The organism is Streptomyces sp. NPDC014870 (assembly GCF_043081505.1).
Classification (GTDB): domain Bacteria; phylum Actinomycetota; class Actinomycetes; order Streptomycetales; family Streptomycetaceae; genus Streptomyces.
This window is the reverse complement of the sequence record NZ_JBIBWQ010000010.1, coordinates 279,663-335,428: the sequence shown is the minus strand read 5'-3', so window position 1 is coordinate 335,428 and position 55,766 is coordinate 279,663. Positions and strand designations below refer to the sequence as shown.

51 protein-coding genes (2 of these 51 cut by a window edge) are annotated in these 55,766 nt (G+C 73.5%); 28 read left to right on the top strand and 23 right to left on the bottom strand.

The genetic code is table 11. From position 1 onward, the window contains the following. Together ACF09C_RS28335 and ACF09C_RS28330 are read left to right on the top strand one after the other, a co-directional pair. Positions 1–227, top strand: partial view of a 4'-phosphopantetheinyl transferase family protein gene (locus ACF09C_RS28335; RefSeq protein WP_392095487.1) — the 3' end only. It extends 523 nt beyond the left edge of the window; 227 of the gene's 750 nt are visible here — the last part of the coding sequence; its start codon lies beyond the left edge, outside the window; the stop codon is at positions 225–227. Between the two features lie 4 nt (positions 228–231). Further along, a complete protein-coding gene (locus ACF09C_RS28330) occupies positions 232–1,407 on the top strand; it encodes an ROK family protein (protein WP_392095485.1) in 1,176 nt (391 codons plus the stop codon). Between the two features lie 11 nt (positions 1,408–1,418). Here ACF09C_RS28330 and ACF09C_RS28325 read toward each other — a convergent pair whose 3' ends face one another. Together ACF09C_RS28325 and ACF09C_RS28320 are read right to left on the bottom strand one after the other, a co-directional pair. Next, the gene (locus ACF09C_RS28325) at positions 1,419–1,817 is read right to left on the bottom strand and encodes a VOC family protein (protein WP_392095483.1); all 399 of its coding nucleotides are present in this window, start codon (positions 1,815–1,817) and stop codon (positions 1,419–1,421) included. Continuing rightward, a complete protein-coding gene (locus ACF09C_RS28320; RefSeq protein WP_392095481.1) occupies positions 1,814–2,335 on the bottom strand; it encodes a cupin domain-containing protein in 522 nt (173 codons plus the stop codon). Before ACF09C_RS28320 ends, ACF09C_RS28325 begins: the two co-directional genes overlap by 4 nt. Before the next feature lie 322 nt (positions 2,336–2,657). Here ACF09C_RS28320 and ACF09C_RS28315 point away from each other — a divergent pair, with 322 nt between their 5' ends. The 6 genes from ACF09C_RS28315 (at position 2,658) to ACF09C_RS28290 (ending at position 7,847) form a co-directional block, all read left to right on the top strand. After that, entirely contained in the window at positions 2,658–3,830 is a 1,173-nt protein-coding gene (locus ACF09C_RS28315; protein WP_392095479.1) for an ATP-binding protein, read from the top strand. Further along, complete coding sequence (locus ACF09C_RS28310; protein WP_392095478.1) at positions 3,827–4,228, top strand: roadblock/LC7 domain-containing protein; 402 nt, start codon at positions 3,827–3,829, stop codon at positions 4,226–4,228. Before ACF09C_RS28315 ends, ACF09C_RS28310 begins: the two co-directional genes overlap by 4 nt. Beyond that, positions 4,225–4,602, top strand: coding sequence for a DUF742 domain-containing protein (locus ACF09C_RS28305; protein ID WP_392095476.1), 378 nt, complete (start codon positions 4,225–4,227; stop codon positions 4,600–4,602). Before ACF09C_RS28310 ends, ACF09C_RS28305 begins: the two co-directional genes overlap by 4 nt. Beyond that, positions 4,577–5,170, top strand: a complete 594-nt coding sequence (locus ACF09C_RS28300; RefSeq protein ID WP_392095474.1) for an ATP/GTP-binding protein — start codon at positions 4,577–4,579, stop codon at positions 5,168–5,170. The genes ACF09C_RS28305 and ACF09C_RS28300 overlap by 26 nt, the downstream gene beginning before the upstream one ends. Positions 5,171–5,185: 15 nt before the next feature. Further along, a complete protein-coding gene (locus ACF09C_RS28295) occupies positions 5,186–6,520 on the top strand; it encodes a cytochrome P450 (RefSeq protein ID WP_392095472.1) in 1,335 nt (444 codons plus the stop codon). 115 nt (positions 6,521–6,635) lie between these two features. Beyond that, positions 6,636–7,847 carry a tryptophan dimethylallyltransferase family protein gene (locus ACF09C_RS28290; RefSeq protein ID WP_392095574.1) on the top strand — a complete coding sequence of 404 codons (1,212 nt, stop codon included), beginning with the start codon at positions 6,636–6,638 and terminating at the stop codon, positions 7,845–7,847. Between the two features lie 34 nt (positions 7,848–7,881). Here the strand turns inward: ACF09C_RS28290 and ACF09C_RS28285 are convergent, their stop codons facing one another. Beyond that, on the bottom strand, positions 7,882–9,222 hold the full coding sequence (locus ACF09C_RS28285; RefSeq protein ID WP_392095470.1) for a flavin-containing monooxygenase: 1,341 nt from the start codon (positions 9,220–9,222) through the stop codon (positions 7,882–7,884). A 306-nt stretch (positions 9,223–9,528) separates the two neighbouring features. On the opposite strand from ACF09C_RS28285, the gene ACF09C_RS28280 reads away from it, so the two are divergent. From ACF09C_RS28280 to ACF09C_RS28260, 5 genes are all read left to right on the top strand, one after another. After that, positions 9,529–10,332: an endonuclease I family protein gene (locus tag ACF09C_RS28280; RefSeq protein WP_392095469.1), complete on the top strand. Its 804-nt coding sequence runs from the start codon at positions 9,529–9,531 to the stop codon at positions 10,330–10,332. A 196-nt stretch (positions 10,333–10,528) separates the two neighbouring features. After that, on the top strand, positions 10,529–11,791 hold the full coding sequence (locus tag ACF09C_RS28275; RefSeq protein WP_392095468.1) for a serine hydrolase domain-containing protein: 1,263 nt from the start codon (positions 10,529–10,531) through the stop codon (positions 11,789–11,791). A gap of 55 nt (positions 11,792–11,846) precedes the next feature. Then, entirely contained in the window at positions 11,847–12,188 is a 342-nt protein-coding gene (locus tag ACF09C_RS28270; RefSeq protein WP_392095466.1) for a PadR family transcriptional regulator, read from the top strand. Beyond that, positions 12,185–13,474, top strand: coding sequence for a hypothetical protein (locus tag ACF09C_RS28265; RefSeq protein WP_392095464.1), 1,290 nt, complete (start codon positions 12,185–12,187; stop codon positions 13,472–13,474). The genes ACF09C_RS28270 and ACF09C_RS28265 overlap by 4 nt, the downstream gene beginning before the upstream one ends. 90 nt (positions 13,475–13,564) lie before the next feature. Continuing rightward, a complete protein-coding gene (locus tag ACF09C_RS28260) occupies positions 13,565–14,335 on the top strand; it encodes a hypothetical protein (RefSeq protein WP_392095463.1) in 771 nt (256 codons plus the stop codon). Here ACF09C_RS28260 and ACF09C_RS28255 read toward each other — a convergent pair. From ACF09C_RS28255 to ACF09C_RS28235, 5 genes are all read right to left on the bottom strand, one after another. Then, the gene (locus ACF09C_RS28255; RefSeq protein WP_392095462.1) at positions 14,320–15,615 is read right to left on the bottom strand and encodes an MFS transporter; all 1,296 of its coding nucleotides are present in this window, start codon (positions 15,613–15,615) and stop codon (positions 14,320–14,322) included. The genes ACF09C_RS28260 and ACF09C_RS28255 overlap by 16 nt on opposite strands. A gap of 105 nt (positions 15,616–15,720) precedes the next feature. Continuing rightward, positions 15,721–16,335 carry a DUF998 domain-containing protein gene (locus ACF09C_RS28250; RefSeq protein ID WP_392095460.1) on the bottom strand — a complete coding sequence of 205 codons (615 nt, stop codon included), beginning with the start codon at positions 16,333–16,335 and terminating at the stop codon, positions 15,721–15,723. A gap of 100 nt (positions 16,336–16,435) precedes the next feature. Further along, positions 16,436–17,245 carry a pyridoxamine 5'-phosphate oxidase family protein gene (locus tag ACF09C_RS28245; RefSeq protein ID WP_392095458.1) on the bottom strand — a complete coding sequence of 270 codons (810 nt, stop codon included), beginning with the start codon at positions 17,243–17,245 and terminating at the stop codon, positions 16,436–16,438. Further along, the gene (locus ACF09C_RS28240; RefSeq protein WP_392095456.1) at positions 17,242–18,444 is read right to left on the bottom strand and encodes a globin domain-containing protein; all 1,203 of its coding nucleotides are present in this window, start codon (positions 18,442–18,444) and stop codon (positions 17,242–17,244) included. Before ACF09C_RS28240 ends, ACF09C_RS28245 begins: the two co-directional genes overlap by 4 nt. A gap of 380 nt (positions 18,445–18,824) precedes the next feature. Continuing rightward, the gene (locus ACF09C_RS28235; RefSeq protein ID WP_392095454.1) at positions 18,825–20,888 is read right to left on the bottom strand and encodes a prolyl oligopeptidase family protein; all 2,064 of its coding nucleotides are present in this window, start codon (positions 20,886–20,888) and stop codon (positions 18,825–18,827) included. A 355-nt stretch (positions 20,889–21,243) separates the two neighbouring features. Between ACF09C_RS28235 and ACF09C_RS28230 the strand changes: the two genes are divergently transcribed. From ACF09C_RS28230 to ACF09C_RS28215, 4 genes are all read left to right on the top strand, one after another. Further along, entirely contained in the window at positions 21,244–21,495 is a 252-nt protein-coding gene (locus ACF09C_RS28230; RefSeq protein WP_392095452.1) for a hypothetical protein, read from the top strand. A gap of 96 nt (positions 21,496–21,591) precedes the next feature. Next, on the top strand, positions 21,592–22,398 hold the full coding sequence (locus tag ACF09C_RS28225) for an HlyD family efflux transporter periplasmic adaptor subunit (RefSeq protein ID WP_392095450.1): 807 nt from the start codon (positions 21,592–21,594) through the stop codon (positions 22,396–22,398). Next, positions 22,395–24,662, top strand: coding sequence for an NHLP family bacteriocin export ABC transporter peptidase/permease/ATPase subunit (locus tag ACF09C_RS28220; protein ID WP_392095448.1), 2,268 nt, complete (start codon positions 22,395–22,397; stop codon positions 24,660–24,662). Before ACF09C_RS28225 ends, ACF09C_RS28220 begins: the two co-directional genes overlap by 4 nt. A 1-nt stretch (position 24,663) precedes the next feature. Next, positions 24,664–27,585, top strand: a complete 2,922-nt coding sequence (locus ACF09C_RS28215) for an NHLP bacteriocin export ABC transporter permease/ATPase subunit (protein ID WP_392095447.1) — start codon at positions 24,664–24,666, stop codon at positions 27,583–27,585. Here ACF09C_RS28215 and ACF09C_RS28210 read toward each other — a convergent pair. Together ACF09C_RS28210 and ACF09C_RS28205 are read right to left on the bottom strand one after the other, a co-directional pair. Next, positions 27,573–28,802, bottom strand: coding sequence for an MFS transporter (locus ACF09C_RS28210; protein WP_392095445.1), 1,230 nt, complete (start codon positions 28,800–28,802; stop codon positions 27,573–27,575). The two genes, ACF09C_RS28215 and ACF09C_RS28210, sit on opposite strands and share 13 nt — an antisense overlap. Further along, on the bottom strand, positions 28,799–29,650 hold the full coding sequence (locus ACF09C_RS28205; RefSeq protein WP_392095443.1) for a DMT family transporter: 852 nt from the start codon (positions 29,648–29,650) through the stop codon (positions 28,799–28,801). The genes ACF09C_RS28210 and ACF09C_RS28205 overlap by 4 nt, the downstream gene beginning before the upstream one ends. A gap of 151 nt (positions 29,651–29,801) precedes the next feature. Between ACF09C_RS28205 and ACF09C_RS28200 the strand changes: the two genes are divergently transcribed. After that, complete coding sequence (locus ACF09C_RS28200) at positions 29,802–30,950, top strand: AI-2E family transporter (protein ID WP_392095441.1); 1,149 nt, start codon at positions 29,802–29,804, stop codon at positions 30,948–30,950. A gap of 70 nt (positions 30,951–31,020) precedes the next feature. On the opposite strand, the gene ACF09C_RS28195 is transcribed toward ACF09C_RS28200, so the two are convergent. Beyond that, a complete protein-coding gene (locus ACF09C_RS28195) occupies positions 31,021–31,947 on the bottom strand; it encodes a phytoene/squalene synthase family protein (RefSeq protein ID WP_392095440.1) in 927 nt (308 codons plus the stop codon). Positions 31,948–32,104: 157 nt separating this feature from the next. Between ACF09C_RS28195 and ACF09C_RS28190 the strand changes: the two genes are divergently transcribed. Together ACF09C_RS28190 and ACF09C_RS28185 are read left to right on the top strand one after the other, a co-directional pair. Next, positions 32,105–32,884, top strand: a complete 780-nt coding sequence (locus ACF09C_RS28190) for a hypothetical protein (protein ID WP_392095438.1) — start codon at positions 32,105–32,107, stop codon at positions 32,882–32,884. Between the two features lie 111 nt (positions 32,885–32,995). Continuing rightward, entirely contained in the window at positions 32,996–33,472 is a 477-nt protein-coding gene (locus tag ACF09C_RS28185) for a hypothetical protein (protein WP_392095436.1), read from the top strand. On the opposite strand, the gene ACF09C_RS28180 is transcribed toward ACF09C_RS28185, so the two are convergent. Further along, on the bottom strand, positions 33,467–34,441 hold the full coding sequence (locus ACF09C_RS28180; protein ID WP_392095434.1) for a hypothetical protein: 975 nt from the start codon (positions 34,439–34,441) through the stop codon (positions 33,467–33,469). The genes ACF09C_RS28185 and ACF09C_RS28180 overlap by 6 nt on opposite strands. Before the next feature lie 138 nt (positions 34,442–34,579). Between ACF09C_RS28180 and ACF09C_RS28175 the strand changes: the two genes are divergently transcribed. Both ACF09C_RS28175 and ACF09C_RS28170 read left to right on the top strand, forming a co-directional pair. After that, the gene (locus ACF09C_RS28175; protein WP_392095432.1) at positions 34,580–35,272 is read left to right on the top strand and encodes an RNA polymerase sigma factor; all 693 of its coding nucleotides are present in this window, start codon (positions 34,580–34,582) and stop codon (positions 35,270–35,272) included. Further along, on the top strand, positions 35,269–36,285 hold the full coding sequence (locus ACF09C_RS28170; protein WP_392095431.1) for a CU044_5270 family protein: 1,017 nt from the start codon (positions 35,269–35,271) through the stop codon (positions 36,283–36,285). Before ACF09C_RS28175 ends, ACF09C_RS28170 begins: the two co-directional genes overlap by 4 nt. 79 nt (positions 36,286–36,364) lie before the next feature. On the opposite strand, the gene ACF09C_RS28165 is transcribed toward ACF09C_RS28170, so the two are convergent. The 4 genes from ACF09C_RS28165 to ACF09C_RS28150 form a co-directional block, all read right to left on the bottom strand. Continuing rightward, positions 36,365–37,810, bottom strand: coding sequence for a glyceraldehyde-3-phosphate dehydrogenase (locus tag ACF09C_RS28165; protein WP_362010665.1), 1,446 nt, complete (start codon positions 37,808–37,810; stop codon positions 36,365–36,367). A 90-nt stretch (positions 37,811–37,900) separates the two neighbouring features. Further along, on the bottom strand, positions 37,901–39,493 hold the full coding sequence (locus ACF09C_RS28160) for a molybdopterin-dependent oxidoreductase (RefSeq protein WP_392095429.1): 1,593 nt from the start codon (positions 39,491–39,493) through the stop codon (positions 37,901–37,903). Positions 39,494–39,534: 41 nt separating this feature from the next. After that, the gene (locus ACF09C_RS28155) at positions 39,535–40,332 is read right to left on the bottom strand and encodes an N-formylglutamate amidohydrolase (RefSeq protein WP_392095427.1); all 798 of its coding nucleotides are present in this window, start codon (positions 40,330–40,332) and stop codon (positions 39,535–39,537) included. Positions 40,333–40,533: 201 nt separating this feature from the next. Then, on the bottom strand, positions 40,534–43,371 hold the full coding sequence (locus ACF09C_RS28150) for a hypothetical protein (protein ID WP_392095425.1): 2,838 nt from the start codon (positions 43,369–43,371) through the stop codon (positions 40,534–40,536). A gap of 285 nt (positions 43,372–43,656) precedes the next feature. On the opposite strand from ACF09C_RS28150, the gene ACF09C_RS28145 reads away from it, so the two are divergent. Both ACF09C_RS28145 and ACF09C_RS28140 read left to right on the top strand, forming a co-directional pair. Then, positions 43,657–44,571 carry a diiron oxygenase gene (locus tag ACF09C_RS28145; protein WP_392095424.1) on the top strand — a complete coding sequence of 305 codons (915 nt, stop codon included), beginning with the start codon at positions 43,657–43,659 and terminating at the stop codon, positions 44,569–44,571. 59 nt (positions 44,572–44,630) lie between these two features. Continuing rightward, positions 44,631–46,292 (top strand): FAD-dependent oxidoreductase, encoded by a 1,662-nt coding sequence (locus tag ACF09C_RS28140; RefSeq protein WP_392095422.1) that lies wholly within the window; start codon positions 44,631–44,633, stop codon positions 46,290–46,292. 45 nt (positions 46,293–46,337) lie between these two features. Here the strand turns inward: ACF09C_RS28140 and ACF09C_RS28135 are convergent, their stop codons facing one another. The 3 genes from ACF09C_RS28135 to ACF09C_RS28125 form a co-directional block, all read right to left on the bottom strand. Continuing rightward, positions 46,338–46,967, bottom strand: coding sequence for a DUF4232 domain-containing protein (locus ACF09C_RS28135; RefSeq protein WP_392095421.1), 630 nt, complete (start codon positions 46,965–46,967; stop codon positions 46,338–46,340). Between the two features lie 29 nt (positions 46,968–46,996). Next, positions 46,997–47,617 carry an L-threonylcarbamoyladenylate synthase gene (locus tag ACF09C_RS28130; protein WP_362420824.1) on the bottom strand — a complete coding sequence of 207 codons (621 nt, stop codon included), beginning with the start codon at positions 47,615–47,617 and terminating at the stop codon, positions 46,997–46,999. An 89-nt stretch (positions 47,618–47,706) separates the two neighbouring features. After that, positions 47,707–48,285, bottom strand: a complete 579-nt coding sequence (locus tag ACF09C_RS28125; protein WP_392095420.1) for a Type-2Aa cytolytic delta-endotoxin — start codon at positions 48,283–48,285, stop codon at positions 47,707–47,709. Between the two features lie 100 nt (positions 48,286–48,385). On the opposite strand from ACF09C_RS28125, the gene ACF09C_RS28120 reads away from it, so the two are divergent. Further along, a complete protein-coding gene (locus ACF09C_RS28120) occupies positions 48,386–49,627 on the top strand; it encodes a Tm-1-like ATP-binding domain-containing protein (RefSeq protein WP_392095419.1) in 1,242 nt (413 codons plus the stop codon). On the opposite strand, the gene ACF09C_RS28115 is transcribed toward ACF09C_RS28120, so the two are convergent. Continuing rightward, on the bottom strand, positions 49,621–52,290 hold the full coding sequence (locus ACF09C_RS28115) for an FAD/NAD(P)-binding protein (RefSeq protein WP_392095573.1): 2,670 nt from the start codon (positions 52,288–52,290) through the stop codon (positions 49,621–49,623). The two genes, ACF09C_RS28120 and ACF09C_RS28115, sit on opposite strands and share 7 nt — an antisense overlap. Positions 52,291–52,470: 180 nt before the next feature. Here ACF09C_RS28115 and ACF09C_RS28110 point away from each other — a divergent pair, with 180 nt between their 5' ends. Beyond that, a complete protein-coding gene (locus tag ACF09C_RS28110; protein WP_362420815.1) occupies positions 52,471–52,932 on the top strand; it encodes an Rrf2 family transcriptional regulator in 462 nt (153 codons plus the stop codon). Positions 52,933–52,964: 32 nt separating this feature from the next. Here ACF09C_RS28110 and ACF09C_RS28105 read toward each other — a convergent pair whose 3' ends face one another. Together ACF09C_RS28105 and ACF09C_RS28100 are read right to left on the bottom strand one after the other, a co-directional pair. Beyond that, positions 52,965–53,261: an antibiotic biosynthesis monooxygenase gene (locus ACF09C_RS28105; protein ID WP_362010628.1), complete on the bottom strand. Its 297-nt coding sequence runs from the start codon at positions 53,259–53,261 to the stop codon at positions 52,965–52,967. Positions 53,262–53,348: 87 nt separating this feature from the next. Further along, a complete protein-coding gene (locus ACF09C_RS28100; RefSeq protein WP_392095417.1) occupies positions 53,349–54,392 on the bottom strand; it encodes a M28 family peptidase in 1,044 nt (347 codons plus the stop codon). Between the two features lie 107 nt (positions 54,393–54,499). Here ACF09C_RS28100 and ACF09C_RS28095 point away from each other — a divergent pair, with 107 nt between their 5' ends. Together ACF09C_RS28095 and ACF09C_RS28090 are read left to right on the top strand one after the other, a co-directional pair. Continuing rightward, positions 54,500–55,045 (top strand): EF-hand domain-containing protein, encoded by a 546-nt coding sequence (locus tag ACF09C_RS28095; RefSeq protein ID WP_392095415.1) that lies wholly within the window; start codon positions 54,500–54,502, stop codon positions 55,043–55,045. A 94-nt stretch (positions 55,046–55,139) separates the two neighbouring features. Continuing rightward, on the top strand, positions 55,140–55,361 hold the full coding sequence (locus ACF09C_RS28090) for a hypothetical protein (protein WP_392095414.1): 222 nt from the start codon (positions 55,140–55,142) through the stop codon (positions 55,359–55,361). 5 nt (positions 55,362–55,366) lie between these two features. Here the strand turns inward: ACF09C_RS28090 and ACF09C_RS28085 are convergent, their stop codons facing one another. Beyond that, a protein-coding gene (locus tag ACF09C_RS28085) for a S8 family serine peptidase (protein WP_392095572.1) crosses the window boundary here: on the bottom strand, positions 55,367–55,766 show its 3' portion. The gene runs 1,427 nt beyond the window's last position; only the last 400 of its 1,827 coding nucleotides appear in the window; its start codon lies off the right edge, out of view; it ends in the stop codon at positions 55,367–55,369.

Sequence of the window (55,766 nt, the reverse complement as noted above, 5' to 3'; positions counted from 1 at the left end):
TCGCGCGGACCTGGGCGCGCAAGGAGGCGTATCTGAAGGGTCTCGGCACCGGTCTGGCCCGCGGGCTCGCGCTCGACCTCATCGGCGCGGCCGAACCCTGCGAGGCCCGGCTGCCGGGCTGGCGGATCGGCGACGTCATGGTCGACCCCACGCACGCGGGTGCCGTGGCCGTCCGGATCCGAGCGCACGACACCGCGCCCAAGGGCTCGTGCGATACGCCAGAATGACGGGATGACCAGCAACGACGTGGGTGGCGAGCAGATCTGGAACCCGCAGCGCCTGCGCAGCGGGAACGAGCGGTTGCTGCTCGGTCTGCTGCGCTCCGCGGGACCCGCCTCCCGGGCCCAGCTCGCCCGGACCACGGGCCTGTCCAAGCCCACGGTCTCCAGCGCCCTGGCCTCGCTCGAACAGGCCGGACTCGTCAGACAGGCGGGGGTCCACACGCCCGAACGCGGCCGGACCGCCGTGCTCTACGCACCGGATCCCACCGCGGGCTACGCGCTCGGCATCGACATCGGCCGCGCCTGGCTGCGCGTCGCCCTCGCCGACCTCGACGGCACGGTCGTGGCCCGCACGGAGGTGCGCAACCAGGCCCGCAGCTCCGGCCCGATGGCGGACCTGGCCGTCGCCACCGCACGGCAGCTCGTGGCGAGTTCCGGAGTCGCGGCGGCCACGATCGTGCAGGCGGTCGTGGGCACTCCCGGCGTCTACGACGAGGAGCTGCGACGGGTCCGGTTCGCGGGGAACCTGCCCGGCTGGGGGCGCCCGGGGCTCTTCGACCGGATGCGCGAGGGGCTCGGCCTGCCCCTGGCCGTCCACAACGACGCCAATCTCGCCGCGCTCGGCGAGTACACGGTCGGGGTCGGCGCGGGCAGCAGGCTCTTCGTGTACCTGATGATCGGCACCGGCCTGGGCATGGGCGTGGTGAGCGAAGGCCGGCTCTTCACGGGCGCCCACGGCGGCGCGGGCGAGATCGGCTTCCTACCGTGGCCGGGGCGCCAGGGACCGGGCACTCTGGAGGGCCTGGTCTCCGGTGACGCTGTGGTCGCCGCCGCCCGGGAGCGGGGGATGACCGGGGACCTCAGCGCGAAGGACGTCTTCGACGCGGCCCGGTCGGGCGACCGGGCCGCCGTCGAGGCGGTCGAGTTGGAGGGCGAGCGCCTCGCGCACACGGTGGCCGCCGTGTCCGCGGTGCTCGACCCCGATCTCGTGGTCCTCGGCGGCGGCGTCGGCCACAGCGCGGATCTGCTGCTGCGTACGGTGCGGACCACGCTGCGGGCGATCACGCCGATCCGCCCCAGGGTGGCCGCGAGCACCCTCGGCGAGGACGCGGTGCTGCACGGCGCCCTCGCCATCGCCCTGGACACGGCGCGCGACGTCGTCTTCGAACGCCGCCCGCACCCCTAGGGAGTTCGGTCTCAGCCCCAGGTGCGGGAGCAGAGCACCAGCTGGTAGCCGTCCGGGTCGGTGATCGTGACGCCGTACTCGTCCCAGTAGGGGTTGTGCGCCGCGACCCGCGTACCGCCGGCCGCCAGCAGGCGGTCGATCAGCGACTGCTCCGCAGGTTCGCCGAGGTAGAGCACGAAGAGGTCCTCCACGGTGGGCGTCGGCTCCACCGGGTGCTCCGGGTCGCGGGTCAGCTCGAAGTGCCAGGAGCCGTTCTTCGGGCCGACCATCAGCAGGTCGTGCTTGCCCGGGACGCGTTCGGTCGTCCGCCACTGGACGTCGAGGCCGAGGCCGTCCACGTAGAACCTCTCGGCGGCGGCGAGGTCCCGCGAGGGCCTGGCCACGCGGACGTGCACGGTGCCGTCGATCACGCCGAGGCCTCAAGGGCCGCGCGCCAGACCGGGCTGTCGACATAGTGGTTGTCGTAGCGCTCGGCGGACGCGGCGATCTCCTTGGGGTCCGCCTCGCCGCGCATCACGCGGCCGAGCAGCCGAAGGTAGTCGAAGCGGCCCATGCCCGGCGTGAAGACGAACAGGACGTCCGCCTCACAGCCGGGGGCGGCGGCGAACGCGTGCGGGGTGTGCGGCGGCACGGCGAGGAAGTCGCCCGCCTCCAGGACGGTGACCTCCTCCCCCACCAGCACCTGGAGGGAGCCGCTGATCACGAAGAACAGCTCGGTCGCCTTGGTGTGGAAGTGCGCGGGTGCGCCCACGGCGCCCTTGGCGAAGGTGGAGCGGTAGCTGGTGAATCCGTCGGCCGTGCCGTCCGAGTCGGCGAACAGCCGCATCACGCTGCTGGGGTCGGCGCAGGTCTCGGCCTCGGCGTGCCGGGTCAGGACCGGAGGAAAGGGGGCGGTGGACGGAGTTCCGTGGGATGCGTTCTGAGTCATGATCCGGACTTTACGATCATGAACACGCTTCTGGCCAGGGCTTTCGCGCCCGAGCCGGGCCCAGGAGCACCGCGGCGAGAGTTGAACGCACGGTGAACTCAGGTCGAACCGAGAAGCCCTGCTGGAGCGCCTCTTTGACGCTCGGTCACCTGTTCGTGCCCGGTGCTAAGATCGCCACGCTTGCGGAGCGGTGGATGGGTGCACGACGACATCTCCGACCACGGCGACCCTCCGGATCGGTACCCCCGGACACCGGAAGGCCGGCCGGGCCACCCGCATTGACGGAAATCAGCTGCACCGTCAGTCGCCTGAAGAGAGCCTTATGACGTATTACGTACAGAACCCGGTCCTCTGGGTCCTCCTGGCCGCCACCCTTGGCGCCGCCGCCGTCATCGTTCGCCAGCGCAAGGCGATTCGGACCTTACGGCAGGGGACCGAGGAGCTCAAGGCACATTACTCCGAATTGGAGAACAGCTACACGAAATCCGTCGAGGAAGAGAAGGAGCGCGCACAGGAATCGACCAAGTCGGTCCTCAAGTCCGCGATGCGGACGCTCCAAGGCCTCGCCGCCGAACAGCAGTTGGTCATCTCCGGACTGCAGAACAAGTACGGGGACTCCGTCATTCTCCGGGACCTCCTGGAGATCGACCACACCAACTCGCAGTTCGGCCGGCGCGCCCAGTCGATCGCCGTCCTGTGCGACGGCTGGCTCGGCCGGCACCGCGAGATCGCGTCGGTCTACGACGTGGTCCGCAGCGCCCAGGGCCGCATCCGCCACTTCCGGCGGGTGGAGATCCTCTCCCAGGTCGACTTCGGCATCACCAGCCGCGCCGTCGAGCCGGTGGCCCTCGCGCTCGCCGAACTCCTCGACAACGCGACCAGCTATTCCAGCCCGGACACCGTGGTCGAGATCAATATCCGTACCGTGCCCAAGGGCATTTGCATCGTCGTCGACGACGCCGGTGTCGGTATGAACGACGAGGAACGGGTCAGGGCCGAGAAACTCCTTTCCACCGAGCGGGTGTCCGGTGTCTCCGGGCTCGGCAGCCCGCCGCAGTTCGGTTTCGCCGTGATCGGAGTGCTCAGTGAGCGCTTCGGATTCGAGGTGTCCGTGGATTCCACTTCGCCGTACGGAGGCGTCCGCAGCGTCCTCCTGATTCCGCACGACCTGCTCACCGGAATGCCGGAGAAGAGGGCCCCGCAGCCGGCCGCGCCCGCGACCGCCATGCCGGAGCCGAGCGGCCCCACGCCCGTCGTGGCGGCGACCGCCACCACGGACGACGGTCTGCCGAAGCGCCGCCGCAAGCGGCCGATGGCCATCGTCCCCGGCGGCGAGCAGTCCGCACCCGCTCCGGCGCGCTCCGGCGCGGAGACCGCCGCGATCATGGGGGCCTTCCAGCGGGGCACGCAGTCCGGACGGGCCGCCCGCTCGGACGCGGCGGATCATTCGAGCAGCACACGTGATGCGAGCAGCGAAGGGCATGAGGTCTCGTGAACGACGATCTGTCATGGATGCTTGACAGTGCCTTGGAGATACCCGGGGCGCTGCACGCGGTCCTGGTCTCTGCGGACGGCCTGCTGATGGCCCGTACCAAGGCGTTCGGCAAGGACAACGCGGACACGGTGGCCGCGGCGATGAGCGGTATGCAGTCGCTCAGCCGCTCGCTCGGCTTCTTCGTCGAGCCCGGTCGCCTGCAGTGGCGCCAGACGCTGGTCGAGTTCGACGGCGGCTGGGTCTTCCTGATCTCCGCTGGCGACGGCGCCTACCTCGGCGTCTCGGCCTCGCCCGACGTCGACATGCAGGACATCACCTTCCGTATGCAGCAGCTCGTCGGCCAGCTCGGCAAGGCGCTGACCACGCCGCCGCGCGAGAACCTCGGCGCCCGCTCATGAGCCGCTTCGACGAACGGGAGCCGGAGGCCGCTGAGTTAGTCCGTCCCTATGTCATCACCAAGGGGCGCGGCCTGCCCGACGAGGAGCAGCTGTCGCTGGTGACCCTGGTCACCGCGTCCGCCGACCACCAGCAGCGCCCGACCCGGCTTTCGCCGGAGGAGCAGAGCCTGTTGGACCTGTGCACCGCCGGCTATCTCTCGGTCGCCGAGGTCGCGGGGCACACCCGGCTGCCCATCGGTGTGGTCAGGATCCTCCTCTCCGCCCTCGCCGAGGGCGGATACCTCATCACCCGCCCGCCCGTGCAGCGTGCCGCGCTCGCGGACCGAGACATCCTCGAGGAGGTACTGAATGGTCTCCGCGCCAAGTTTGGGTGAGCAGGCGTACGTGCGCGACGGCGCCACGCAGACCGCCGTCAAGATCCTCGTCGTCGGCCACTTCGCCGTCGGCAAGACCACGTTCATCGGTGCGATCTCGGAGATCCCTCCGCTGAAGACCGAGGAGACGATGACCCGCGCGGGCGAGTCGTTCGACGACCTCAAGGGCGTCCGCTCCAAGACCACCACCACGGTGGCGATGGACTTCGGCCGGCTGACGATCAGCGAGCGGGTCGTGCTGTACCTGTTCGGCACGCCCGGTCAGCAGCGCTTCGTCCAGATGTGGGAGGACATGGCGCGCGGCGCCCTCGGCGCGCTGGTGCTCGTCGACCCGGAGCGGCTCGCGGACTCCTTCGCCGTGATCGACCTCATCGAGCAGTACGGGCTCGACTACGCGATCGCCGTCAACCACTTCGACGGGAACCCGGACCGCGAGGAGCGGGCGCTCCGCGAGGCGCTTGACCTGCTCGACGACACCCCGATCGTCACCTGCGACGCGCGTGACGAGAAGTCGTCCGCCGACGCGCTGATCACCCTCGTCCGGTACCTGCTGGACCGCGCTCACTAGAAGCAGAGAGAAATCATGGACGCTCGATCCACCGCACCCGTACCCCCGCCGGGGTGCCCCGCGCACGCCGACGGCGGCCGGATCCCGCTGCACGGCCCGGAGTTCCAGGCCGATCCGGACGCGTACTACGCCTATATGCGCCACTTCGGGCCGACCGCGCCCGTCGAGCTGGCTCCCGGGGTGGAGGCCACCCTCGTCACGGACTACCAGGCGGCCCTGCAGCTCCTCCAGGACTCGGGCAACTTCCGCAAGGACGCGCGCCGCTGGCGGCACCTCAACGAGGGGCTGATCAGCCCGGACAACCCGGTCGTCCCGGTCCTCGCGTACCGGCCCAACGCCATGTTCAGCGATGGCGCGGAGCACCTGCGGCTGCGGCAGGCGATCACGGACAGCATGGCCCGGGTCGACGCACGCAAGCTGAGCCGGACCACGGAACAGGTGTCCGACTACCTCATCTCGCGGTTCGGCGGGCGTGGTTCCGCCGACCTCCTGGGGGACTACGCGCGGCAGCTGCCGCTCTTCGTCTTCAACGAGGTCTTCGGCTGCCCGGCCGACATCGGCGACCGCGTGCTGTTCGGCATCACCGGCATGTTCGACGGCGTGAACGCCGAGCGGGCGGTCGAGGTGCTGTTCGGAGCCGTCGGCGAGCTGGTGGCGCTCAAGCGCGCCAAGCCCGGTGAGGACGTCACCTCCTGGCTGCTGCAGCACCCGGCGAAGCTGACCGACGAGGAGATGGTCCACCAGGTCGCCCTGCTCCTGGGGGCGGGGACCGACCCGCTGGGCAACCTGATCGGCAACACGCTGCACCGGCTGCTCACGGACGACCGGTACGCCGACGGCGGTGGCCTGATCGACGAGGCCATCGACGACACGCTGTGGGACAACCCGCCCATGCCGAACTACGCGCCCCACTACCCGGCCACCGACCTGGAGTTCGCCGGTACGAAGCTGGCGGCGGGCGATCTCGTCCTGGTCAGCTTCGCGGCGGCCAACACCGGGCCGAAGCTGTCGGCCGCGCGTGAGGCCGGCAGCAACCGGTCCCACCTGGCGTGGAGCGCGGGCCCGCACGCCTGCCCTTCGAAGGAGCCCGCGCGGCAGATCACCGTCACCGCCATCGAGAACCTGCTCAACCAGCTCCCCGATGTCGATCTGGCCGTGCCGGAGGAGAGCCTGGTCTGGCGTCCCGGTCCGTTCAACCGGGGCCTCACCACGCTGCCGGCCCGCTTCACCCCGGTCGAGCCGGCGCGCCGAAGCACTCCGCAGGCGCAGCCGGAGCCGGCCGCGTCGGCCGAGCAGGGTCGCAAGCGCGGGGGGATGTGGAGCCAGTTCCTCAACTGGCTCGCCAAGTGATCGAGGCAACATCGAACGGAGTTGCCGCATCCGCATGAACGTTCAACCTCGGGGGTAGTGAGCTTCGCGTTGTTCTGGCGTGCTCATGAGGTTAGGGAGGTGTCGGGTGGAGCAGATGTCCGCCGATCCCGGTGTCATGCGTCAACTCGCGGCGATCCGCCCCTTCGATACCCGCCCCTCGGGGCGGGTATCTTCTTGGCCTCCGCTCCCCGGGGAGACGCTCGGCGGTCACGCGGCGAGACAGATCCTGCGGCTCTGCGAGGCCGCGGGACTGAGCGGGAACGACTCGGTGGAGTACGCGCGGACGCTGCTGTCGGTGCTCGGCCCGGTCGCCGAGCGGCCGCTCGACATGCCCCCGCCCTACGACTCCTTCCTCTCCGACGACCACACACCGGTCGAGTACTCGCTCGCCTTCACCCCGGACGCGCCACCGACCCTGCGGGTGCTGCTCGAGCCGGGGTGCGGAGCCGGCAGCCTGGCGGAGAACGGACGCGTCGGGCTGCGGGCCGTGCGCGCGCTGGCGCGGCGCTGGGGGTTCTCCACACAGCGGCTCGACGAGCTGGAGGACCTGTTCTTCCCCGCGGCCCCGGAGGGCCCGTTGGCGCTCTGGCTGGCGCTGGAACTGCTCCCCGGCGGAGTGCCCAAGGTCAAGGTGTACCTGAATCCCGCGGCGTCCGGGGAGGAACGTTCCGTCGCGACGGTGCGCGAGGCCCTCGGCAGGCTCGGCCACGACCGGGCGTTCGGTTCGCTCCCCCCGAGCGAGCGTCCGCTGTTCTTCGCGCTGGACCTCGGCGACTGGGAGGAGCCCCGGGTCAAGGTCTACCTGGTGCACCGCGACCTCTCGGCCCGGGAGGCGCCCGGCCTGGTCCGTACCCCGGGGGGCCCGGCCCGCTCGCAGATCACGCGGTTCTTCCGCACGGCCGCCGGGCAGGCCGCCTTCGGGCCCGGCTCCCGGCTCGGCCTCGACGTACCGCTCGACCGCCGGCCGGGCCTCAGCTGCCACGCGTTCACCTCGACGAGGTCCGCCCGGCCCAGCGGCTTCACCCTGCACGTCCCCGTCCGCGACTACGCGCGCCACGACGGGGAGGCCCTCGACCGGGCGGTGACGCTCCTCCGTCGCCACGGCATGGACCCGGCGCCCCTCGTGGAGGCGCTGAGCGCCGTGACCCCGCGGAGGCTGGAGGACGGTGCCGGCCTGATCGCCTACCTGGCCCTGGCCCACCAGGCGGGCAAGCCCCTGCGGGTGACCGCGTACATCTCATCGGAGGCGTACGCGGTCCGGCCGCCGGCCGCCGCACCGCTCGCGCGGGTCGGAGCCGGCCACTGACGGACCGGGGCGGACCGTGGCTCCGACCGCCCCGCTACGCCTCCTGCAACTCCCTCAGTTCGCGCAGGTAGGGGCCGACGTCCACCTGGATGGAGGAGCCACCCGTGGTCCGCCCGTAGCGTTCCTCGATGCCCTCCAGATAGGTGCCGATCTCCTCGCGCATGACGTCCGCGGGCGGCAGGGCGGCCTTGCCCTCGACGATCCCCGCGACCCACCGCGACTGGGCCTCCACGAGACGCGTGATCGAGCCCACCGGGCGGATCAGACCGACGAAGTGGAGGCCGGGCAGGTCGGGGGCGACCACGCGCTTGTAGAGCTCGACCGTGCCCCGCCCGTCACCCGTCGGGCAACCGGCGGGAAGGAAGGGGAAGTCCATCCCGAATCCGGTGCAGTAGACGATCGCGTCGGCCTCTTCGACGGTCCCGTCGGCGAAGGTGACGCGGGCGCCGTCCAGCGAGTCGATCGCGGGCCTGGGGACCACCGCCCCGTGCCGTATCCGGCTGAGTATCTCGTCGGAGATGGTCACGGCGGAGGAGAAGATGGCGTGGTCGGGCTCCGGGAGGCCGTAGTCCGAGAGCTTCCCCCGCGCCACGAACAACGCCTTCTCGACGAAGCGCCGTTGGTCGTCGAAGGCCATGTCCTGCCACCAGGGCGCGTCGGCGATCAGGTCCACGGACATGCCGAAGAGCTGCTTGGGCACGAGGTGCAGCCCCCGGCGCACGGAGAGCGTGGTCCTGGCCGCGTACCGGGAGAGGTCGCAGGCGATGTCCACGCCGGAGGCCCCCATCCCCACGACGACGACCCGCTGTCCGGCGAAGTCGCCGCCGTCGTGGAAGTCCATCGAGTGCAGGATCGTTCCGGGGAAGGACTCGGCGCCCGGCGGCAGCGGATCCGGCAGCGCCGCCCGCGTGTTGTGGCCGGAGGCGACGATCATGTGCTCGAAGCCGCGTCGCGTCACCTCTCCGCGCGCGTCCCGGCTGGTGACCGTCCAGGTACCGTCGCCGTCCCGTCGCACCGCGAGCACGTCCGTGTCCAGTTCGACGTGCGGCAGCAGCCCGGCCCACTCCGCGAACGCGCGCAGATAGGCCGCGACATCGGCGTGTCCGGGATAGAGGGGCAGCTCGTCCGGCATCGGGAAGTCGGAGTAACCGGTGAGCTGCTTCGCGGTGTTCAGGTGCAGGGACTGGTAGCCGGGCCCCCGCTCGCCGGCTCCCGGCTGCCGCCAGATCCCTCCGACGTCCGCCGCCCTCTCCAGGCAGACGAAGTCGATTCCCCGAGCCGCCAGAGCGTGCGCGGCCGCGAGCCCCGAAAGACCCGCGCCGATGACGCACACGGTCGCGGCGCGGGGAACACCGCCGGCTTGCGAGTCGCCCAAGGATCCCTGCACAGAACACCATCCGTCCTCGCACCGGGCGGCGGCCGGCGCCGCAGCCCCCGGGCTGGCGCCCGGCGGGATCACGATACCGAGCGACCCTCGGGGCGAGTCGCCGAGGTGACGGCCGGAGGACGGCCCCGGTTGCGGCGTATGCGAGAACGTCACGAAAAAGCCTTCTCCGAGTTACACGGCCATCCCCTCCCCCGTGCGACGCTCCCGCTTGCACACAGTCAACACGCGTAGATCGACGTGGCGTTGAGCCCGCCCACCGGTCCCCCGCGTGCCGTCCCCCACGAAAGGCCCCCCATGTCCGTTGTGCACCCCCGCAGATGGAAGTCCGTGGCGGCGGCGATATCCGCCGTCCTCGTCACCCTCACGCTCCCGGCCGTCACCGCCACCCCGGCGAACGCGACGACCACCGCGTACGACAGCACGTACTACAAGGACGCGATCGGCAAGACCGGTCCGAGCCTGAAGTCCTCGCTCCACACCATCATCAAGAGCCAGACGAAGATCTCGTACGACGCCGTCTGGAACGCGCTGAAGGCCACCGACCAGGACCCGAACAACAGCGCCAACGTGGTCCTGCTCTACAGCGGCACCTCGCGCAGCAAGTCCCTCAACGGCGGGGCCGTCGGCAACTGGAACCGCGAGCACGTGTGGGCCCAGTCGCACGGCAACTTCGGCACCTCGGCCGGACCCGGCACCGACCTGCACCACCTGCGCGCGTGCGACGTCCAGGTCAACAGCATCCGCGGCAACAAGGACTTCGACAACGGCGGCAGCGCGGTCAGCGGCGCCCCCGGCAGCTACACGGACTCCAACTCCTTCGAGCCGCGCGCCGCCGACAAGGGTGACGTGGCCCGGATGATCCTCTACATGGCCGTGCGCTACGAGGGCGACGACGCCTGGGCCGACCTGGAGGCCAACGAGTCGACCTCCAACGGCAGCGTCCCGCTGCACGGCCGGCTCTCGGTGCTGAAGCAGTGGAACGAGCAGGACCCGCCGAGCGCCTTCGAGGAGCGGCGCAACGACCTCATCTTCGAGACCTACCAGGGCAACCGGAACCCGTTCATCGACCACCCGGAGTGGGTCGAGGCGATCTGGTAGAGCGCGGCCACGCGGGCCGGGCGCCGTCCGCGCGCTCCCCGCATGCCGAGCCCCCCGCCCCTCGGCGCGGGGCTCGGCCCCCGGGCACGTGGGCTCGGCCCCTTGGCGGACGCAGTCTGCCCCACATGGGCGCGTATCGCCCGCTCTGCGGAGTGTTCGACCGGTTCGGGGTGGGCTTCCCGCCATAGTGCCGGGCATGACACAGACACCCTCCCCGAGGCGTCGGCGCGCGCGTGCGGCCGCCCGTACGGCCCTGCTCTGCGCCGCCCTCCTCGGCCTCACGGCCCCGACGACCGTCGCCTCGCCCGCAGCCGCGCCCGCACCCGGCCCGGGTCCGGGCGGCGGCGGTGGCCGCGACTGCGTGCGGACCGAGAACCCGCGCGACCCGCGGGCCCGGCAGGTCCTGGAGATCGCCCGCAAGGCCAAGAACGAGCTCGCCCTGAACTCCGTGGAGCTGCGGGTCACGATCGACGGGCGCGAGGTCGCCACCGACGCGCTCGGGCAGTCGATGACCGGGGTCCCGGCCGAGCCGGACATGCACTTCCGCGCCGGTTCGGTGGCCTTCGCGCACATCGCCACGGGCCTCCTGCAGCTGGTCGAGGAGAAGAAGGTCCGGCTCGACGACACCGTGGAGCGCTGGCTGCCCGATCTGCCCAAGGCCGAGCAGATCACCGTGCGCATGCTGGCCAACAACACCACCGGCCTCCACGACTACGTCACCGACCCGGCGTTCGGGGCGGAGCTGGAGGCCCACCCGTTCAAGCACTGGACCCCGGCGGAGCTGCTGGCGTTCCCGCTCAAGCACTCGTTCTGGTACGAGCCGGGCACCAGCTGGAGCTACTCGCACGCCAACTACCTGCTCCTGACCACGGTGATCGAGAAGATCACGGGCACCCGGATCGACACGTTCATGAAGGAGCGGGTCTGGAAGCCGCTCGGGCTCCGCAACACCCGGAACAACTTCACCCCGGACATCCCGCGCCCGGTCCTGCACGCCTTCACCTCCGACCGGGGCCTCTACGAGGAGTCCACCTTCTGGAACCCGTCGTGGACCACCGCCCCCGGCGCGGTGATCACCACCGACGTCTGCGACCTGGCCCGCTCGGCCGAGGGCATCGGCAAGGGTGAGCTGATCTCGCCCCGCTCGTACCGCACCCTGCTCAACCCGGGCACGGTCGGCCTCGGCGGGGCGAGCCCGACCTGCCCCGCCTCGATCTGCCTGAAGCAGACCGAGGCCCAGCACTTCGGGCTCGGCGTCATCGTGGTCAACGGCTGGCTGGTGCAGAACCCGTCGTTCTCGGGGTACCAGGCGATCCAGGCGTACCTGCCGTCGAAGCGGCTCGCCATCGCCGTCTCCGCGACCAAGACGGCGACCACGCCCGACGGCAACCAGGCCGAGGTGGTCGCCCAGCGCATCGCGGCGAAGCTCGCGCCGGACACCCCCCTGACGATCGACTGATCCGCCGGGGCACGGGGCTTCCGGACCACAACTCTGACTATATAGAGTTACGGCCATGACCCGTGTCCGACGCCCGTCCGCGCAGACCACAGCCGTGGTCCTGGCGCTCGCGGAGCAACCCGCCGCCTGGCGGTACGGCTACGAGCTGTGCCGCCAACTGGGCATCAAGCCCGGCTCGATGTACCCGATCCTGACGCGCCTGACGGACCGGGACCTGTTGGAGACCACCTGGGACACCGAGGTGCCCGCCGGTCGGCCGCCGCGGCATCTCTACCGGCTGACCGGCGCGGGCCGGGTCCTGGCCACCGAACTCGCCGCCGCCGCGCCCGCCCCTGCCCCCACCCCCGCGCCGGCTCCCCGCCCGGACCGTCCGAAGGCGAGGTGGCAGGGCGCGTGAGCTGGACCCTCCGTACCTTTCAGACCGTCACGACCTGTGTCATCGCGGGAGTCTGGGCCGCGGTCTTCGCCGTCGCCCTCGTGACCGCAGACCAGCTGCCCACCCCCGACACGGCCGCCGTGCAGCTCGTCCTCCCGCCGCTGCTGTGGGTGCTCGCCGCGCGGTTCGTCCTGCACCACTGGTGGGTCACGACCGGCTCCCGGCTGGCCCCGATGGACCCGCCGGAGCGGCTGCTCACGGCCGCGGTCGCGGCGCTGCCCGAACGCCGCCGGGAGTGGGGCGCGGCGATGGCCGCCGAACTGACCGAGGTGGAGGGGCGTGCGGAGCGGTGGCGGTTCGCCCTCTCCAGCGTCCGGGCCACGCTCTGGCTGGGCGCGGGCGGCGGCAGGCCGGGAGTGGTCACCCTCGTGGCCGCGGCCGTCGTGGCGTCGACGGCGGCCGCGGGGCCGTTGGCCGGCGCGGCGGTGCCAGGACTCGACGTGTTCGCCGCGGCCTTCACCGCGCTCGTCGGCGCCCTCGTGGTCCTCGCCGTCGCCCGCGCCGGGCGGCCCGCACTGCCGGTCCCCGTTCCGACCTTCCTGGTGGTCGCGGGCGTCGTCGCGGCGATCGCGGTCACCGTGGTCTTCCTGCGCCGGGAACCGGGCGCGGCGGACCGGTTGCCGCCTCTCGCGGCGATCCACCTCGCGGCCGTCCTCGCCGGCTGCCTGGGGTTCGCCCTCGCGCCGCCCCGCCGGCTGGGCACCGAGCGGCCGGCGCCCCACCTCGGCGCCACCGCCGGCGTCCTGTTCGCCGCCTGGCTCCTGATGGTTCTCCGCACCGACGGCGCGGAACCCCCGCTCGCGCTCCTCCTGGTGCTCACGCTCGCCCTGCCGCTCGTCCCGGTCGCCGTCTTCCTGCTCCCGGCGTTCGTGGCCAGGCGCGCGGGCCGGTCGTTCCGTGCCGGTCTGCTGGCCTCCCTGTGGACGGTGGTGACGGCCATGCCGCTGACGTACGCCCTCTGGCTGCCCGAGGCACTGCGCCGGTACGCGATCGACGGCACGCTCCTCGTCGGCGGGCGGGGTCCCGTCGGCACGAACCTGACCGATGCCCTGGTCTTCACGCTCGGCATCTTCCCGGTGCTCGGACTGACCCTCGGCGTGATCGGCGCGGGCCTTGCCGCCCGCACGGCGCGCGGCCCGGAGGCCGGGGGAACGGGACCGGGCGGCACCCGACCGGAATCCCCGGACCCGGGCGGCGCCGGACCCTGGGATTCGGGGCCGGGACCTACGAACCCGGCGCGCTGGTAGGACCCGCCGAAGCAAGGGACCGGAATTCCGGTGGATCCGGTCCCTACGGCGTTCACCTGACGGAGGGTCCCGTCGGGCAGCATGGTGACCATGAACTCGGAGCAGCCGCCGCCCCAGGAAGCGAACGTCGTCCACCCGGCCACCCTGGTGCACTCGGCCGACGTGGTGAACGCGAAGACGACCCTCCTCGAACTCCTCGGGCGCACCGGCGTACCGGCGGACGAGGCCGGGCGGCTGCTCGCGCTCGTCGAGGCGGGCGCCCTCACGGAGGCGCACGGCGACCTCGCCGGTGTCGAGGCCGGTGTCCCCGCGGGCAAGGGGCAGCGGTACGCCTCCGGGTGGCAGGACTGCGCCCGGACGGCAGGCCACGCGCTGCTCCGCAGGGCCGACCACGCCGTACGGGAGGCGCTCGGGCCGGACGCGCCGCCCGTCGCCGACACCGCGCACGTCCATCCCCCGGTCGCCGGGGTGGACGTGGCACGCGCCAAGGTGGCGGTGACCCCGCTCTACCTCACGTTCACCCACGAATCGGACCTCGATCCGGAGGTGTCGGACGAGGTCCTCGTCGCGGTGCTCGGCACGATGAGCACCGCGGAGCGGGCCGGTTACGCGGGCCGGCTCGCGGAGTTCGCCGACGGCCGGCGCGAGCGGCTGACCCTGCTGTACACGGAGTACGGACCCGGCAGTGACGTCTCCATCCACGGCCGTTACTCCCTGCTGCACTCCCCCAGCAGCGTCGCCGTGCTCGAACGGCTCGTCGCGGCGCCGGCCGCGCTGCGGGAGGAGTGGGACCTCGGGGAGCTGCCCCCGGTCTGGCTGGCGGGGCTCTCGAAGGCCTGGGAGGCTCAGCCGGGCGACTGACCGGCGTCGGCCCGGACGTCCGCCGGGTCGGACGTCCCGCTCGGGTCCTTCTCGGGGCCCGAGCGGCCCGCGCGGTGGGCGAGCGCGGCGAGGGCGGTGCCGAGGGAGGCGAGACCTCCGACGACGAAGCAGGCACGGGCTCCCCACTCCGCACCGACGGCGCCCAGCATCAGTGCGCCGACGGGTGTGGAGCCCTGGAGGATGAGGGTGTAGAGGGCGAGCACCCGGCCCCGGTAGCGGGGGTCGCTGCCGAGTTGGACGCGATGGTTGGCGGCCTGGACGAAGAAGATCGAGGCGCCGCCGGTGAGAAAGAGCAGGACCACGGCGGCCGGATAGCCGGGCGCCCGGCCGGCCGCCGTCTCCAGGACGCCGAAGGCCAGGGCCGAGCCGGTGACGAGCCGCCCCGAGGGCCGGGATCTGCGGGCGGTGGTGAGGAACGCGGCGCCCAGCGAGCCGGCGGCGAAGGCCGTGGTCAGCAGGCCGAACGAGGTGGCGTCGGCGTGGAAGACCGTCTTGGCCAGCAACGGCAGCGTGAGCTGGAAGTTCAGTCCCAGGAGGCTCACCCCGGCGACCAGGGCGAGCGGGACGAGGAGGTCGGGGCGGCCTCGCACATGGCGCAGGCCGTCGACGACCCGGGCGCGGCCGGGCGGGCGGCCGGCGCGCAGGATCTCCTCCGGGCGCATGCGCCGCAGGGCGAGCACGGTCGCGGCGTAGCTGAGCCCGTTGATCAGCAGGACCCAGCCGGTGCCGGACACGGTGATGAGCAGGCCGGCGAGGGCGGGGCCGACGACCCGGGCGACGTTGAAGTACGCGGCGCTCAACGCCGAGGCGTTGGGCAGGAGTTCCGGGCCGACGAGTTCGCCGACGAAGGACATCCGGGTGGGCACCTCGACCGCGTTGACCAGGCCGAGGGCGCAGGCGAAGACGTAGACGTGCGCGAGCCCGGCGGTACCGGTGAGGACGAGGACGGCCAGGAGGAGGGCGAGCAGCCCGGAGACGAGGTTGGCGCCGGTGAGCAGGGCCCGTTTGTCGTAGCGGTCGGCGAGCCGCCCGCCGTACAGGGTGAACAGCAGCATCGGGGCGAACTGCAGGGCGGTGACGGTACCGAGGGCTGTGGCGGAGTCGTTCGTCAGCTCCAGGACGAGCCAGTCCTGCGCCACCACGGACATCCAGGTGCCGGCGACGGAGACGACCTGGCCGGTGGCGAAGAGGCGGAAGTTGCGGACGCGCAGGGCGCGGAAGGGGTGGGTGGAGGCCGCCGGGTCCGTGCTCCTGTCCATGCCCGCCCGTCCTCGTTCCCGCGCCGCCGGGCGCACCGGATTCCATGATCGACGCCGCCAGGGGGCCTCAGAAGGGGCTTTTGTCCAGGGGAGGGCCGGATGACGTCAGGGAATGGTTCGGGAAGGGTCGGGGCGGTCCTCGGCGGAGAAGCGGAGGCAGGAGGCCACCACCACGAAGGGCCACACCGACTGCATGCAGGTCACAAGGCGTTCGGCGGCGCCGGGGGCGCCCTCGCGGTGTGTCTCGACCAGGAACCAGACCGCCCCGAGGGCCATCAGGGCGGTCGCGGCCGCCGCCGGCAGGAGCCGCAGGCCCCACGGGGCGGCTCGGTGCCGATGGGCGGCCAGGACGGGCCACAGGGCCAGGAGGACGAAGCCGACGGCGGCGACCGAGCCGTGGCGCAGGGACCCTCCGCTGCTGGGCGCCGGGACCAGGGCGACGACGAAGGCCGTCACCCCGCCGGCCGCGAGGGCCCACCGTCCGGCGGGCGCCGCCGGGCGCAGCCCCCAGGCGGTCAGCAGATGGCAGACGCCCAGGGCGAGCAGCGCGCCGGTCATCACCCAGAACCCTTCGGCGCCATAGGCGCCCAGGACGCTGATCGTCTGGGTGGCGGGGTCGTAGCCGGGCCCCTCGAGACGTGCCGCGAGCACCCAGCCCCCGGCCAGCAGGAGCGGCGCGCACCCCGAGGAGATCAGGGCCCACCGTGGAACAGGTCGCATCCGCCCACCGTAAGCCGATGGCCCGCCGCCGCCACGCGGACGCGGGCGGGCCGGAGTCCGAACGGGTGGTGCCCGGAGGCGGCGCCCGCCGCGGTGCGGGTCAGACGGTCACCTTGCGGTGGAACCAGCCGTGGAACTCCTCGTCCTCGGCTCCGGCGCTCGCCGAGGGGCGCAGCTCGGCCCGCTCCAGCGCCCGCTCCGCCTCGGCCCGCCAGGTCTCCGCGTCCGTGCGCGGCGGCGGCGCGTACGGGCCCCGCTCGGACACGTCGGCGGCGGCCCCGAAGAAGTCGCCGCCCTTGCGCCGGACGTCGTCCGTCCCCCACGCGCGACCGGGGCCGTTCCTGTCGACCTTGCGCAGGTGGGGGATGTGCTTGGCGCAGTGGATGTACGCCTCCTCGACGGTGACCTCCACCCACGCCTGCGCACGCCGCCCCGGCACGGGGTCGACGGGGAGCCCGGGGTGGGCGCGGCGCATGGCGTCGTCCGCCACGATCCGGGCCCGGCCGTTGACGTGGAGGCCGATGCGGTCCTGCAGGAAGTCCATCATGAGGATGCCGACGTGGGCGTTCTCCTCGATGTTGCCGAGGCTGGCGTGCACGCCGTTGCCCCGGTACTCCGGGTAGGCGAGCGTCCGCTCGTCCAGGACGTGGAGGAAGCCGGGCGGCCCGGCCCGGAAGGTGTTGTCGCACTCCCCGTGCCGGTCCGCGGTGGCCAGGAAGAACATCTCCTGGCGGGCCACGAACTCCCGCATGCGCGGGTTGAGCCGGTCCAGGACCTGTTCGTCGTAGAACTTGTCGGCCCGCTCGGCGGTGCCCATGCGCCGCTGGACCTGGTGTTCGCCGTCGCTGCCCGGGCGGGTGGTGCGCACCGGGGTCGGCCGCCGGTGTCCGGTCTCTTCGAAGGTGCTCAATTCCGTGCCCCGACCAGTTCCTCGATGGAGTCGTGCCGTATGCGGTGGGTGGGGATGCCGATGCCCAGCAGGGTGTCGACGCCGCGCCGGATCATTCCGGGCGGTCCCGAGAGATAGGCGTCGTAGCTGTGCCAGGGGCCGTACTGGCAGACCGCGTCCGGGAGTTGGCCGCACAGCTGTCCTTCGAGCCCGTCGTCGACGACCGGACGGACCGAGAGCCAGGGGTGCGACTGCTGGAGCCGGAGCATGGTGTCGATGTCGTACAGGTCGTGGTCGTGTCTCGCCCCGTAGAAGACCTGGACGGAGCGCCGTCTGCCGTGCTGGGCCACGTCCTCGACGAGGGCCTTGATGGGCGCGATGCCAGTGCCGCCGCCGAGGCAGAGCAGCCCGTTGTCGGTGCTGTGGTCCACGGTCATGGAGCCGGTGGGCGCGCCCAGGCGGATGACATGGCCCGGACGGGCCCGGTGCACGAGGGCGTTGGAGACCCAGCCGGCCGGGACGGCCTTGACGTGGAAGGAGAGCAGTCCGTCGGAGCGAGGCGCGGAGGCGAAGGAGTAGTGCCGCCAGACACGCGGCCACCACGGGGTCTCCAGGGCGGTGTACTGGCCGGCCAGGAAGGGGTAGGGCTGGTCGGGGCGGACCGTCACGACCGCGACGTCCCGGGTGCGCATCTCGTGGGCGACCACCTCGGCCTGCCACCAGGCGGGGGCGCGCAGTTCGTCCGCGGCGGCCGCGTCGATCATGATCTGGGAGATCGCGGTGTAGGCGCCGACCCAGGCCGCCTCGGTCCGCGGTCCCCAGGTGCGCGGGGCGTAGCGGGCGAGGGCGCCGATGAGGCACTCGCCCACGGCCGGGTAGTGCTCGGGCAGCGTGCCGTACTTCCGGTGCCCCCGGCCGAGCCGGGTCAGGTACGCGGTGAGGGTGGCCGCGTCGTCCACATGGGTCGCGGCGGTGAGCAGCGCGGCGAAGAGGCGGTCGCGCTGGGTGTCCATCGCGGCGGGGAACAGGGCGCGCAGGTCGGGGTGCTTGAGGAAGAGCAGGGCGTAGAAGTGGCCGGTGACGGTGTGGGCGATCGGCTCGATCTCGGCGAGCGTGCGGCGCAGCAGCGCGGCGTCCGACATGTCCTCGGCGGGCCGGGGGGCCGTACGGCCCGGCGCGGGGCCGGGCGCGGGGCTGGGCGTGGGGCTGGACGTGGGCACCGGCGCGGAAGGGGGAACAGAGCCCGGTGCGGGGTGGCCCGGTGCGGAGTGGCCCGGTGCGGGGTGGCCCGGTGCGCCGCTCGGGCCGCGCCCGAACCAGCCGGCGTTCCGGCCGCCTGTGCCGCCGGAGCTCGCGTTGTCGGCCGACGTGGGGGTCGGACCATCCATCGGTTTGCCTCGCCTCGAACGTCTTTCGGTGGGTCTTCGCGCATGGGGTCCGAATGTTCCCCGTTTTCCCTTCCCTTTCCTTTTCGGAATTCCTTGCACGGGTGTGCGAACGCGCTCGACCCTACCCCGGAGGCCGGATTCCATAAAGGGAAGCCTTGCCCCCTTCCCGCCACGACGAGTTCGACACGAACCGCAAAAGTCCGCGAGAACACTCACCGAATATTCGCGGCTTCTTCACCACCCCCGAGCCGCTGCCACAGGAACGTGTGCAGCAGGGCGTTGTTGTGCGCCACCTGCTCGTTGTCGCTGGCGCCCGCGTGCCCACCCCCCGTGTTCTCGTGCAGCAGCACCCGGTGTCCGAGCTCCCGCAGCCGGGCGGCCGTCTTGCGCGCGTGACCCGGGTGCACGCGGTCGTCGCGGGTGGAGGTCATCAGGAGCACCGGCGGATAGGCGCGGTCCGCGGCGAGCCGGTGGTACGGGGAGAGTGCGCGCAGGTGCGGCAGATCGGCCTCGTCGTCCGGGTCGCCGTACTCGGCGATCCAGGACGCGCCCGCGAGGAGCTTGTGGAAGCGGGTCATGTCGAGCAACGGCACCTGGGCGACGATGGCGCCGAACAGCTCGGGGTGACGGGTGAGCATCGCGCCCATGAGCAGTCCGCCGTTGCTGCCGCCGACGGCGCCGAGCCGCTCCGGGGTGGTGATGCCCCGCGTGACGAGGTCCTCGGCGACGGCCGCGAAGTCCTCGAAGGCGCGCGGCCGGTTCGCACCGAGCGCGGCCTGGTGCCAGTCGGGCCCGTACTCCCCGCCGCCCCGGATGTTCGCGATCACGTACGTGCCGCCCCGCTCGAGCCAGGCCCTGCCGCGTACCGATCCGTAGCCGGGAGTGAGGGAGACCTCGAAGCCGCCGTAGCCGTACAGCAGCGTGGGCCCGGGCCCGGGGCCGCCGGTGGCGCGGTCGGGGCCGATGACGAAGTACGGGACACGCGTGCCGTCCCGGGATTCGGCGAAGAACTGGTCCACCGCGAGGCCCGCGGACTCGAAGCGGGCCGGGGCCTGCTTGAGGATCTCGGTGTCCCCGCCGACGCTCCCCCGGTAGAGGGTGGAGGGCTGGAGGAACCCGGACACGTCGAGGAAGTACTCGTCGGAGACGTCGGGGTCGGTGTCCACGACGGTGACGGCCGAGAGCGGCGGTACGTCGGTGAGCGGCCGGCGCGTCCACCCTCCGCCCGCTCCGCCTCCCTCGCCCGCGCCGCCGGGGGTGAGGATCTCGATGCGCGCGCTGACGTCGCGCATCGTCTCCAGGAGGAGGTGGTGCCGGGTCCACGAGTGCCCGGCCAGGGCGGTGCGCTCGTCCGGCTCGAACAGCACCTCGTGGGTACGGTCGCCCGCCAGGAAGGCGTCGAAGCCGAAGGCGAGGAGGGAGCCGGCGGTCCGGCCGAGCCAGTCGGACTTCAGAGTGACGATCAGATGGTCGCGGTGGGCGTAGGCCCGCGCGTCGTCGGGGACGTCGATCTTCACAAGACCGTCGTCGGCGGTCAGGAGGTAGGTCTCGCCGTGGTGGAAGTCCTGGGCGCGGCCGACGAAGTCGCGCTCGAAGCCGGGCGTGGTGTCGCGCAGTCCCCAGGCGGACACGTCCCCCTGCTCGGCCTCGAAGACCACGTCGGCGGTCTCCAGCGGGGTGCCCCGGCGCCATCTGCGGACCGTACGGGGATAGCCCGATTCGGTCAGCGAGCCAGGGCCGAGGTCCGTGCCGACGAAGACGGTGTCGGCGTCGATCCACCCGATCCGCGTCTTCGCCTCCGCCACCCGGAACCCGCCCTCGACGAACTCCCGTGCGGCGAGGTCGAACTCGCGGACCTCCACGGCGTCACCGCCGTCGCGCGAGAGACAGACAAGCGCGAGGTCGTCCTCGGGCCTGCGCACCCGGGCTCCGCCCCACACCCACTTCTCCCCCTCGGCCGCGGCGATCGCGTCGAGGTCGAGCAGGACCTCCCACTCCGGGTCGTCCTTGCGGTACCGCTCCAGGGTCGTACGCCGCCACAGCCCCCGCGCATGCGCGGCGCCCCGCCAGAAGTTGTAGAGGAACGCGCCGCGCCGGGTGGTGTACGGAATGCGGTCCGAGGCGTCCAGCGCCTCCCGCAGCCGCGCCTTGAGGTCGGCGAAGCCGTCGCCGACGGCGAGCTCGGCCGCGGTCTCGGCGTTGCGCTCGGCCACCCATGCCAGGGCCGCCTCGCCTTCGACGTCTTCCAGCCACAGGTACGGATCGTGATCGCTCATCCCCGCATTGTGCAGGCGTTCACCCCCGCCCACCTGCCGAAAACCTGCACAACGTGCGTCGGTTGACGCGGACCCCCTTCACCGTTCCTCGACTCCGACCGTTCGGGAATCGTCAGGGGGACGTCGATCTGTCCGGTTGGTTCCGCGCCCTCTTCGGGGCCTCGGAATGTGTTACTCGTTCCTGCGGAGAAGATGTCGGCGTTCCGTGAATATGGCGCCACGTCCGTTTCCCGAGGGACACAACCGTGCACGTGGTGGCGTCAACCGAATTGGTCCACCCACCCGTTCGCGTGCTTTGATCGGCGCCCTGCGGCCGCAGAAACGGATTCCCCCCAACAAATGAAGGGTGCGCATCATGCGTCACGACCTTGAGACCGTTGAGATCTCCGACGCCGACCTCGACGCCGTTTCCGGCGGTCTGGTCTCCGTCAACGGTGGCCTCGGCGGCGCCGTGACCAGCGACGTCACGGGCCTGCTCGGCACCGTCGGCTCGCTCCAGACGGTCCAGGGCGTCCAGGCCATCGCCACCGGCGTCCCCGGCCTGGCCCAGGGTGTCACCGGCGTCTCCGTGAACGCCACCGGCATCACCGGCATCGCCGGCCTCTGAGCCGATAGCCGCCCGCGAACTCCGGAACTCCACCGTTCCGGGGTTCGCGGGCACCCCCGTGTCCGCCCCGTACGAACGCAGTCGAGGGAATAGTCCGTGCAGTTCCGCCAGAAGGCGCTTTCCAAGCTGCAATCGCCCGAGGAACTCGACGTACCCGTGCGATTCGCCCGCCCGCCGGGCCGCCTCGTCCTGGCCGTCACGGTCGTCGTCATGGCCGCCGCGGGCTACTGGGCTCTCACCGGCACGGTCGCCGCCAAGCTGAGCGCGCCCGGTGTCCTCACCCACGCCGAGGGCAGCTATCTGCTGCAGAGTCCGGTCGCGGGACAGGTCACCGAGGTCCTCGTCGAGGAGGGCCGCCCCGTCTCCCCCGGCGCGCCCGTGCTGACCGTCCGCACCGACCAGGGAGACCGGCCCGTGCGCGCGGTGGCGGGCGGTCGGGTGACCACGCTCTTCGCCACGATGGGACAGGTCGTCACCACCGGGGCGGACGTGGCGACGGTGGAGCGCGTGACCGACCCGGACGCGCCTCTGGTCGCCGTCCTCTACCTCCCGGGCGACAGCGCCGCGACGCTCCGGGTGGGCGCCTCGGTCGACCTCGGCGTCCAAACGGCCCCACGCGACCGCTTCGGCGTACTGCGGGGTCATGTGAAGGCGGTGAGCCGCACCCCCCAGACCCGGGAGCAGATCGGCTCCTTCCTCGGCGACAGCGGGCTCGCCGCGCGCTTCGCCGCGCAGGGCAACCCGGTCGCGGTCCTGGTCGCCCTCGACCGCTCCGCCGCGACCGCCTCCGGCTACGCCTGGTCGTCCGCGGACGGCCCGCCGCACGCGCTCGACTCCGGTACGCCCGTGACGGGCGCCGTCCACCTCGCCGCGCAGCGGCCCGTCGACTGGCTGCTGCCGTGAGCGCCCCGACCGAGTCCCCGCGGGGCAGGTCGCGTTCCCGCTCCGGGTCCCGCGCCTCGGCGCGCCGGCTGCCGCCCGCGCGGCGCCGTCGCGCGCCCGTGCCCACGGGCCGCACCCGGACCGTCCGCACGCCGACCGTGCTGCAGATGGAGGCCGTCGAGTGCGGCGCGGCCGCCCTGGCGATGGTGCTCGGCCACTACGGCCGGTTCGTCGCCCTCGAAGAGCTGCGCATCGCGTGCGGTGTCTCGCGGGACGGGTCCCGGGCCAGCAACATCCTGAAGGCGGCGCGCGGTTACGGTCTGCAGGCCAAGGGCATGCAGATGGATCTGGCCGCCCTCGCCGATGTCGAGGCTCCTGCCGTCCTGTTCTGGGAGTTCAACCACTACGTCGTCTACGACGGCATGGGGCGCCGCTTCGGCCGCCGCGGCGTGTACGTCAACGACCCCGGCAAGGGACGCCGGTTCGTGCCCATGGAGGAGTTCGACACGAGCTTCACCGGGATCGTCCTCACCTTCGAGCCGGGACCGGGCTTCCGGCGCGGCGGTCGCAGGCCGGGCGTGATGGGCGGACTGCCGGCCCGGCTGCGCGGCACGTCGGGCACGATGGCCGCCGCCGTCGTCTCCAGCCTGCTGCTCGTGGTCGTCGGCGCGTGGGTGCCCGCGCTGAGCCGTACGTACATCGACATGTTCCTGATCGGGAACCAGACCTCCCTGCTCACCGTGCTCTTCGCGGCGATGGCGACCGCGCTCGTCCTCACCGCGACGCTCACCGCGGTCCAGCAGGCCAACCTGCTGCGCGGGCGGATCATCTCCTCCACCCTCGGCAGCGCCCGCTTCCTGCGCCACCTGCTCCGGCTCCCCCTCACGTTCTACGCCCAGCGCAACCCGGCCGACCTGGTCCAGCGGCTGCAGTCCAACGACGCGGTCGCCGAGACCCTGGCCCGCGACCTGGCCGCCGCGGGCGTGGACGCCGTCGTGGTGCTGCTGTACGCCGTGCTGCTCTGGACGTACGACCCCCAACTCACTGTCGTGGGCGTGGCGGTGGCGCTGCTCAACGTGGTGGCCATGCGGGTCGTGCTCCATCTGCGGGCCACCGGCACGCAGAAGCTGCGCGCCGAGAACGCGCGGCTGACCAACACCGCGTACAGCGGACTGCAGTTGATCGAGACGATGAAGGCCACCGGCGGCGAGAACGGCTTCTTCCGCCGCTGGGCCGGGCAGCACGCGACCACCCTCGACGTCCAGCAGCGGCTCGGGGTGCCCAGCGCCTGGCTGGCGGTCGTCGCGCCCACCCTGGCCGCGCTGAACAGCGCGCTGATCCTGATGATCGGCGGCCTGCGGGCGGTGGAGGGCCATCTCACGGTCGGCCTGCTCGTCGCCTTCCAGGCCCTGGTGACCAGCTTCACCGCTCCCCTCACCCGGCTCAACGGCGTCGCCGGCCGTATCCAGGACTTCGCGGCCGACGTGGCCCGGCTCAAGGATGTCGAGAACTTCCCCGCCGACCCGGTGTACGCACGGCGGGAGCCGCCCGCCCGGACCCGCCGGCTCAAGGGCCATGTGGAGCTGGACGGCATCACCTTCGGCTACAGCCCGCTGGACGCCCCGCTGCTCAAGGGTTTCTCGCTGTCGGTGGGTCCCGGGCAGCAGGTGGCGCTCGTGGGCGGCTCCGGCAGCGGCAAGTCCACGGTCTCCCGGCTGATCTCGGGCCTGTACGCGCCCTGGGAGGGCGCCGTGCGCATCGACGGGATGCGTCTGGAGGACATTCCCCGCAGCGCGCTGGCCGCGTCGGTCTCCTTCGTCGACCAGGACGTCTTCCTCTTCGAGGGCACGGTCCGCGACAACATCGCGCTGTGGGACCCCTCCGTCCCCGACGAGGCCGTGGTGGCCGCCCTGGAGGACGCCGCCGTGTACGAGGTGGTCGCCCGGCGGCCCGGGGGCATCCACAGCCGCGTCGAGCAGGACGGCCGGAACTTCTCCGGCGGGCAGCGCCAGCGGCTCGAGATCGCCCGTGCGCTGGTGCGCCGCCCCAGCGTCATGGTCCTCGACGAGGTGACCAGCGCCCTGGACGCGGCGACCGAGCAGATCATCATCGACAACCTGCGCCGGCGCGGCTGCGCCTGCGTGGTCATCGCACACCGGCTGAGCACCGTGCGGGACAGCGACGAGATCCTGGTGCTCGACCGGGGCACGGTCGTGGAGCGCGGCCGGCACGCCCAGCTGGTCGCGGCCGGTGGCGCGTACGCCGAACTCGTCAAGGAGCACTGAGGTGACGTTCCCTCACCAGTCGGCGCAGCAGCCACCGGTCGTCGTCGACCCCGTCGTCGCCGCTCTCGGGGGTCTCGGCAGGGCGGTCGACTGCACCGGCCTCGGCAGCGTCCCCCTGGAAGGCCCGCACGTGCTGTGGCTCGTCGTCGACGGCGCCGTGGACCTGTTCGCCGTGGACGCCGCGCAGCTCGGCCCATGGCACTTCCTGGGCCGGCTGACGGCGGGCACCCTGCTGCTCGGCCCGGTCGAGGGTCCCGAGCACACGCTCGTCGGGCGCCCCCTGGAGGGGTGCCTGCTCCGCCGAGTGGAGCTGCGCGAACTGCAGCCGTACGCGTACGGAGGTCAGGGGCACGGCGGTCAGTGGCACGGCGGTGAGGGGCACGGCGGTCAGTGGCACGGCGGTCAGTGGTATGCCGACCAGGGCGCGTACGGGACGGCCGAGCCGCAGCTGAGTCCGCTGGAGCACGCCTTCGCGCTCGGCATCGGGCGTGGTCTGCGGGTGCTGTACCAGGCACCGACGGCCGGCGGCGCCGGCGACGAGTCCGGTGGTGCGGACGACGACGTCCTGTGGATGCAGATCGCCCCCGGCAGCGTCCTCTACGGGGCCGCCTACGAGGGGTACGGCGACGACGCGGCCGGCACGCTCCTGGTGGACCCGGCCATGTGGCAGGGCATGGTCGACCAGCAGTACCGGCTGCTGTACGCCCTGGACGGCTGGATCGAGGAGCTGGAGCGCGCTCACGAGGACCGCACGGCGGCCGGGATCGAGGCGGGCCGGGCCGCCCGGACGCAGGCGGACCGGGCGCTGCTCGCCTCCATCGGCCGGTCGGGCGCCTCCGGTCGGCCGGGTGGGCGCGCGGGCGACGACGCGACGTACGCCGTCTGCCGGCTGGTCGCGGAGGAGGCGGGGATCACGCTGGCCGGGGCCGCGGAGTCGAGCGGCCTGCCCGGTCGGCTCGACGCCGTCGAACGCGTGGCGCTCGCCTCGCGGATCCGCACCAGAACCGTCCGCCTCGACGGCCGCTGGTGGCGGGAGAACAGCGGGCCGCTGGTGGGGCGGCGTGAGGCGGACGAGACCCCGCTCGCGCTGCTCTGGCGGCGCGGCCGGTACGAGGCCTTCGACCCCGCCACGGGTGCGCGCGAGCGGCTCGGGAAGACCGGCGCCGCCGCCGTCGCGCCGCGCGCCGTCATGCTCTACCGGCCGCTGCCCGACCGTCCGTTGGGCCTCCTCCAGCTGCTCCGCTTCAGTGTGCGGGGCACGCGTGCGGAGCTGCGGACGCTGCTGCTCTCGGGTCTGGTCGCCGTCGGCCTCGGCGCGCTGGTGCCCATCGCCACGGGCAAGGTGCTCGGCGACTACGTGCCCCGGGGCGAGACCGGGCTCATCGTGCAGACGGCGCTCGCGATCCTCGCGACCGCGGTCGTCTCGGCCGCCTTCATGCTGCTGCAGAACGTCTCCATCCTGCGTCTCGAGGGCCGGATCGAGGCCACGCTCCAGCCCGCGGTCTGGGACCGGCTGCTGCGGCTGCCGACCCGGTTCTTCGCGGGCCGCTCGACCGGGGAGCTGGCGAGTGCCGCCATGGGCATCAGCGCCATCCGCCGCGTGCTGGCCGGCACCGGCCCTGTGGTCGTCCAGGCCGGCACCGTCGGCACGATGAACCTGGTCCTGCTGCTCGTGTACAGCGTGCCCCTGGCGCTCACGGCGCTCGCCCTGCTGGCCGTCGTCGCGGCGGTGTTCCTGGGCCTCGGACTGTGGCAGCTGCGCCATCAGCGGCGGCTGGTCAGGCTCGGCAACAGGCTCAACAACCAGGCCTTCCAGACCCTGCGCGGCCTGCCCAAGCTGCGGGTCGCGGCGGCCGAGAGCTTCGCGTACGCCGCCTGGGCGGGCGAGTTCGCCCGGACCCGGGAGCTGCAGCAGCGGGTCGGGCGGATCACGAACGTGCTCACGGTGCTCGGCGCGGTCTGCCTGCCCTTCTGCACGCTCGTGATGTTCATGCTCCTCGCGGGACCGGCCCGGGGCTCGATGTCCGCCAGTGAGTTCCTCACGTTCAGCACCGCCGTGACGATGCTGCTGTCCTCGGTCACGCAGCTGACCGGCGCGCTGCTGTCCGCGGCCGCCGTGCAGCCGCTGTTCGAACAGGTCGGGCCGGTGTTCAAGGAGACACCCGAGGTACGGGGGTCCAGCGCCCCGCCCGGCGAGCTGAGCGGGGCGATCGAGGCCGAGAACCTGTCCTTCCGGTACACCGAGGACGGTCCGCTCGTCCTCGACGGAGTGGACTTCCGGGTGCGTCCGGGCGAGTTCGTGGCGGTGGTCGGCGCCAGCGGCTGCGGCAAGTCGACGCTGCTGCGGCTGCTCATCGGCTTCGACCGGCCCTCGTCCGGCAGCGTGCGCTACGACGGGCAGGACCTGGCGGCGCTCGACCAGGCGGCCGTGCGCCGCCAGTGCGGTGTCGTCCTGCAGAACGCCCAGCCGTTCTCCGGCACGATCCTCGACTGCATCTGCGGCGCCGAGACCTTCCCGCTGGAGGACGCGTGGGCGGCGGCCGCGATGGCGGGCCTCGCCGAGGACATCAAGGCGATGCCGATGGGGATGCACACGATGCTCTCCGACGGCGGCGGCACGATCTCGGGCGGTCAGCGCCAGCGGTTGATGATCGCCCAGGCGCTGATCCGGCGGCCCCGGATCCTCTTCTTCGACGAGGCCACGAGCGCGCTGGACAACGAGGCGCAGCGGGTGGTGATCGAGTCCACCCGGGCCCTGAACGCGACCCGCGTGGTGATCGCCCACCGACTGTCCACGATCATGGACGCCGACCGGGTGATCGCCATGGCGGACGGCCGGATCGTCCAGCAGGGGTCACCGGCCGAGCTGCTCGCGGACACGACCGGGCTCTTCCACGAACTGGTCCGGCGTCAGCTGCGCTGATCACCCTCCCGGATGCCGCGTGCCAGGTACAGGCCCGTGCCGGTGGCGAGCAGGGTCACGCAGCCGGTGAAGATCAGCCCGGCGGCGTCAAGGCCCAGCCACATCGTCAGCGCTCCGACGCCGACGACCGGCAGCGAGATGCCTGTGTAGGCGACGACGAAGAAGGAGGAGACCGTCGCCGCCCGGTGCGCGGGCGGGGCCGCCTCTCCGACGGCGGTGAGGCCCGCGCGGAACGCGAGGCCCTGGCCGATGCCGCCGCAGACCGCGCCGGCCACGAGCAGCGGCAGGGTCTCGGCCCACAAGGACGCGCCGACCAGGAGGAGCCCGAGGACGAGAACCAGGCAGCCGAGCGGCAGGGCGACCCGCCCGGGCATCCGGGCCGTGCACGACTGGCCCACCGTCGAGGCGAGGAACACGGAGAAGACGACGAGGCCCGAGACGGCGTGGTTGGTGATGTCGAGGGTCTGGGCGACGAAGCTCGGGGCCACCGCGGTGAAGAGGCCGAGGAGCGCGAACCCGGCGAAGGCGGCGAGGGCCGAGGGCGCGAACACGGCGCGGACCTCGGGCGGTACGTACAGCCCCTGCGGCCTCAGCCTGGTCCGCAGCCGCGGGTGCTCGACGGTCTCCGGCAGGAACAGGACGATGACGCAGGCCACGCCGACCAGGCCGAGGTGGACGAGGAACGGGAGGGTCAGCGGCTCCGGGGCGTACTGCGCGAGGAGCCCGGCGAGCAGGGGCCCGCAGCCGAGGCCGCCCATGTTCGCGGCGGTGGCGGCGAAGCCCGCACGTGACTTCCGCTCGGGCCGCGCGAGTTCGAGCACGGTGACCGTGCCCGCCCCGCTCAGCAGTCCGGCGGAGAAGCCCGACAGGATCCGGCCTGCGAACAGGAAGGGCAGTCCGCCCTCGAAGAGGAAGCAGAGCGCGCTGGCGGCGGCGAAGCCGAGCGCCGCCCACAGCACCGGGCGGCGCCCCACCCGGTCCGAGTGGTTGCCGACCAGCAGGAGGGTGGCGATGACTCCGACGGCGTAGCTGGCGAAGATGACCGTCACCATCAGCTCGGAGAAGCCCAGTTCCTCACGGTAGAGCCCGTAGAGCGGTGTGGGGATCGTCGTACCGGCCATGCCGATGGCGAAGACGACGGCGGCGGCGACATACCCGAGGTGCGCGCGGGGCCGGCTGGAGGTGCCCCGGACGGTCCGGGCTGTCTCGCCGGTCATGTCGACGCCTCGCCCCGCGCGAGGGCGAACACGCCGACGACGACGAGACCGACGCCCAGCGTCTCCGGTACGAGCCACCAGCCCACGCGTACGTCCTCTTCGTAGATCAGGATGCCCAGCATCAGGCTCACCGTGGCGTCGCCCAGGGTGAGCGCGGGCTGGGAGGCGACCAGCGGTCCGCCCTGCATGGCGTGTTCGAGCAGCAGGAGCGCCGCGATCCCGGCCACACAGAAGGCGTAGGTCTGCCAGGCCGTCAGGAAGGCGGCCAGACCGTCGTCGTCCAGGATGTGCATGGACGTCTTCATGAGGCCCGCGGTGAGGGCGTAGCAGATCGCGGTGGCGGCGCCGAGGCACCCGGCGCGGGCGCGGCCCGCCGGCCTCCGCAACCCGGCCACCGTCAGGGCCACGACGGCGCCGGCGGCGATCGCGAGCGCGGGGATCCAGCGGTCGAGCGGCACATGGGTGCGATTCCCGTCGGGCGAGGCGGCCATGAGGGCCACCCCCAGGCCGACCACTACCGCCGCCACGGCACCCCACTGTGCCTTCGGCAGCCGTTCCCGTGTCATCAGGGAGGCGATCAGCAGCGCGAGCGGCAGTTCGAGGACGAACAGCGGCTGGACGAGCGAGAGGGGGCCGGTCGCCAGGGCCGCGGCCTGCCCCACGCCGGCGACGATGACGGCGAGGATGCCGGCCAGCCAGAGCGGGCGCTTCAGCAGATCGAGGATCAGGCCGGGCCGGAACGAGTCGGTCTGACGGACGGTGAGCGCGGCACGGCGCTGCAGCACCGTGGCGAGCGCGTTGCTGAACGCGGCGCACACGGCGAAGAGGACCGGCAGGACGACACTCACCTCCCGATGGTCACGGTCGTCGCCGGGCAGTCGGGCGACGACACCGGGAGGGGCGCGCGGTTCACCCGGTACGCGCCCCTCCTGCCGCCGGTCGGCCGAATACCGGGCCGCGCGCGTGGGCGGGCCGGTCCGTGGTGGTACGTCGTTGGCCATGCAGCCCGGCACGCCGCCCCAGGTGATCCCGTTCCTCCGTACCGCCGCCGCCTACGCCTGGCGGCTGCTCGTCGTCGGCGGGCTGGTGTACAGCCTGTTCGCGCTGCTCGGGCGCTTCCACGAGATCGGGGTGGCGGTCTTCCTCGGCCTGGTGATCACGGCGCTGCTGCGTCCGGTGGCGGACCTGGTGGCCAAGGGGCTGCCCCGCCCGCTGGCGGTCACCCTCACCCTCCTCGGGAGCATCGCGCTGGTCCTGGGCGTGTTGGCGCTGATCGGCGAGGCGGTGGAGGGCGAGCGGACGACGCTGGTACGGGAGTTCCGGGACGGCATCGACCGGATCGAGGACTGGCTGGAACGGCCCCCCTTCCGGCTGAACCCGGAGGCACTCTCGGATGTGCAGGGCAGGATCGGGCAGTTCCTGTCGAGCCACCGCGCGGCCCTGGTCAGCGAGGCGGTGAGCGGCGCCCACCGGCTGGTCGCGGTCCTCACGACGCTCGCCCTCGCGCTGTTCTGCTCGGTGTTCTTCATCCACTCGGGAGACCGGCAGTGGGTGTGGCTGCGGGAGCAGCTCCCGGCGAGCGTACGGGAACGGATGAACATCGGCGGCCGGGCGGCCTGGCGCACGTTCACGGGGTACACCCACGGGATCGTGCTGGTCGCGGCCGTGAACGCGATCCTCGTCGGCCTCGCCCTGTGGCTCCTCGGGGTACCGCTCGCGGTCCCGTTGGCGCTCCTGGAGTTCGTCGCCGCCTTCGTACCGCTGATCGGCTCCCCGATCGCCCTCGCGGTCGCGGCGATCGTGGCCCTGGCCTCCCAGGGACCGTGGATCGCGGCGATCGTGGTGGGCCTGATCGTGATCATCGGTCAGATCGAGGGCCATCTGCTGCACCCGATCGTCATGAGCTGGGCGGTGCGGCTCCATCCGCTGGTGGTGGCGATCTCGGTGATCGCGGGCGCGATCGCCGCCGGTGTGGTGGGGGCGGTGGTGGCGGTGCCGCTGGTGTCGGTGATCTGGTCGGTACGGGTGGCGCTGCGGGACTGGGGCCGGGCCAAGGCTGAGGCTGAGGGTCAGGGTGAGGACGAGGGCGAGGGTGGGGAGGCGATCCCGGGGGCGGGGAAGGGCGAGGGTGGGGCCGTGGAGGGGTGAGCCCGGTGGGGCGCGAGCAACAACGCCACGTGCGGCCGGACCGTGGCGGTCCAGCCCGACACCCCGCACGTCACCGGCCCGCGAGGGTCTCCCCGACAAGCACGCGCAGCGCCTTCGCCTTGGGCACCTTCGCCGGAGCGTCGAGCAGGGCGACACCACTGCGCCGTACCGCCTGAAGGCGCAGCCCCTGGACGCGGAGCAGCGCCCGGACGAACGGGCGGACTTCCGGCTCGACCAGGGACGCGAGGCCGCGGGCGGCCAGCAGGCGGTCCTCCGCCTTCGCCGCCTGATCCTGGAGCAGGCGCGCGAGCGACACCGCGTCGAACTCCCCCACCGCGAGGCTCTCCAGGTCCATGCCGTGTGTGGCCAGAGTGTCGAGCGGGATGCCGATGCGGCCGGAGCGCAGGTCCTCGCCCAGGTCCTCCAGCCAGTCGAGGCGTTGCATCGCCTCGATCAGGAGCCGGCAGGCGCGTACGAACTCCGGCTCCGTCGTCGCGGGCCTGGGGAGGAGCCCGGCGGTCAGCATGAAGGCCGGCATGGCGTAGTCGTCGACGTAGCGGTCCACCTCGGCCTCGGCGGTGAAGCGCTCCCACTCCACTTCCGCGCGCGCCCCGGAGAGGAACTCCTCCACGCGGGCGGGGAGCCGCGGGTGGCGCTCGGCGCTCCGGGACAGCGCCCTGAGTACGGCCTGCTCCGACCTGCCGGTGGTCAGCGCCTCCCTGCTGGACGCCGCCCATCGCTCCCACGCCGCGCGGCGCTCGGCGGGACTGCCGCCCTGGTCGATCCGGTCGTCGGTGACGTGCATGTAGGACACGGCCGCGACCACGTCCGGCACGAGTGCGGCCGGAAGCAGCAGGCGCACCGCGACGTACTCGGCGGGTGCGAAGCGGGCCACGACCTCGCGCTGGTGGTCGTGGTCGCGCCGGGCCTCGGCGCCGGTGATCCCGGCGCCGGTGAGACAGCGCCCCCAGGATCGCCACAGGATCCTGCGCTGCATGGACTCCCCCACGGGTACCGGTGGGTCGCGGGTCCCGTCGGGCCCGCGGCGTCACCTGATGATCACGACTTCCGCCCGGACACTACCCTGCGCCCTCCGCAGGCCGAGCGCCCGCGTGCCGTCGAGGATCTCGATCACGATCCGGTACAGGTAGGTCATGGACGTCGAGCAGATCATCGATGAGCTGTACGGGGTGGCGCCGGGCGAGTTCGTCGCGGCGCGGGACGCCCGGGCGGTGGAGGCGCGGAGCGCGGACCCAGCGGCCGCGAAGCGGATCGCGGGGCTGCGGCGGCCCACCCTCGCCGCGTGGGCCTCGAACCGGTTCGTACGGGAACGGCCGGAGGAGGTCCGGCGGCTGCTCGCCCTCGGCGAGACCCTCCAGGAGGCCCACCGGCTCCTGGACCCGACGACGTTCCGCGAGGCGGCCGGGCAGCAGAACAAGGTGATCGCGGCGGAGGTCCGGGCGACGGCGGCGCTCGCCGAGGAGGCGGGGCACCCGTTGAGCGCCTCGGTCCAGCAGGAGGTCGAGCAGCTCCTCCGTGCGGTGCTCGCCGACCCGGACATCGCGGCGGAGTGGTCGGCCGGCCGCCTCGCGAAGCCGCCGGAGGCGCCGGTGGGCTTCGGCGGGATCACCCCGGAGCACCTCCCGCCCCGCCCGCCCGCCAAGCCGGCCAAGGCGCCTCCACGCTCCGAACCCGACGCGCGCGCCCGCGAGGCGGCGGAGCGGGCTGCCGCCGAAGCCGCGCTGCGGGACGAGGAACTCCGCGTCGCGGAGAGCCGCGCGGCGGAGGCGGAAGCCCTGGTGGCGCTCCTCGAAGAGGAACTGGGCCGCGCGCGGTCGGCCCTTCAGGCGGCCCGGGCAGCGGCGACCGAGGCCGCCGACGCCTCCCGCGCGGCACACACCCGCGCGGACGCGGCACGCGAGGCGCTCGGCTGACGCGCACCGCCGGTGGGCCCGCCTACCGAGTCCGGACCTGCTGCGGGCTCATGAATCCCCGGCGCCTCAACACCCCGCAGGGGGATGGTCCTCGGATGTCAGGATGGTGGCATGGATCATGAGAACGGGTGGGGTCCGGGGCCGGTCGGGGAGGGTGATGTCGGCCGCGACGCACTGGTGGGGGTGGTGCGGCGGTCCGCAGCCGGCCTGCCGGGTGGGCGGGTCGTGGTGGCGGCGGTCGTGTGCGAGCTGTGCGGTTCGGGGGAGTTCGCGTCGGACGAGTTCGAGGTGTGGGGCGGCGAGTGCCACTGCATCGGCTGTCTCCTTCCGATCGGGGTGCGGGACGGGGACGTCCTGCCCCGCGCGTTCGGCATGGCCGACGGCCGCCCGTGGACGCTTCCGCCCGTCGACGCCTCCCCCGAGCCCGAGGGCTACCTCAACTGTCCCCAAGGGCACGGGGTGTTCCACGTGGCCGTCGCCCTGGTGCTCGACGAGGCCGCGGCGGTGCGGGCGGTCTCGGTCGGGCTGAGGTGCCCGGAGGACGGCGCGTTGCACCTGTTCCTGGACCGGCGCCCGGTCGGTTCATAGCCGCGTCGCGTCGTCGAAGCTCCGGGTGGTCGTCGCGCCCGCGCGGACGCGGATGCCCTCGGCCCGGTGGGACACCGGCGGTGCTTCCGGTGTGCTCGGGCGGACCGTGTACACGACGTCCCAGGTGCCGCGTTCGGGGGTGACGAGGTACGTGGCGGTGCCGGGCGTCGCCAGGGGCCGGGACAGGCCGACGGTGGGTCCCTCGCTCGGGAGCAGGTCGACGGTCGCGGTGCCGGGGGCGCCCTGCGGCGCTCCGCCGTGGACGAGGAGGGTCGCCAGCTGCGGGGGCGAGGGGTGCACGGTGAGCCCGGTCAGGGCGCGGGCCGACGTGCCGGTGTGGCCGAGGGCGTATCGCACGCTCCCGGCACTCCAGTACGCGTCGTACCACTGGCGCACCGCGCCGGGTTCGGCGGCCGGGCCCAGGTGGGCGACGCGCAGCGTGGGCGCGTCGACGACCTGGTTGAGGAAGCGCTCGGCCCCGTCGTGGGTGATCCGGAGGAACATCCCGCCGTGCAGGAACGCGGCGGTGCGGGCGGGCGGCCGGACGTCGACCGGCCGCGCGGTACGGGCGTCGACCGTGACGGTGGTGTCCCGGTCGAGGTCGAGGCGGGGTCGCACGATCCAGTCCGTGCCACCGCCGTCGCCCCCGGCGGTCAGGACGCTGTCCAGGACGTACCGACCCCTGGGCAGCCGCACGGTGACCGTGCCGGAGGGGTCGTACGGCTTGACGCTCTCCTCCGCGCCGGGCCCGGAGAGCCCGGAGACGGTGGTGGCGTAGGCACCGGTCGGCCGCCCCGCCCGGTCGAGGTGAGTGATCGTCAGACTGTACGTGTCCGGGGTCCGCCGCGCCGCGAAGGCGCCGCCGGCGGGGGCGAGGCCCGCGGCGGCGACGACCGCGCCGAACGTGGCGGTCCGCAGGACGGACCGGCGGGAGGGCGAGGAGGACGGGAAGGGAGAGGAAGTGTTCATGATCCGTACTGGGCCGTCGGGCACCGGCGTTCCCGTGAGCCGCGTCACACCCAGCCGCGGGCCGCGGCGCCGGGAGCTGTGGCACGGATCACCGGAACCCGTGCCGCGCTGCGGGCAGTGCCGGGTGTGGAAACAGTGATGAGAGAGCGCCTCCGCGGCGGCGACCGGGAGGCCCTGGGCGAGCTGTACGACGCGCACGCCCAGGTGCTGTACCGGTATGCCCTGCGGGTGACCGGCGACTGGGCGGAGGCCGAGGACATCGTCTCGGCGACCTTCCTGGAGGCCTGGCGCAGCCGCGAGAGGCTCCGGCCCGAGGGCGCCGAGCGCACCGAGTTCGGGGAGCGTACCAAGGGGGCCGCGCGCCCTGGGGCGGACGGACGTCCCGGCGACGGGCTGCGGCCGTGGCTGCTCGGTATCGCCACCAATCTGATGCGCCAGGGCGCGCGCGCCCGCAGGCGCCGGGACCTCGCGCTCGCCCGGCTGCCGGAGCGCGGCTCGGTGCCGGACTTCGCCGACGAGGTCGTCACCCATCTCGCGGACACCGAGCAGCTGCGCGCGGCGCACGTGGCCCTCGGCCGGCTGCGCCGCCGGGACCGCGAGGTCTTCACGCTCGTCGTGTGGGCGGGCCTGGACTACGCGGCCGCCGCCGAGGCGCTGGGCGTCCCGGTCGGGACCGTCCGCTCGCGGCTGTCCCGCGCCCGGACCCGGCTGCGCGCCTTCGCCGCGGCCGAAACGGCGCGGTCGGCGCGCGACCGGAGCACCACCCCCCACCGGTCGGCGGCGGGCTGCTCCCGCGCGGTCCGGCCCGAGCCCAAGGAGAGCCACGGATGACCATCGGCCCGCACCGCACCGGGAACCACGAGCACGCCGACCCGGCCGGGCCGCTGCCCCCGCCGGCCGTCCCCGGCCTGACGCCGGAGCGCGAACAGCGGCTGAAGGCGGCCCTGCTGAGCCGCGTCTCCGCCCTCGACGCCCTCAACGCCCTCAACGACGGGACCGTGACACCGGCCCGGCGCCGGCCGCGGCCGCGGCTGGTCCGGGTGCTGGCACCGGCCGTCGCCTGCGCCCTGGCGGTCGGCGGCGCGGTCGCCGTCGGGACCTCCGAGACCCGCCCTGCCGGAAACCTCCGGGCCACCGCCTCGCCCGAGGCGGCCCGGTTGCTCGACCGGATCGCCCTCGCCGCCGGTGAGGGGACGGCTCCCGCGCTCCGGGCCGACCAGTTCGTGTACGTCGAGAGCAGGGTCGCGTACGGCGCCCAGAGCGCCGGGGGCGGCCCGGTCGCCCTGGCCCCCGTGCACAGGCGCCAGGTGTGGCTGTCGGCCGATGGCACGCGCCCGGGACTGCTGCGCGAGGAGGGCGGACCCGACTCCCCGCTCGGCGCCGACCCCGACGCCCGTACGACGATCGGGGGACTCGCCGGGCTGCCGACCGACCCCGACGCCCTGCTCGCGCGCATCCGGCAGGACGTCGGCGGCGGGAGCGCGGGGGCGCCTGGCGCGGATCCCGACCAGCTGGCGTTCGCCGCGATCGGGGACCTGCTGATGGAGACCTGGGCGCCGCCCCGGCTCGGTGCCGCGCTCTACCGGGCGGCCGGGAGGATCCCCGGGGTGGTCGTCGTCCCGGCGGCCAGCGATGCCGTGGGCCGCCCCGGGGTCGCCGTCGCCCGGACGTCCGGGGGGCGGCAGACCCAGTGGGTCTTCGACCCGGCCACCCACGCGTTCCTCGGCGAGCGGACGGTCCTGACCGAGTCGGGCGAGGCCGGCCCGAAGGGCACGGTCGTCGGCACGTCCGCGATCCTGACCAGGGCGGCCGTCGACCGGGCGGGCGAGCTCCCGCGCCGCTGATCGCGCACAGGGGCGAGGCCCCCGCCGGGTCGGGCGGGGGCCTCGCTCATGCCTGCGGACGCGCCGGGCGCGCCGGAGGTCAGACCGCCGGGGCCGGGTACGTCGGGTACTCGACGCCGGAGACGTGCTGGACGACCCGGATGACCTGGCACGAGTAGCCGAACTCGTTGTCGTACCAGAGGTAGAGGATCGCGTTGTCGCCGTCGACCTTGGTGGCGCCGGCGTCGACGATCGACGCGTGGCGCGAGCCCACGAAGTCCATGGAGACCGCGTCGGGGGCCGTGGTGAAGTCGATCTGGCGCTTCAGCGGCGAGTGCAGCGAGACGTCGCGCAGGTAGTCGAGGACCTCCTCGCGGGTGGTCTCGCGGCCCAGGCGCAGGCTCAGGATGGCGATCGAGACGTCCGGCACGGGGACGCGGATCGAGCTGCCGGTGATCGGCGCCTTCAGGTCGGGCAGCGCCTTGGCGACGGCCGAGGCGGCTCCGGTCTCGGTGATGACCATGTTGAGCGGCGCGGAGCGGCCGCGGCGGTCGGCCTTGTGGTAGTTGTCCAGCAGGTTCTGGTCGTTGGTGAACGAGTGGACGGTCTCCACGTGGCCGCGCAGCACGCCGTACTCGTCGTCCATCGCCTTCAGCGGCGGCACGATCGCGTTCGTGGTGCAGGACGCGCAGGACAGGATCTGCTCGTCCGGCTTGATCGTGTCGTGGTTGACGCCGTGCACGATGTTCGGGACGTCGCCCTTGCCCGGGGCGGTCAGGACGACCTTGTCGATGCCGGGGCGCAGGTGCTTCGACAGGCCCTCGCGGTCCCGCCACTTGCCCGTGTTGTCGATGAGGATGGCGTCCTTGATGCCGTACGCCGTGTAGTCGACCTCGGAGGGGTCGTTGGCGTAGATCACCTTGATCGTGTTGCCGTTGGCGACGATGGTGCTGTTCGCCTCGTCGACGGTGATCGTGCCCTGGAACTGGCCGTGGATCGAGTCCCGGCGCAGCAGCGAGGCGCGCTTCACGAGGTCCTGCTCGCCGCCGCCGCGCACGACGATGGCGCGCAGCCGCAGGCCGTTGCCGGAGCCGGCCTTCTCGATGAGGAGACGGGCGACGAGGCGGCCGATGCGGCCGAAGCCGTAGAGGACGACGTCGCGGCCGTCACGGCGCTCGATCTTGTTCTCACCCGTGGCGCCGGAGACCGCGGAGGCGGTGAACTCCTCCACCGAGAGACCCTGGTCGTCGTGCTTGTAGGCCTCGGCGAGCAGCGCGATGTCGATCTGCGACGGACCCAGGTCGAGCGTGGTGAGCGCCTGCAGGAACGGCAGCGTCTCGGTGACCGAGAGCTCCTCGCCGGCGATCTGGCGGGCGAACCGGTGGGTCTTGAGGATGCTGACAACCGACTTGTTCACCAAGGATCGGCTGTGGACCAGGACCGTGACGTCCCGCTCCCGGTGCAACTTGCCGATGATCGGAATCATCGACTCCGCGATCTCCTCGCGGTTCTTCCAGCTGGTGAACGAGTCGTCATTGACAGTCACGAGTTCATCTTTCGAGCTAGGTGGTGCTCATATGCTAACCCGACCGTGTTTCGATCTTGCCCTGGGGCCCGTCCTCGGCTCCGCCGCCCCTCAGGACTCGACCGTCACCACGACCGAGTGCCAGCCCGCCGCGCCGTCCGGCATGGTGTCCGTGCGGCGCTCGGGCTGGGTGACACCGGTGCCGTCGGTGGCCCGGACCGTCAGGGTGTGACGGCCGGGCGCGGCCTGCCAGGGGTGGACCCACTGGCGCCAGGTGTCCCGGCTGTCCTCGGCGCCGAGCCCGGCCTCCCGCCAGGGGCCGTCGTCGACCCTGACCTCCACCCGCGCGATCCCACGGTGCTGGGCCCAGGCGACCCCGGCGATCATGACCGGTCCGGCCGCCGGGCGGGCGAAGGACCGGGGGGTGTCGATCCTGGACTGGGTCTTCACCGGAGCCTGGGCGGCCCAGCCGCGCGGGACCCAGTACGCGTCGTAGGCGTCGAAGGTGGTCAGTTCGAGGGACTCGATCCACTTGCAGGCGGAGACGTAGCCGTACAGGCCGGGGACGATCATGCGGACGGGGAAGCCGTGGTCGAAGGGGAGCGCTTCGCCGTTCATGCCGAAGGCGAGCAGGGCGTCGCGGCCGTCCATGACGTCCTCGACGGGGGTGCCCAGGGTCATGCCGTCCACGGACCGGGCGACCAGCTGGTCGGCCGGTCCGCCCTCGGACGGCGGGCGCACCCCTGCCTGGCGGAGCAGGTCCGCGAGGCGCACGCCGAGCCAGCGGGCGTTCCCGACATAAGGGCCGCCGACCTCGTTGGAGACACAGGCGAGGGTGATGTCCCGTTCGACCACCTCACGGGCCATCAGCTCCCGCAGATCGACGGAGAGTTCGCGGGTGACGCCCATACCGTGGACGCGCAGCCGCCAGTCGTCGGCGTCGACCTTGGGAACGACCAGGGCCGTGTCGACCCGGTAGAAGTCCCTGTTCGGGGTGATGAAGGGGCTGATGCCGGGCACGTCGAGCTGCGCCCCCGGCGGTACGGCCGGGGCGGCGGAGACCGGCCGGGGCAGCCGCAGGGCCCTGCGGGAGGCGGTCGCGGCCTCCCCCGAGGGCGGTCCCACGGCCCGGCCGAGCGCGGCGGCGACGGTCGCGGCCACGCCCGCGCCCGCCGCGACGAGGAGGAAGCCCCGCCGGTCGGCGCGGGCGGCCTCGTGCGGCGGTTCGCCGGCCTCCGAAGCGAGCAGCCGGCCGATGAGGGCGTACAGCAGGAGGGCGCCCGCCGCCGCCCCGAGGAGCGAGGGCAGGGCGTCGAGCGCGGAGTCGGAGTCGGGCCTGGTGAGGGCGGCGAGCGCGCCGACGACTCCGAAGCCGAGGACGCCCGCGGCTCCGGCCGCGCGGTGGCGCAGGGCGAGCAGACCGAGGGCGGCGGCGATCAGGCCGAGGACGAGCACGATGCCCAGCAGGAGGACGGCCTTGTCGCTCTCCCCGAACGTACGGATCGCCCACTGCTCGACGGCGGCCGGGGTCCGGTCGACCACGGCGTCGCCGACGGCCGTGACCGGGCCCGACTCGTGGCGGATCAGGCCGGCGAGGACGTCGGCGACGGCCAGGGCGACGTAGCCGGAGAGGAGTCCGCCGCCGACGGCGAGGAGCCGGTCGGTGCGGGTCGGGCTCCGACGGGGGGAGCGTGTGGCGTTCATGGTTCACAGCATCGGCACGCGGGGACCGATGCCGCGGGATTTCACCCGTGCGCCGCCGCCGCTTCCCCGACCAGGGCGGCCAGGGCCACGCCGAGCGCGTCGAGACCCGGTCCGGCCGGGCCGCCGGGCTCCGCCATGTAGACGTCGCGCCGGATCTCGATCATCAGGGCGGTGACGCGCGGGTCCCGGCCGTAGTGCGCGAGCGGCACATAGGTCCCGGCGAAGGGGCTGTCCGTGCCGATGCCGCCGAACGGCGCGAACGCCTCGCGTGCCGCGTCGAGAAGCGCGGGAGGTGTGTGAAAGGGGTCGGTGCCCAGACAGATCGGCGGCCGGGGGCCGGTGCCGTGCAGCTCGTAGGGCAGCGCCTCGGTCGGGTACGAGTGCACGTCGATGATCACGGCACGGCCGGCCGCGGCGAGCCGGTCGTCGACGGCGGCGGTCATGGCGTGGGCGTAGGGCGTGAAGTAGCCCTCCAGGAGCGGTCGTTCGTCGAGGTCGTCGGGCCGCAGCACGGCGCGGTGCGTGGTCCGGGTGTACACCGCGCCCATGCCGACCGCGCGCATCTCCTCACGCTCGTCGGGGAAGCGCTCGGGGTCGACGACCAGCCGGGAGAGCAGGTTGACGAACCGCCAGGGGGTGACGGCTGCGGCCCGCGCGGCGGTGTCCGCGAGGGCGGCGGTGTGGGCGTCGGTGATGTGGTCCAGTTCGCGCGCGAGTTCCTCGTCGCCGAGCACGATGCCGTCGCGCACGTCCGGGGGCACGTCCCGGGAGGAGTGCGGCACATGGAGGAGGACCGGGGAGCCGGGGTCTCCGGGGAGGAGGTGGAAGGACGGGGTCATGGCGGTCCTCGCTGTACGGCTCGGGTGGGTGGTGGCCTGCGTGGGCGGTGGTGGTGGGCGGTGGCCGTGGCTACTGGCCGGCGGCTAGTGGCTAGTGGCTGGTGGTTTGTGGCCGGTGATCGTCGCTGGTGGCTGCTCTCTGTGGACCGGGCGGCGTGTGCGCCGGGGCGCGCGCCGCCCGGTCCGTATGGTCACATCCCGTTACGCGGCGTCCCGCACCGAGCCCGTGAACTCGGGGCCATGGTGCGGCTCCCAGTTCTCGTCGTACGTGGTCAGGCGGGCCCGCAGGGTCTCCGCGGGCTCGTCGACCGTGTCCGCGACGGTCGGGATCGACACCTCGACGCTCGTCTCTCCGGCGGGCACGTCCGCCCAGACGCTCGCGGGCTCGCCCTCCCAGCCGAGCGCGGAGAGCGGCTTCGGCGGGTTCGGCACGGCGCCGAAGAACTGTTCCAGCCAGGCGGGGTCGACGTCGGCGCTGGACAGTTCGGGACCGCCGGTGACCGGCAGGAGTTGGATGACCCCGCCGACCTCCACGTCGGCGGGCGCGGACAGGGTGATCCGCCAGGTCAGCGGTTTGCCCTCGGTGACGTCGTCGGCGACCGGGGTCACGGTGACCGCGGGCTTCGCGTCGTCGTTCCTCGCGGTCACCCCGCCGCGGTGGGAGCCGACGGCGACGCCCTTCACGGCCTTCACGGAGATGTCCCGCGAGAGGTCGTGGCCGAAGCGGGTGTTGCCCGTGACCTCGACCGGCACGTCGATCGACTGGCTGCCCGGCCTGACGGTGACGATCCGGGACGTCGTCTCGTCCGAGCCCGGCCGCGGGGTGAACACCCGGACCTGGCCGCTGCCCCGGCCGGAGACGTGGACCGGCACGCGGTAGGTCCGTACGCCCGAGTCGCCCTCGTCCACGGTCAGTCGGCCGATGTCGACACGGGGCATCGCGCCGGGCCGGGCGGCCGGGGTGCCCGGGCGCCAGCCCCAGGCGTCCATCAGCCAGGCCTGGCCCGCGCCGCCGGCCGCGGTCAGTTCGAGGCTCGCGATCCGCGTCAGGTCCAGCTTGGAGCGGGAGGCGAGGGCCAGCGGGACGCGGACCTCACGGCCCCAGTGGGAGGTGGTGCGGTCGGTGCCCGGGAGTCCGTCGACCCGTGCCCGGCCGAGCGGTGCCCGCCGGCCGTCGGCGTCGACGAGCGCGATGTCCAGGCGCGTTCCCGTGGTGTTGGGCGGCACGATGACGCGGAGCGCCAGCGAGCCGGAGCCCTTGAGGGACACCGGGCGCTCGGCTCGTACGGTCGTCCTGGCGCCCGCGCCCGGGCCCGTCCAACGCAGGGCGACGGCGTCGCGGCCGGGTTCGGGCGAGGCCTCCCAGAACGCGAAGTGCGGGGAGCGGCCGCCCGTGCCGTCGTCGTTCTGCGGCAGGCAGGCGCGGGCCGGATCCGGATCGATCTGGGCGCACAGCCGGCCGCCGCCGGTCACGGTGAGGCCGGGTCCCGGCAGGAAGCCGGGGGCGCGGTGCCCGCCGACGGCGTGGCTGAGCACGCGCGCCGGGCCGGCGGAGGCGACGCGGCGGCCGGTGCCGTCGAGGAGCGGACGGACGCGGTCGTCACCGCCGACGAACAGCTGGGCCGCTGCGGCGATGTAGGTGGCGCCGACGGTCTGCTGCTGGGTCGCGGTCAGCCGGGTCTTCGCGCCGGGCGAGCAGACCGGGTCCTGGGAGTCGTCCGAGTTGAAGTCGTCGAAGGCGGGCGCCTCCGCCTGGCCCGGGGTCCACTCGCTGTTGAAGTAGTTGTGGTTGGCGCCGACCATGTACACCGCGCTCTGCAGCGCGGTGCCACGGCTCACTCCACGGGTGCCGTCGACGTAGATCTGGCCCTGGAGGTCGGAGACGTCGCCGTCGCAGCCGGGCAGCATGGTCATCGAGGGCACGTCCGGGGCCGGGTTCTGGCCGAAGATCGTGGGGCCGATCAGGACGTTGCCTCGGATCGTCCAGCGCGCCGGGCCGGGGGCTCCGTCCTGGTCGGCCGGGGGCCGGTGCAGGCTGTCGAGCGCCGCGCGGTTCACGCCCTCGCCGCCCCGGGAGTGGCCCACGAGCAGGACGCGGGAGAGGTCGGCGGGCGCGGTCGCGCGGACGGCGGCCGGGGCTCCGGACGGCTGCGCCGACCAGTCCGCCCAGCGGCCCAGGTGCTGCCGCACGAGGGACGAGCGGGCCTGCGCGCCGGCGTCGTCCGCCGCGTGGTCCTGGGCGTTGATGCCGTTCGCGGAGACGGAGACCGTCACATACCCCTGGGAGGCGAGGAGCTTCTGGGCGGCCAGATAGCCCTTGTGACTGGGTATCGGCTTCATGCCGGGGGCGCAGGGCCAGGCGCCGGTCACCTCCTCCGCGGGGCCGTAGCAGGTGCCGTGGCGGCCGTGCAGGAAGAGCGCGAGCGGCCGCTTGCCGGGGGCGCCGGTGGGTCCGACGACGACGGCGCGCATCTCGATCGGCTCGGTGTATCCGGGCAACCGGATGGCCGGCAGCTCGTACTCGCCGCTGACGGTGTGGTAGGCGCCGGGCTTGCCGGGGTCGACCGGGTTGAGCGGCAGGGGCGGTTCCACCGGCCCCGCGGGGCCGGTGGGCCTCCTGCGGGGTGCCTCGCTCGCGGCGCCCGCGTCGCCCGGGTTGCCGGCGTCCAGGCGGCGCCCGGCGGCCATGACCCGCAGGTCCTTGGCGGCCCCCAGGCGCAGGCCGTCGGCCTTCAGCCGGAAGGCGTGCCCGTCGGAGGCGGGTGCGGGGCGGCCGAGGAGCCTCGTGCCCGCGTAGAACTCGACGCGGGCGTCGCCCATGGGTACGGGTTCGGTGGACGTCCAGACGAGTTCCCGGCCGGCGCCCTCGCCGGTGAGCCGCCAGCCCTCCGGCAGCGTTCCGTCGACGCCGGCTGCTCTCGCGGCGCCCGTCCGGGACGGGGCGTCCGGGGACGGTTCGGCGAACGCCGCCGGTGGTGCCGCCGCGGCCAGGGCGACTAAGGCCACGGCCGTGGTCACCACACGTGTGACACGTATCAAAGCGGTCTTCCTCACGATCGATCCGGTCGGGACCCCGCCGGGACGTCACGGGGCCGCCTCTGGGCACCTCGGGTCCCGGCACGGGTCCCTCTCGTGATCGGAGGACGGCAACCGGCGTGCGTGGGTTGCCTCGTGGGGCGGGAGAGGAACGAGGTGCGGGGAGATCGGCGGGAAATCGGCGCACGGGGGTAGGCCCGCCGGACCCGCTTGTTATACGTTCCGTCTAACAGCTTGCTAGATGCCGCGTCTAACAAGACGTTCGCCGTCTCGACCAAGGAGCCGCACATGGCCCGCAGCACCGTCCGCCCGGAGCGCGAGGACCGGCAGGCCGAACAGGAGGTCGCCCGCCGGCTCCTGGACTCGGCCGCCCAGCTCTCCTACGACCCGGCCACCGAGGTGGACTGGGACACCCCGCTGGACAAGGAGTTCCACGGCGCGAGCCCGGAGTGGAGCACCCTCTACGGCACCGCGTACTGGAGCGAGTTGACCGAGGCGCAGCGCAAGGAGCTGACGCGCCAGGAGGCCGCGTCGGTGGCCAGCACCGGGATCTGGTTCGAGATGATCCTGCAGCAGATGGTGCTGCGCGACATGTACGCCAAGGACCCGACCGACCCCCGGTTCCAGTGGGCGCTCACCGAGGTCGCCGACGAGTGCCGGCACTCGATCATGTTCGCCCGCGGCGCCGCGAAGCTCGGCGCCCCCGCGTACCGGCCGCACCGGCTCGCGATCGAACTGGGCCGCGCCTTCAAGACGGTCGCCTTCGGCGAGGCCGCGTACGCGGCGATCCTGGTCGCCGAGGAGGTCCTCGACGTGATGCAGCGCGACTGGATGCGGGACGAGCGGGTCGTGCCGTTCGTCCGCACGATCAACAACATCCATGTCGTGGAGGAGTCCCGGCACATGAAGTTCGCCCGCGAGGAGACCCGCAGGCGGCTGCGGGGCGCGAGCGGGGTGCGCCGCCGGTTCCACGCGCTGGTGATCGCCATCGCCTCGTACGTCATCGTCACCAGCATGGTCGGCCGGAAGGTCTACGAGAGCGCGGGCCTCGACGTCGATCGCGCCGTCGCCGAGGCGCGGGCCAACGAGCACCACAAGTCCCTGATGCGGTCGAGCTGCGCGGGCCTGATGGAGTTCCTCTCCTCCGCCGGGCTGCTGACCCGGCCCGCGCTGGTCTTCTACCGGCGCGCCCACCTGATCTGACCGCTGCCGTCCCCCCACACCCCGAGCCGAGCCGTATCGACCCGAGCTGAGCCGACGACATGACCTACGCCATCACCCAGACCTGCTGCAACGACGCCACCTGTGTCGCCGTGTGCCCCGTCAACTGCATCCGTCCGACGCCGCGGGAGCGGGAGTTCGGCAGCACCGAGATGCTCCACATCGACCCGGCGACCTGCATCGACTGCGGCGCGTGCGCCGACGCGTGCCCGGTGGACGCGATCTTCCCGGTGGACAGCCTCTCCCCCGCGCAGGCCGGCTACGCCGCCGTCAACGCCGCGTACTTCGCCGACCGTGCCCCGCTGGAGGCGGAGGCCGCGCCGGGACCGAACTTCCACTCCTGGGGCGCCCCGACCTTCGACCGCTCCCTGCCGTCGGACTTCGCGCCCCTACGGGTCGCGGTCGTCGGGACGGGGCCGGCCGGGATGTACGCGGCGGAGGACCTGCTCCTGCACACCAACGCCGAGGTGACCCTCGTCGACCGGCTCCCCGTGGCGGGCGGTCTCGTCCGGTACGGCGTGGCGCCCGACCACCCCTCGACCAAGAAGGTCGGGGACACCTTCGCCCGCTTCCACACCCACCCCCGGGTCCGGCTGCGGCTGGGCGTCGAGGTCGGCAGGGACGTCACCGCGGAGGAACTCGCCGCGCACCACGACGCGGTGGTGTACGCCGTCGGCGCCTCGGCCGACCGCAGACTCGCCGTCCCGGGCGAGGACTTGCCCGGCAGCGTCCCGGCCACGGCGTTCGTCTCCTGGTACAACGCCCACCCGGAGACCGCCCCGGACGCGATCGACCTGACCGGCGCCGAACGGGTCGTCGTGGTCGGCAACGGGAACGTCGCGCTCGACGTCGCCCGGATCCTCGTGCGGGACCCCGAGGAGCTGGCCGCCACGGACGTCGCCGACCACGCGCTCGCGGCCCTGCGCGGCTCCCGGGTGCGCGAGGTGGTGCTGCTCGGCCGGCGGGGCCCGGAGGACGCCGCGTACACGGCCTCCGAACTGCGGGCCCTCACCCACCTGTCCGGGGTCCGCCTGGTCGTCGACGACCACGACCCGCGCATCGGCGCGGCGATCGACGGCGCCGCGCCGGGCGGGAAGGCGGCGCTGCTGCGGGATGTGGTGCGGGAGACCGTCGACTGGACGCGGCCGCCGGGCCCGGACCGGCGCATCGTGCTCCGGTTCCACTCGGCGCCCGTGGCCCTGACCGGCGAGGACGCCGTGCGGGGCGCGCGGGTGACGGAGGGTCCCGGCGAGCGCGAGATCCCGGCAGGACTGGTCCTGCGGGCGGTCGGCTACCGGGGCGTGCCGGTGCCCGGGCTGCCCTTCGACGAGGCGACCTGCACCGTGCCGCACGAGCGCGGCCGGGTGGCGGGGATGCCGGGGACGTACGTCGTCGGCTGGATCAAGCGCGGCCCTTCGGGCGGGATCGGGGCCAACCGGACGTGCGCCGCCGAGACCGTGGGCACGCTCCTCGCCGACGCCGTGGCGGGCGCGCTGCCGGCCCCGTCCGGTTCGGCCTGGGCGTTCCGGCGCCTGGTGCGCGGACGCGCCGAGGTCGTCGGCGCCCGCGGGCTCGCCGCGATCGACCGCGCCGAACGGGCCGAGGGGCGCGCGACCGGCCGCCCGCGCGTCAAACTCACCACGGTGGCCGCCCTGGTGGCCACGGCCCGCCGTCCCCGCGCCCGGCTGCGCCGCCCGGACTGACCGGGCGGGCGGACCGGCCGGGCGGACCGGGCGGGCGGGCACAGGTCAGTCCGTGACCTTCTCCCAGGCCGTCGTGCCGAGCAGGCCCGTCTCGCCGACGTCGAGGCCGCCCTCCGGCAGGACGGTCTGGCGGGCCACGCCCGGGGCCGGGGCGATCTCGACGTACACCCCGCTGCCCCGCTGGGTCGCCGGGTCGACGGCCGAGTACCGCCAGGCGAAGACGGAGCGCGCGGACTCGCCGGGCTTCAGCGTCACGGGGTGCGGCCCCGGGTCCTGGAGGTCGGCGATCGGGCCCGTCCCCTTGAGGACGGTGACGTCCATCGGCTTCCGGTCGACGTCCCTGACCCGCACGTCCGGATAGCCGTCGACGCGCTGCTCTCCCGTACCGCAGTTGGTGATGGTCACCGGCATCGCGCGCAGCCCCATGGCCACGTTGACCATGCCGGTCGTCACGCGCACCCCCGTGGCCGGGCAGCCTTCCGGGGCGGTGGCGGTGGGCGGTTCGAGCGGCGGGGTGGCAGGCGGCGCGGCGGCGACGTCCGCCCCGGTGGTCGCGTGGGCCCCGGTCCGCTCGGGGTCGGCCTCGCGGTCGAGTTCGGCCCCGAGGCCGCACCCGGCGGTGAGGAGGGCGGCGGCCAGCAGGACGGGGGCGCGCCGCGCGGATATGACGGTCATCCCGCGATCATCACACGGCGGCCGCGCGGCTATTCGAAGCGCGAGGTGTCGCCCGCCCCTCGACGGACGATCTCCGGCTCGCCCTCCGAGAAGTCGATGACGGTCGTGGGTTCCGTACCGCAGTCGCCGGAGTCGAGGACGGCGTCCACCACGTGGTCGAGCCGCTCCTTGATCTCCCAGCCCTGGGTCATCGGTTCGTCCTCACCCGGCAGCAGGAGCGTGCTGGAGAGCAGCGGTTCGCCGAGTTCCTCCAGGAGGGCCTGGGTGACGACGTGGTCGGGGATCCGGACACCGACGGTCTTCTTCTTGGGGTGCAGCAGCTGGCGCGGGACTTCCTTCGTCGCCGGCAGGATGAAGGTGTAGCTGCCGGGCGTCGCGGCCTTCACGGCGCGGAACACATCGTTGTCGATCTGCACGAACTGGCCGAGCTGCGCGAAGTTCTGGCACACCAGGGTGAAGTGGTGGCGGTCGTCGAGTTCGCGGATCGAGCGGATCCGGTTGATGCCGTCGCGGCTGCCGATGCGGCATCCCAGCGCGTAGCAGGAGTCCGTCGGGTACGCGATGAGCGCGTCGGCGCGGATGCTGTCCGCCACGGTGCCGATGGTGCGCCGCTGGGGGTTCTCGGGGTGCACGTCGAAGTACTTCGCCATGCGGGGCAGTCTAGGTTCCCTGCGGGTCCGGCCCGGGACGGCGGGCCGGTGCGGTTCCCCGCACGTTCGGGCGAGCGGAGGCTCGGGCCTCAGACCGCGAGGCTCAACTCCTGCCGCAGCACGATGGCGTTGAGCCGGATCGCGTACGGCGCGACATCCATGAGCTGGAGGGCGGCGGCCCGCGCCTTCTCCAGTTCGACGGTGACGTCGATGCAGAAGGCGATCGCGTACAGGTGGTTCCCGGTCTCCTCGTCCTGGAGGGCGAAGAACAGGTCGCGGTAGTAACGCGTCCGGTCCGGACCTTCCTCGTAGTACGAGAGTCCCGGCTCGCCCTCCTGCGCGGAGAGACCGGTGAAGGCGGCGGCGAGCTCCTTCTCGACGGTGTCCCAGAACGAGGCCTCGGCGAACTCGCCGGGCAGCGCCTGGCGCACCGCCTCCTTGAGGGAGAGCACCATGACCATGACCGGGGCCTGCTCCTGGAGCCCCCAGCCGCGCACCATCTTCACGACGGAGCTGTCCGGGATCGCGGCGGCGGCCCGGTGGATGTTCTCGAAGTCGAAGTTGACGGTGGCGGGCGCGATGGCCTGCTGGAACAGCCGGTCGATGGCCCGGGCCTGGTCGAGATGGTCCGGGCCCACCTCTATGACGGTCTTGAAACTTGCGGCCATGATGTTCCTCCTTGTGGGTGATCAAGAGGGGTCAGTATGCCGCCTGGCGTCCGGCTGCCACAGTCTTGTCGTCATGTCGACTTGGACGGACAGTACGGGGATGGCGATCGTAGTGCTGGTGGGCACGCTGGACACCAAGGGTCTTGAGTACGGATGGCTGCGCGAGCGGCTGGAGCGCCGCGGGGTCGATGTCCTCGTGGTCGACACGGGGGTGATCGGGACCCCTCTGATACCCGCCGACGTCTCCCGCGCCGAGGTGGCTCGGGCCGCGGGCGTGGATCTCGACGGGTTACGGAGCGAAGGGGACCGGGGCGCGGCGGTGACCGCGATGGCGCGCGGGGCGGCCGAGGTCGTCCGGCGGCTGCACGCGGAGGGGCGGCTGCACGGGGTGCTCGCGCTCGGCGGCAGCGGCGGCACGTCGATCGCGACCCGGGCGATGCGGGCGCTGCCGCTCGGGGTGCCGAAGGTGATGGTCTCCTCGATGGCCTCGGGCGATGTCGCGCCGTACGTCGGCTCGGCGGACATCACCCTGATGTACAGCGTGGTCGACATCGCCGGGGTCAACCGGGTCTCGGCGCCGATACTGGCCAACGCCGTCGACGCGGTGGCGGGCATGGCGCGCGGCTTCGCCGCGGCGGCGGCTCCCGAGGTGCGGGACGACCGGCCGCTGGTCGCCGCGAGCATGGCGGGCGTGACGACCCCGGGCGTCGACGCGGCCCGGGCGCGGCTGACCGAACTCGGCTACGAGGTGCTGGTCTTCCACGCGAGCGGCGCGGGCGGCCGGACGCTGGAGTCGCTCGCGGAGCAGCGGCTCTTCGCGGGGGTCCTCGACCTGACGCTGTGCGAGCTGGCGGACGACCTCTGCGGCGGCATCCTGACGGCAGGACCCGACCGGCTGCTGGCCGCCGGGCGCGCGGGAATCCCGCAGGTGGTGAGCCCGGGCGCGCTCGACATGGTGAAGTTCGGACCGCTGGACACCGTCCCCGAGCGGGTGCTCGACCGGGACGTCCGGGTGCACAACCCGTCGATCTCGGTGGTGCGGACGACGGCCGAGGAGTGCGCGGAGCTCGGTGCGCGGGTCGCCCTGAAGCTGCGCTCCGCGACCGGGCCCACGGCGGTGTGCCTGCCGCTGCGCGGCCTGTCGACGCTGGGCGCGCCGGGCGGGCCGTACCACGATCCGGTCCTGGACGAGGCCGTGTTCGACGCGGTCAGGGACGGGCTGCGGGGCAGCCCGGTGGACGTGGTGGAGTTCGACACCCATCTGAACGACCCGTCGTTCGGCCGCGCGGCGGCGGAGCTGCTGCACCGCCTGATCGAGGGGCACGAGCCTCCCCGTCAGTGAGGGAGGTCGGCCAGGCGGCGGCGGTCGAGGGGCGAGGAGCGGCGGTCGAGGCGTTCCTCCAGGAGGTGTCGGGCCGCGTCGCACTGGCCCGCCTCCAGGAGGGCGTGGAGCAGGGTCTCCTCGACGACCTCGCGCTGCGCGGCGCTGCCGCCCACCCGGCGCAGGGTGGGCAGCAGTCCGCGCAGTCCGTCGACCGCCGCCGTCCACCGCTCCTCCAGGACGTCTTCGAGCGCGTGGCAGAGCGGGGCGATGACCTCGCGCTGGACGGGGTCCGCTCCGGCGGCGTGGGTGCGCAGGCGGCGGAGCGCGGCCAGGTCGCCCGCCGCCGTGAGGGTGACCGCGCTGTGCAGGGCGGTGAAGGCGGTGGCGGGCCGTTCGAGGAGGTCGCGGGCGACGGCGTCGAGCACGCCTTCCACGGGGACGCTGCCCGTCCAGTTCCGGGTCATCCGGGCCCGCCACAGCAGCGACCCGGAGTCGACGAGCGCCCGTACGCCGCCCACCTGGCGCGGCGCGAGCTGGGCGAACCAGCGGCGGCGTACCGCGGCGGAGTCGTCCAGGGCGAGTTCGTGCAGCGCCACGTGCCAGGAGAAGTGGGCCCGGTGCACGGCGCCCCGGCCCTGGCCGCCGATCCAGCCGTCGAGCCAGTCGCGGCCGGCCCGGTGGGCGCCGGACTCGTAGTGGACGTGGGCCATGGCGTGGGCGGCGTGCCCGGAGGCGGGTTCGGCGGCCAGGGCCGCCGTGGCGAGGAAGCCGGCCTCGTCGACACGCCCCTGCTCCTGGCGGAGGAAGGCGAGCAGCGAGGTGGGGAACCAGTGGCCGTCGTAGGCGGGCGCGGTGTGCTCCACCAGGCGCTGGGCGAGCGTCCCGTCCAGGTCGCCGACCCCTGAGAAGGCGATCGTGGGCACCGCGATGCTGAGGGCGAAGGCGTCGACCGGGTGGCGGTCGAGGTGGTCGACGAGCGCCCGGTCCGCGTCCGCTCCCCCGTCGCCGCCCGGTGCTTCGATCCGGCGGGTCACCACGTCCACGAACGACCGCTCCCGCTCGTCGCCGCGCTCGGCCACGCCGCGCTGGGCGTCGGCGAGTTCGCGGTGCACGTCGACGTCGGCTCCGCACTCGTGGCCGAGGAGGGCGAGCGCGGCGTGCCCGAGGGCGAAGCCGGGGTCGAGGGCGGTGGCCCGGGCGAACGCCTCGGCCGCCTTGGCCCGTACGGTGATCACCCGGCCGAGGCCGCCGCGGTAGGCGGCGGCAGCGGCGGCATGGGTGGAGAGCGGCAGCCCGAACTGGTCGGTGGGCCGCCGTCGGGTGGGCTGCGGGGCGCGGGTGAGCGGGGCGAGCACGGCCTCGGCGACCTCCCTGGCCTGCGCCCTGATCTCGGGGATCGCGGTCGTCTCCCACAGTTCGCCGCGCCGGGGCGCGCCGAGGGTGAACAGCGGGCGGTGGGTGGCGCCCCGGGCGTCGCGCAGCCGGCCCGCGTCGGTGGCGACGCCGATGCCGAGCGGGCCGGGGACGGCGAGTCCGTCGGCGAGCAGGCCGCCCCAGAGCGGATCCGCGGAGGGGTCGAGCCGGAGTCCGGGTCCGGTGCAGTCCACGACCCAGGCGACGTCGAACTCCCGGCCGTCGGCGAGCCCGACAGCGATCCGGCCGTCGGCGAGCGGCCGGGCCGCGGTGATCCGGCCCGCGTGGACGCGCAGCCGGTGGGCGGCGCGCGCCCGGGCGATCGCCTCGGCGGTGGCGGGGGCCATCCGGTGACGGTGGACGTTCCAGCGGGTCGCGTCCCGGTCGAGGAACTCGGCCCGTTCCTCGTCGGTGAGGCCCTGCCAGACCGCGCCGATCACGGGCCGCAGCCCGTCGAGGGCGGGGCGCCAGTCGCCGTGGTCGCGCATCGAGGCGGCGAAGTGGAGCCGGAGCGCGGTGCGCAACCGGTGCAGCGGGAGGGCCGTGATCCCGGGCGGCGGGGGTACGGGCGGCAGTGGGGCGACGGCGTGCGGCCGGGGCAGCAGCCCGCTGCGGGAGAGGGCGTGCACGGTGCGGCCGGGCCGGTCGAGGACCAGGGCGAGGTCGACGGCGGTCAGCCCGGCCCCGACGAGCAGCACGTCGTCGTCCGCGCCGACGGCGTCGAGGGCGCCGGGTGACCAGGGGGCGTCGATGAACCGTGCGGAGCCGCGCAGTTCGGCGGGTGCCCAGCGGGCGGTGCCCGCGGCGGGGCCGGTGGCCAGGACGACGCTGTCGGCCGTGACCGCCGTGCCGTCGGCGAGCCGCAGGGCGAACCGCCCGTCGGCCGTCTGGGCGCAGCCGGTGGCCCGGGTCCGCACGCGCCGTACGGCGACGGTGCCGTGGGCCGTGATGACGGCGCGGCCGAGGGTGTCGGCGAGGTAGGAGCCGAAGCGGTGGCGGGAGGCGAAGTCGGCGGCGGTGACGGTGGATTCGCCGTGGCGGCAGAGCCAGCGCCGGAAGTGGCCGGCGTCGTCCGGGTAGCAGCTCATGCCGCCGACGGGGACGTTGAGCCGGTGCTCGGGGACTTCGGTGGCGTACGCCGTGCCGCGCCCGGCCTCGGCCGCCGGGTCGATCAGGACGAGGTCGAGCGGGGTCCGCCGCCGGGCGGCCGTCTCGCACAGCTGGACGGCGACGAGTGCCCCGGCCGCGCCCGCGCCGACGACGGCCACGGTCGGTCGCGGACGGGGGGACGCGGTGGGGTGCGTGGACACGGGGGACCTCCGGCCGGGGCGGGCACTGCTCGACGACGTACTGCACTATGTCGATGAACAATGTGAACCGACAAGAGCGCACGGTCCCTTCACCCGCCGGCCGGATCGGTTTCGCGCCAGCCGTGAGACATTGAGGCGGTGAGGATCTCAGCACGAACGGACTACGCGGTCAGGGCCATGGCGGAGCTGGCCTGCTCCCCCGACCGGCCGCTGAAGGCGGAGGACGTGGCCGGGCGGCAGGACATCCCGGTCCGCTTCCTCTTCGTCGTCCTCAGCGAGTTGCGGCAGGCCCGCCTGGTCCGCAGCGTGCGCGGGCCGGACGGCGGCTACACCCTCGCGCGGCCGGCCGCGGAGATCACCCTCGCCGACGTGCTCCGCGCGATGGACGGCCCTCTGGTGAGCGTGCGTGACCTGAAACTGACCGGCCTGGAGTACCGGGGCGCGGCGGCTCCCATGCCGGACGTCTGGCGCGCGGTGCGGACCAGCCTGCGCCAGGTCCTGGAGGGCACGACCCTGGCGGACCTGGCCTCGGGCGCGCTGCCGGAGCTGGTACGGGACCGGGCCCAGGAGTACACCGACGACGTGCGGACGTATCCGTAGCGACTCGCCGGACGCGGCCCGGGGGAAAGGCCCTAGCGACCCGGAAGGCCGAGTTCGCCGCCCTGGTAGAAGGCTTCGGTCTCCTCGACGACGTACGGGGCCATCGTCTCGCGGCGGGACCGTTCGGCCTCCGAGGAGCGCCAGGCGTCGCAGGCCTCCTGGGAGTCCCACAGGGAGACGCCGGTGATCTCGTGGCCGTCCTCGGTCCAGTAGGCGTACGCCCGGTGCAGTCCGTCGGGGGCGAAGCCGGGGCGCCAGGCGCGCTCGAACTCGTGCAGGGTGCCCGGCTTGATGCGGCGTGTGGTGACCCAGACAAAGCGCTGCTCCATCGCGGCCTCCTCGGGAACGGGGATCGGTGCGGGTGGCGCTCCTTCGACCACGGTAGGTCCGGGGCGCCGGATCCGCCTCCGAGGCGGCTACCGGCCGTGACCGGGCGGCCGCCAGAGTGCGGCGGTGACCGCGGTGGCGACGGCGACGGCCGTCAGGCGCACGGGGTCGACGGTGCCGGGAGTGTCGGTGGGCCGGTGGTAGTGCGGGTTGCGGAAGTTCGCCGTGCCGGTGAGCAGGACGGCCGGGATGCCCGCGTTCCAGTACGCGGCGTGGTCGCTGCGGCCGAGGTGGTTCAGCGGGGGCACGACGAGACCCGCGAGGGTGCCCAGGGGGCCGTCGGGACGGGGGTCGCGGAGGGTGACGACGGGCAGGGCCGGTTCGGCGGCGCCGGCCGCCCGCCGCCAGAGGTCGGCGGCCTCGTCCGAGGAACGCCGGTGGACGACCAGGGTGAAGTCGCCCCTCCCCGCGCGGGCGCGGACGGCTCCGGCCGCGTCCCGGAAGAGCGCGCCGAAGCCCGCCGGGACCGCCTGTGTCCCGGGCCGGTCGGAGAAGCAGCCCACGGACTCCAGGCAGAGCATCCCCGAGACGGGCCGGCCGTGGCGCGCCGCGCGGGCGGCGACGCGCGCGCCGACGAAGCCCAGCTCCTCCATGTCGAAACAGGCGAGCCGCACCCGGGGCGTCCTGGGCAGCCCGCCGAGCAGCCGCGCGACCTCCAGGAGGGCGGCGACGCCGGATGCGTTGTCGTCGGCGCCGGGGCTGCCCACCACGGTGTCCAGATGCGCGCCGACGAGCACGGCGGGACCGTCGTCGGCGCCCGGCGGCTCGGCCAGCAGGTTGGCCCCGGCGAGCCGGCGGTGCAGACGGAACCGGAAGGGGGTGAGGCGTCCCCCGCCGGGGCGGTCGGTGCAGCCGGGGCGCCAGCGGACCTCGAACGGCTGCCGCTCGGTGCGCCACCCCGCCTCCGCGAGCCGCTCCGCCACATGGGCCTCGGCGCGCAGCATGGCCTCGGGCGCGTGGATCCGGCCCCGGGGGCGGTCCGCGAGGAAGGCGACGTCGTCCCGCAGCCGCGCCGGGTCGGCCCGCCGGGTCAGCTCCCGGACGAGGTCGGGCACATCGGAGCCTGCCTCCATGGCGTCGATGGTCGCGCACGCGGCGCGCGGGGGCGCGTCCGGGCAACCACACTGGGGGTAATGCCGTCCCTCTCCGTACGAACCCCTCACCGGAAGGATCCCCCGGCATGCCGACGCTCGATCCCGTCACCCGCAGGCTCAGGCGCCTCTTCGCGGTCCTGGACGCCGACAACGACGGATTCGTCACCTGGTCCGACCACCGGCGCGTCGTGGAGGCCTACGCCGGCGCGTACGGGCTGCCGACGGACGAGCCGCGGATCCAGGCCCTGGAACGGGCGTACTGGGCGCAGTGGCTGGGCCTGCTCGCCCAGTCGGTGCCGGGGCGGGAGCGGCTCGACCATGACGGGTTCGTCGCGGCGCACCGCGCGGTGGGCTACGACACGGACCGGCCCGAGATCCTGGAGAACCTCGCGACGGCGATCTTCCGGATCATGGACACCAAGGGCGACAAGCGGGTCAGCGGGGAGGAGTTCACCGCGTATCTCGCCGTCTGGGACGTCCCCGGCGACGAGGGTGCCGCGGCCTTCGCCGGGCTCGACCTCGACCGGGACGCGTACCTCTCGCAGCGTGAGATCGCCCGGTCGCTGCGGGCGTTCCATCTCCACAACGACGACCTGAAGACCCCGGGAGGCATCTTCCTCGGCGTGTACTGACACGCGGCCGGGGTGCCGGCCCCGCGCGCCGGGTGCCGACACCCCGGCACGTGCTGACCGTGCGCGGCGGGCCCGGGTGTGGTCGGATCGGCGCATGGACGTCACAGAGGCGGGCGACGGTTCGCCGGGGCCCGAGGGTCCCGGAGACCGCCGCCGCGCGGCGCGCCGGGCCGTCGCCGGCCGGACGGCCGACGCGGCCGAGCTGGCGGAGTTCCTCGACATACTGGATCTGCGGCCGGAGGTCGACCACCTCTACTCCGCCAAGGAGTCCGGGCGCCCCCGCCGCGACGGCGGAAGGCGCCCGGGGAAGGCCTAGGGCCCCTAGAAGGTCAGGTTCCAGGCGTCGATCTTGCCGGTGTCCTGGTTGGCGTTGTCGTTGACCCGGAGCTTCCAGACGCCGTTGGCGACCTCGGCGGAGGCGTTGACGGTGAAGGTCTGGACGATGTTGTCCGTGCCGCTGCCGGTCCGGTTGTGCACGGTGTACACGGTGCCGTCGGGGGCGACGAGGTCGACCTTCAGGTCACCGATGTACGTGTGCTTGATGTCGACGCCGACCTTCAGGGTGGCCGGGGCGTTGCCCGTGACCCCGCTGACGGTGATCGAGCTCTCGACGGTCGTGTTGTCGGCGACGGCGACGTCGGTGAGGTTCTCGAAGTACGCGCCGGGCGGCGGGGTGGTGCCGCCGACGGCCTTCAGCGCGTCGACCCGGCCCTCGCCGAAG

Coding starts and splice junctions, on each gene's coding strand:
- ACF09C_RS28330 (WP_392095485.1), top strand. CDS start 232: ATGACCAGCAACGACGTGGGTGGCGAGCAGATCTGGAACCCGCAGCGC.
- ACF09C_RS28320 (WP_392095481.1), bottom strand. CDS start 2,335: ATGACTCAGAACGCATCCCACGGAACTCCGTCCACCGCCCCCTTTCCT.
- ACF09C_RS28315 (WP_392095479.1), top strand. CDS start 2,658: ATGACGTATTACGTACAGAACCCGGTCCTCTGGGTCCTCCTGGCCGCC.
- ACF09C_RS28305 (WP_392095476.1), top strand. CDS start 4,225: ATGAGCCGCTTCGACGAACGGGAGCCGGAGGCCGCTGAGTTAGTCCGT.
- ACF09C_RS28300 (WP_392095474.1), top strand. CDS start 4,577: ATGGTCTCCGCGCCAAGTTTGGGTGAGCAGGCGTACGTGCGCGACGGC.
- ACF09C_RS28295 (WP_392095472.1), top strand. CDS start 5,186: ATGGACGCTCGATCCACCGCACCCGTACCCCCGCCGGGGTGCCCCGCG.
- ACF09C_RS28290 (WP_392095574.1), top strand. CDS start 6,636: ATGTCCGCCGATCCCGGTGTCATGCGTCAACTCGCGGCGATCCGCCCC.
- ACF09C_RS28280 (WP_392095469.1), top strand. CDS start 9,529: ATGTCCGTTGTGCACCCCCGCAGATGGAAGTCCGTGGCGGCGGCGATA.
- ACF09C_RS28275 (WP_392095468.1), top strand. CDS start 10,529: ATGACACAGACACCCTCCCCGAGGCGTCGGCGCGCGCGTGCGGCCGCC.
- ACF09C_RS28270 (WP_392095466.1), top strand. CDS start 11,847: ATGACCCGTGTCCGACGCCCGTCCGCGCAGACCACAGCCGTGGTCCTG.
- ACF09C_RS28260 (WP_392095463.1), top strand. CDS start 13,565: ATGAACTCGGAGCAGCCGCCGCCCCAGGAAGCGAACGTCGTCCACCCG.
- ACF09C_RS28255 (WP_392095462.1), bottom strand. CDS start 15,615: ATGGACAGGAGCACGGACCCGGCGGCCTCCACCCACCCCTTCCGCGCC.
- ACF09C_RS28250 (WP_392095460.1), bottom strand. CDS start 16,335: ATGCGACCTGTTCCACGGTGGGCCCTGATCTCCTCGGGGTGCGCGCCG.
- ACF09C_RS28235 (WP_392095454.1), bottom strand. CDS start 20,888: ATGAGCGATCACGATCCGTACCTGTGGCTGGAAGACGTCGAAGGCGAG.
- ACF09C_RS28230 (WP_392095452.1), top strand. CDS start 21,244: ATGCGTCACGACCTTGAGACCGTTGAGATCTCCGACGCCGACCTCGAC.
- ACF09C_RS28210 (WP_392095445.1), bottom strand. CDS start 28,802: ATGACCGGCGAGACAGCCCGGACCGTCCGGGGCACCTCCAGCCGGCCC.
- ACF09C_RS28200 (WP_392095441.1), top strand. CDS start 29,802: ATGCAGCCCGGCACGCCGCCCCAGGTGATCCCGTTCCTCCGTACCGCC.
- ACF09C_RS28195 (WP_392095440.1), bottom strand. CDS start 31,947: ATGCAGCGCAGGATCCTGTGGCGATCCTGGGGGCGCTGTCTCACCGGC.
- ACF09C_RS28190 (WP_392095438.1), top strand. CDS start 32,105: ATGGACGTCGAGCAGATCATCGATGAGCTGTACGGGGTGGCGCCGGGC.
- ACF09C_RS28185 (WP_392095436.1), top strand. CDS start 32,996: ATGGATCATGAGAACGGGTGGGGTCCGGGGCCGGTCGGGGAGGGTGAT.
- ACF09C_RS28180 (WP_392095434.1), bottom strand. CDS start 34,441: ATGAACACTTCCTCTCCCTTCCCGTCCTCCTCGCCCTCCCGCCGGTCC.
- ACF09C_RS28175 (WP_392095432.1), top strand. CDS start 34,580: ATGAGAGAGCGCCTCCGCGGCGGCGACCGGGAGGCCCTGGGCGAGCTG.
- ACF09C_RS28170 (WP_392095431.1), top strand. CDS start 35,269: ATGACCATCGGCCCGCACCGCACCGGGAACCACGAGCACGCCGACCCG.
- ACF09C_RS28160 (WP_392095429.1), bottom strand. CDS start 39,493: ATGAACGCCACACGCTCCCCCCGTCGGAGCCCGACCCGCACCGACCGG.
- ACF09C_RS28155 (WP_392095427.1), bottom strand. CDS start 40,332: ATGACCCCGTCCTTCCACCTCCTCCCCGGAGACCCCGGCTCCCCGGTC.
- ACF09C_RS28145 (WP_392095424.1), top strand. CDS start 43,657: ATGGCCCGCAGCACCGTCCGCCCGGAGCGCGAGGACCGGCAGGCCGAA.
- ACF09C_RS28140 (WP_392095422.1), top strand. CDS start 44,631: ATGACCTACGCCATCACCCAGACCTGCTGCAACGACGCCACCTGTGTC.
- ACF09C_RS28135 (WP_392095421.1), bottom strand. CDS start 46,967: ATGACCGTCATATCCGCGCGGCGCGCCCCCGTCCTGCTGGCCGCCGCC.
- ACF09C_RS28130 (WP_362420824.1), bottom strand. CDS start 47,617: ATGGCGAAGTACTTCGACGTGCACCCCGAGAACCCCCAGCGGCGCACC.
- ACF09C_RS28125 (WP_392095420.1), bottom strand. CDS start 48,285: ATGGCCGCAAGTTTCAAGACCGTCATAGAGGTGGGCCCGGACCATCTC.
- ACF09C_RS28120 (WP_392095419.1), top strand. CDS start 48,386: ATGGCGATCGTAGTGCTGGTGGGCACGCTGGACACCAAGGGTCTTGAG.
- ACF09C_RS28105 (WP_362010628.1), bottom strand. CDS start 53,261: ATGGAGCAGCGCTTTGTCTGGGTCACCACACGCCGCATCAAGCCGGGC.
- ACF09C_RS28100 (WP_392095417.1), bottom strand. CDS start 54,392: ATGGAGGCAGGCTCCGATGTGCCCGACCTCGTCCGGGAGCTGACCCGG.
- ACF09C_RS28095 (WP_392095415.1), top strand. CDS start 54,500: ATGCCGACGCTCGATCCCGTCACCCGCAGGCTCAGGCGCCTCTTCGCG.
- ACF09C_RS28090 (WP_392095414.1), top strand. CDS start 55,140: ATGGACGTCACAGAGGCGGGCGACGGTTCGCCGGGGCCCGAGGGTCCC.